Annotated in this window: 60 protein-coding genes, 1 tRNA gene and 2 pseudogenes (2 of these 63 running past the window's edge); 29 read left to right on the forward strand and 34 right to left on the reverse strand. The window is 62.2% G+C overall.

The window, feature by feature from the left end; all coding sequences use genetic code 11:
- Together H040_RS06715 and H040_RS06720 are read right to left on the reverse strand one after the other, a co-directional pair.
- On the reverse strand, positions 1-489 hold the 5' portion of the coding sequence (locus H040_RS06715) for a PDR/VanB family oxidoreductase (protein WP_027920463.1). Its footprint begins 462 nt before the window's first position; only the first 489 of its 951 coding nucleotides appear in the window; its start codon is at positions 487-489; the stop codon falls past the left edge of the window.
- Positions 490-546: 57 nt separating this feature from the next.
- Positions 547-1,608, reverse strand: coding sequence for an aromatic ring-hydroxylating oxygenase subunit alpha (locus H040_RS06720; protein WP_027920464.1), 1,062 nt, complete (start codon positions 1,606-1,608; stop codon positions 547-549).
- A gap of 185 nt (positions 1,609-1,793) precedes the next feature.
- On the opposite strand from H040_RS06720, the pseudogene H040_RS06725 reads away from it, so the two are divergent.
- Positions 1,794-2,357 (forward strand): annotated as a pseudogene (locus H040_RS06725) (SUMF1/EgtB/PvdO family nonheme iron enzyme); the annotation flags it as partial.
- Positions 2,358-2,484: 127 nt separating this feature from the next.
- A complete protein-coding gene (locus H040_RS06730; RefSeq protein WP_027920465.1) occupies positions 2,485-3,027 on the forward strand; it encodes an ATPase AAA in 543 nt (180 codons plus the stop codon).
- Positions 3,028-3,061: 34 nt separating this feature from the next.
- Here the strand turns inward: H040_RS06730 and trbK are convergent, their stop codons facing one another.
- Positions 3,062-3,241, reverse strand: coding sequence for an entry exclusion lipoprotein TrbK (gene trbK, locus H040_RS06735; RefSeq protein WP_033696557.1), 180 nt, complete (start codon positions 3,239-3,241; stop codon positions 3,062-3,064).
- 145 nt (positions 3,242-3,386) lie between these two features.
- Between trbK and H040_RS06740 the strand changes: the two genes are divergently transcribed.
- Positions 3,387-4,157: an SDR family NAD(P)-dependent oxidoreductase gene (locus tag H040_RS06740; protein WP_027920466.1), complete on the forward strand. Its 771-nt coding sequence runs from the start codon at positions 3,387-3,389 to the stop codon at positions 4,155-4,157.
- A 30-nt stretch (positions 4,158-4,187) separates the two neighbouring features.
- On the opposite strand, the gene H040_RS06745 is transcribed toward H040_RS06740, so the two are convergent.
- Entirely contained in the window at positions 4,188-4,847 is a 660-nt protein-coding gene (locus H040_RS06745; RefSeq protein ID WP_027920467.1) for an HD domain-containing protein, read from the reverse strand.
- Between the two features lie 37 nt (positions 4,848-4,884).
- Positions 4,885-5,247, reverse strand: a complete 363-nt coding sequence (locus tag H040_RS06750; RefSeq protein ID WP_027920468.1) for a hypothetical protein — start codon at positions 5,245-5,247, stop codon at positions 4,885-4,887.
- Between the two features lie 174 nt (positions 5,248-5,421).
- Between H040_RS06750 and H040_RS06755 the strand changes: the two genes are divergently transcribed.
- The 5 genes and pseudogenes from H040_RS06755 to H040_RS06775 all read left to right on the forward strand — a co-directional run.
- Positions 5,422-7,143, forward strand: a complete 1,722-nt coding sequence (locus H040_RS06755) for an ABC transporter permease (protein ID WP_027920469.1) — start codon at positions 5,422-5,424, stop codon at positions 7,141-7,143.
- Positions 7,144-7,152: 9 nt separating this feature from the next.
- On the forward strand, positions 7,153-8,454 hold the full coding sequence (locus H040_RS06760; protein WP_027920470.1) for an ABC transporter ATP-binding protein: 1,302 nt from the start codon (positions 7,153-7,155) through the stop codon (positions 8,452-8,454).
- Positions 8,455-8,581: 127 nt separating this feature from the next.
- The gene (gene gstA / locus H040_RS06765) at positions 8,582-9,187 is read left to right on the forward strand and encodes a glutathione transferase GstA (protein ID WP_027920471.1); all 606 of its coding nucleotides are present in this window, start codon (positions 8,582-8,584) and stop codon (positions 9,185-9,187) included.
- A 402-nt stretch (positions 9,188-9,589) separates the two neighbouring features.
- Positions 9,590-10,360 carry a class I SAM-dependent methyltransferase gene (locus H040_RS06770; RefSeq protein ID WP_027920472.1) on the forward strand — a complete coding sequence of 257 codons (771 nt, stop codon included), beginning with the start codon at positions 9,590-9,592 and terminating at the stop codon, positions 10,358-10,360.
- Between the two features lie 125 nt (positions 10,361-10,485).
- Positions 10,486-10,671: pseudogene (locus tag H040_RS06775) on the forward strand (methyl-accepting chemotaxis protein); the annotation flags it as partial.
- A gap of 57 nt (positions 10,672-10,728) precedes the next feature.
- Here the strand turns inward: H040_RS06775 and H040_RS06780 are convergent.
- Together H040_RS06780 and H040_RS06785 are read right to left on the reverse strand one after the other, a co-directional pair.
- A complete protein-coding gene (locus H040_RS06780) occupies positions 10,729-11,106 on the reverse strand; it encodes a hypothetical protein (RefSeq protein ID WP_027920474.1) in 378 nt (125 codons plus the stop codon).
- Between the two features lie 100 nt (positions 11,107-11,206).
- On the reverse strand, positions 11,207-12,082 hold the full coding sequence (locus H040_RS06785; protein WP_027920475.1) for a LysR family transcriptional regulator: 876 nt from the start codon (positions 12,080-12,082) through the stop codon (positions 11,207-11,209).
- A 99-nt stretch (positions 12,083-12,181) separates the two neighbouring features.
- On the opposite strand from H040_RS06785, the gene H040_RS06790 reads away from it, so the two are divergent.
- From H040_RS06790 to H040_RS06805, 5 genes are all read left to right on the forward strand, one after another.
- Positions 12,182-13,351 (forward strand): mandelate racemase/muconate lactonizing enzyme family protein, encoded by a 1,170-nt coding sequence (locus H040_RS06790; RefSeq protein WP_027920476.1) that lies wholly within the window; start codon positions 12,182-12,184, stop codon positions 13,349-13,351.
- 104 nt (positions 13,352-13,455) lie between these two features.
- Positions 13,456-14,769, forward strand: coding sequence for a C4-dicarboxylate transporter DctA (gene dctA / locus H040_RS06795; protein WP_027920477.1), 1,314 nt, complete (start codon positions 13,456-13,458; stop codon positions 14,767-14,769).
- Between the two features lie 115 nt (positions 14,770-14,884).
- The gene (locus H040_RS27655) at positions 14,885-15,019 is read left to right on the forward strand and encodes a hypothetical protein (RefSeq protein ID WP_256208122.1); all 135 of its coding nucleotides are present in this window, start codon (positions 14,885-14,887) and stop codon (positions 15,017-15,019) included.
- 82 nt (positions 15,020-15,101) lie between these two features.
- Positions 15,102-16,889 (forward strand): alpha/beta fold hydrolase, encoded by a 1,788-nt coding sequence (locus tag H040_RS06800; protein ID WP_033696560.1) that lies wholly within the window; start codon positions 15,102-15,104, stop codon positions 16,887-16,889.
- Positions 16,890-17,009: 120 nt separating this feature from the next.
- Complete coding sequence (locus tag H040_RS06805) at positions 17,010-18,758, forward strand: OPT family oligopeptide transporter (protein WP_027920479.1); 1,749 nt, start codon at positions 17,010-17,012, stop codon at positions 18,756-18,758.
- Between the two features lie 23 nt (positions 18,759-18,781).
- Here H040_RS06805 and H040_RS06810 read toward each other — a convergent pair whose 3' ends face one another.
- Positions 18,782-20,194, reverse strand: a complete 1,413-nt coding sequence (locus H040_RS06810) for an aminotransferase-like domain-containing protein (RefSeq protein ID WP_027920480.1) — start codon at positions 20,192-20,194, stop codon at positions 18,782-18,784.
- Positions 20,195-20,315: 121 nt separating this feature from the next.
- On the opposite strand from H040_RS06810, the gene H040_RS06815 reads away from it, so the two are divergent.
- From H040_RS06815 to H040_RS06825, 3 genes are all read left to right on the forward strand, one after another.
- On the forward strand, positions 20,316-21,185 hold the full coding sequence (locus H040_RS06815; protein WP_027920481.1) for a DMT family transporter: 870 nt from the start codon (positions 20,316-20,318) through the stop codon (positions 21,183-21,185).
- Positions 21,186-21,454: 269 nt separating this feature from the next.
- The gene (gene glsB / locus H040_RS06820; protein ID WP_027920482.1) at positions 21,455-22,363 is read left to right on the forward strand and encodes a glutaminase B; all 909 of its coding nucleotides are present in this window, start codon (positions 21,455-21,457) and stop codon (positions 22,361-22,363) included.
- An 85-nt stretch (positions 22,364-22,448) separates the two neighbouring features.
- Positions 22,449-23,156, forward strand: a complete 708-nt coding sequence (locus H040_RS06825; RefSeq protein WP_027920483.1) for a tellurite resistance TerB family protein — start codon at positions 22,449-22,451, stop codon at positions 23,154-23,156.
- A 152-nt stretch (positions 23,157-23,308) separates the two neighbouring features.
- On the opposite strand, the gene H040_RS06835 is transcribed toward H040_RS06825, so the two are convergent.
- Positions 23,309-23,752, reverse strand: coding sequence for an NUDIX domain-containing protein (locus H040_RS06835; RefSeq protein ID WP_027920484.1), 444 nt, complete (start codon positions 23,750-23,752; stop codon positions 23,309-23,311).
- A gap of 91 nt (positions 23,753-23,843) precedes the next feature.
- Here H040_RS06835 and H040_RS06840 point away from each other — a divergent pair, with 91 nt between their 5' ends.
- Positions 23,844-24,245 carry a GFA family protein gene (locus tag H040_RS06840; protein ID WP_081784338.1) on the forward strand — a complete coding sequence of 134 codons (402 nt, stop codon included), beginning with the start codon at positions 23,844-23,846 and terminating at the stop codon, positions 24,243-24,245.
- A gap of 312 nt (positions 24,246-24,557) precedes the next feature.
- Here the strand turns inward: H040_RS06840 and H040_RS06845 are convergent, their stop codons facing one another.
- From H040_RS06845 to H040_RS06860, 4 genes are all read right to left on the reverse strand, one after another.
- A complete protein-coding gene (locus tag H040_RS06845; protein WP_027920485.1) occupies positions 24,558-25,073 on the reverse strand; it encodes a ProQ/FinO family protein in 516 nt (171 codons plus the stop codon).
- A 122-nt stretch (positions 25,074-25,195) separates the two neighbouring features.
- The gene (locus H040_RS06850; RefSeq protein WP_027920486.1) at positions 25,196-25,546 is read right to left on the reverse strand and encodes a hydroxyisourate hydrolase; all 351 of its coding nucleotides are present in this window, start codon (positions 25,544-25,546) and stop codon (positions 25,196-25,198) included.
- Entirely contained in the window at positions 25,543-26,046 is a 504-nt protein-coding gene (locus H040_RS06855; RefSeq protein ID WP_027920487.1) for a nucleoside deaminase, read from the reverse strand. The genes H040_RS06850 and H040_RS06855 overlap by 4 nt, the downstream gene beginning before the upstream one ends.
- Positions 26,047-26,107: 61 nt before the next feature.
- A complete protein-coding gene (locus H040_RS06860) occupies positions 26,108-27,445 on the reverse strand; it encodes a nucleobase:cation symporter-2 family protein (protein WP_027920488.1) in 1,338 nt (445 codons plus the stop codon).
- Positions 27,446-27,626: 181 nt separating this feature from the next.
- Between H040_RS06860 and H040_RS06865 the strand changes: the two genes are divergently transcribed.
- Positions 27,627-28,541, forward strand: coding sequence for a LysR family transcriptional regulator (locus H040_RS06865; protein ID WP_027920489.1), 915 nt, complete (start codon positions 27,627-27,629; stop codon positions 28,539-28,541).
- A 10-nt stretch (positions 28,542-28,551) separates the two neighbouring features.
- Here H040_RS06865 and H040_RS27350 read toward each other — a convergent pair whose 3' ends face one another.
- From H040_RS27350 to H040_RS06880, 4 genes are all read right to left on the reverse strand, one after another.
- Complete coding sequence (locus H040_RS27350) at positions 28,552-28,728, reverse strand: hypothetical protein (RefSeq protein ID WP_155954358.1); 177 nt, start codon at positions 28,726-28,728, stop codon at positions 28,552-28,554.
- Positions 28,725-28,949, reverse strand: coding sequence for a hypothetical protein (locus H040_RS06870; RefSeq protein WP_027920490.1), 225 nt, complete (start codon positions 28,947-28,949; stop codon positions 28,725-28,727). The genes H040_RS27350 and H040_RS06870 overlap by 4 nt, the downstream gene beginning before the upstream one ends.
- Positions 28,950-29,014: 65 nt before the next feature.
- On the reverse strand, positions 29,015-29,449 hold the full coding sequence (locus H040_RS06875) for an anti-virulence regulator CigR family protein (protein WP_027920491.1): 435 nt from the start codon (positions 29,447-29,449) through the stop codon (positions 29,015-29,017).
- Positions 29,450-29,510: 61 nt separating this feature from the next.
- Positions 29,511-30,407: a homocysteine S-methyltransferase family protein gene (locus H040_RS06880; RefSeq protein ID WP_033696563.1), complete on the reverse strand. Its 897-nt coding sequence runs from the start codon at positions 30,405-30,407 to the stop codon at positions 29,511-29,513.
- Positions 30,408-30,510: 103 nt separating this feature from the next.
- Here H040_RS06880 and H040_RS06885 point away from each other — a divergent pair, with 103 nt between their 5' ends.
- From H040_RS06885 to H040_RS06895, 3 genes are all read left to right on the forward strand, one after another.
- Entirely contained in the window at positions 30,511-31,332 is an 822-nt protein-coding gene (locus H040_RS06885) for an ABC transporter substrate-binding protein (protein ID WP_027920493.1), read from the forward strand.
- Entirely contained in the window at positions 31,329-32,150 is an 822-nt protein-coding gene (locus H040_RS06890; RefSeq protein ID WP_027920494.1) for an amino acid ABC transporter permease, read from the forward strand. The genes H040_RS06885 and H040_RS06890 overlap by 4 nt, the downstream gene beginning before the upstream one ends.
- Positions 32,151-32,618: 468 nt before the next feature.
- Complete coding sequence (locus H040_RS06895; RefSeq protein WP_081784339.1) at positions 32,619-35,699, forward strand: autotransporter domain-containing protein; 3,081 nt, start codon at positions 32,619-32,621, stop codon at positions 35,697-35,699.
- Between the two features lie 316 nt (positions 35,700-36,015).
- Here H040_RS06895 and H040_RS06910 read toward each other — a convergent pair whose 3' ends face one another.
- Positions 36,016-36,213, reverse strand: coding sequence for a DUF1737 domain-containing protein (locus H040_RS06910; RefSeq protein ID WP_081784340.1), 198 nt, complete (start codon positions 36,211-36,213; stop codon positions 36,016-36,018).
- Positions 36,214-36,475: 262 nt separating this feature from the next.
- Here H040_RS06910 and H040_RS06915 point away from each other — a divergent pair, with 262 nt between their 5' ends.
- From H040_RS06915 to H040_RS06935, 5 genes are all read left to right on the forward strand, one after another.
- Positions 36,476-37,384, forward strand: a complete 909-nt coding sequence (locus tag H040_RS06915) for a DUF2167 domain-containing protein (RefSeq protein WP_027920496.1) — start codon at positions 36,476-36,478, stop codon at positions 37,382-37,384.
- Between the two features lie 397 nt (positions 37,385-37,781).
- Positions 37,782-38,024, forward strand: coding sequence for a hypothetical protein (locus tag H040_RS06920; RefSeq protein WP_027920497.1), 243 nt, complete (start codon positions 37,782-37,784; stop codon positions 38,022-38,024).
- A gap of 166 nt (positions 38,025-38,190) precedes the next feature.
- Positions 38,191-38,457, forward strand: coding sequence for a DUF3077 domain-containing protein (locus H040_RS06925; RefSeq protein WP_027920498.1), 267 nt, complete (start codon positions 38,191-38,193; stop codon positions 38,455-38,457).
- A gap of 108 nt (positions 38,458-38,565) precedes the next feature.
- Complete coding sequence (locus H040_RS28060) at positions 38,566-38,850, forward strand: DUF3077 domain-containing protein (protein WP_027920499.1); 285 nt, start codon at positions 38,566-38,568, stop codon at positions 38,848-38,850.
- A gap of 57 nt (positions 38,851-38,907) precedes the next feature.
- On the forward strand, positions 38,908-40,071 hold the full coding sequence (locus H040_RS06935; protein ID WP_027920500.1) for an AAA family ATPase: 1,164 nt from the start codon (positions 38,908-38,910) through the stop codon (positions 40,069-40,071).
- An 81-nt stretch (positions 40,072-40,152) separates the two neighbouring features.
- Here the strand turns inward: H040_RS06935 and H040_RS06940 are convergent, their stop codons facing one another.
- From H040_RS06940 to thrS, 10 genes are all read right to left on the reverse strand, one after another.
- Positions 40,153-40,956: an HNH endonuclease gene (locus H040_RS06940; protein ID WP_027920501.1), complete on the reverse strand. Its 804-nt coding sequence runs from the start codon at positions 40,954-40,956 to the stop codon at positions 40,153-40,155.
- 399 nt (positions 40,957-41,355) lie between these two features.
- Positions 41,356-41,432, reverse strand: a tRNA-Pro gene (locus H040_RS06945).
- A gap of 112 nt (positions 41,433-41,544) precedes the next feature.
- Positions 41,545-41,901, reverse strand: coding sequence for a MerR family transcriptional regulator (locus tag H040_RS06950; protein WP_008100384.1), 357 nt, complete (start codon positions 41,899-41,901; stop codon positions 41,545-41,547).
- A complete protein-coding gene (ihfA, locus tag H040_RS06955; protein WP_003250679.1) occupies positions 41,882-42,184 on the reverse strand; it encodes an integration host factor subunit alpha in 303 nt (100 codons plus the stop codon). The genes H040_RS06950 and ihfA overlap by 20 nt, the downstream gene beginning before the upstream one ends.
- A gap of 4 nt (positions 42,185-42,188) precedes the next feature.
- Positions 42,189-44,570 carry a phenylalanine--tRNA ligase subunit beta gene (gene pheT / locus H040_RS06960; RefSeq protein ID WP_027920502.1) on the reverse strand — a complete coding sequence of 794 codons (2,382 nt, stop codon included), beginning with the start codon at positions 44,568-44,570 and terminating at the stop codon, positions 42,189-42,191.
- Positions 44,571-44,763: 193 nt separating this feature from the next.
- Positions 44,764-45,780 carry a phenylalanine--tRNA ligase subunit alpha gene (gene pheS / locus H040_RS06965; protein ID WP_027920503.1) on the reverse strand — a complete coding sequence of 339 codons (1,017 nt, stop codon included), beginning with the start codon at positions 45,778-45,780 and terminating at the stop codon, positions 44,764-44,766.
- Positions 45,781-45,889: 109 nt separating this feature from the next.
- Positions 45,890-46,246, reverse strand: a complete 357-nt coding sequence (gene rplT / locus H040_RS06970) for a 50S ribosomal protein L20 (protein ID WP_003250671.1) — start codon at positions 46,244-46,246, stop codon at positions 45,890-45,892.
- Positions 46,247-46,273: 27 nt separating this feature from the next.
- Positions 46,274-46,468 (reverse strand): 50S ribosomal protein L35, encoded by a 195-nt coding sequence (gene rpmI / locus H040_RS06975; RefSeq protein ID WP_003250667.1) that lies wholly within the window; start codon positions 46,466-46,468, stop codon positions 46,274-46,276.
- A 61-nt stretch (positions 46,469-46,529) separates the two neighbouring features.
- Positions 46,530-47,081: a translation initiation factor IF-3 gene (gene infC, locus H040_RS06980; RefSeq protein ID WP_012052879.1), complete on the reverse strand. Its 552-nt coding sequence runs from the start codon at positions 47,079-47,081 to the stop codon at positions 46,530-46,532.
- Positions 47,081-49,003, reverse strand: a complete 1,923-nt coding sequence (gene thrS, locus H040_RS06985; RefSeq protein WP_027920504.1) for a threonine--tRNA ligase — start codon at positions 49,001-49,003, stop codon at positions 47,081-47,083. Before thrS ends, infC begins: the two co-directional genes overlap by 1 nt.
- 337 nt (positions 49,004-49,340) lie before the next feature.
- On the opposite strand from thrS, the gene H040_RS06995 reads away from it, so the two are divergent.
- Both H040_RS06995 and H040_RS07000 read left to right on the forward strand, forming a co-directional pair.
- On the forward strand, positions 49,341-49,643 hold the full coding sequence (locus H040_RS06995) for a hypothetical protein (RefSeq protein ID WP_027920505.1): 303 nt from the start codon (positions 49,341-49,343) through the stop codon (positions 49,641-49,643).
- A 162-nt stretch (positions 49,644-49,805) separates the two neighbouring features.
- Entirely contained in the window at positions 49,806-50,018 is a 213-nt protein-coding gene (locus H040_RS07000; protein WP_003250656.1) for a cold-shock protein, read from the forward strand.
- A 227-nt stretch (positions 50,019-50,245) separates the two neighbouring features.
- Here H040_RS07000 and H040_RS07005 read toward each other — a convergent pair whose 3' ends face one another.
- Positions 50,246-50,566, reverse strand: a complete 321-nt coding sequence (locus tag H040_RS07005) for an I78 family peptidase inhibitor (protein ID WP_027920506.1) — start codon at positions 50,564-50,566, stop codon at positions 50,246-50,248.
- Between the two features lie 261 nt (positions 50,567-50,827).
- Here H040_RS07005 and H040_RS07010 point away from each other — a divergent pair, with 261 nt between their 5' ends.
- Positions 50,828-51,040, forward strand: a complete 213-nt coding sequence (locus H040_RS07010; RefSeq protein ID WP_027920507.1) for a hypothetical protein — start codon at positions 50,828-50,830, stop codon at positions 51,038-51,040.
- On the opposite strand, the gene H040_RS07015 is transcribed toward H040_RS07010, so the two are convergent.
- From H040_RS07015 to H040_RS07040, 5 genes are all read right to left on the reverse strand, one after another.
- Positions 51,012-52,019: a nucleoside hydrolase gene (locus tag H040_RS07015; RefSeq protein WP_027920508.1), complete on the reverse strand. Its 1,008-nt coding sequence runs from the start codon at positions 52,017-52,019 to the stop codon at positions 51,012-51,014. The two genes, H040_RS07010 and H040_RS07015, sit on opposite strands and share 29 nt — an antisense overlap.
- A 176-nt stretch (positions 52,020-52,195) precedes the next feature.
- Positions 52,196-52,594: a D-ribose pyranase gene (gene rbsD / locus H040_RS07025; RefSeq protein WP_027920509.1), complete on the reverse strand. Its 399-nt coding sequence runs from the start codon at positions 52,592-52,594 to the stop codon at positions 52,196-52,198.
- On the reverse strand, positions 52,591-53,499 hold the full coding sequence (rbsK, locus tag H040_RS07030; RefSeq protein WP_027920510.1) for a ribokinase: 909 nt from the start codon (positions 53,497-53,499) through the stop codon (positions 52,591-52,593). Before rbsK ends, rbsD begins: the two co-directional genes overlap by 4 nt.
- A 12-nt stretch (positions 53,500-53,511) precedes the next feature.
- The gene (locus tag H040_RS07035) at positions 53,512-54,534 is read right to left on the reverse strand and encodes a LacI family DNA-binding transcriptional regulator (protein WP_027920511.1); all 1,023 of its coding nucleotides are present in this window, start codon (positions 54,532-54,534) and stop codon (positions 53,512-53,514) included.
- Positions 54,535-54,538: 4 nt separating this feature from the next.
- A protein-coding gene (locus H040_RS07040; RefSeq protein WP_027920512.1) for an ABC transporter permease crosses the window boundary here: on the reverse strand, positions 54,539-54,752 show its final stretch. 782 nt of this gene lie beyond the right edge of the window; only the last 214 of its 996 coding nucleotides appear in the window; the start codon falls outside the window, past its right edge; its stop codon occupies positions 54,539-54,541.

The raw sequence follows: 54,752 nt of genomic DNA on the forward strand, positions 1-54,752 counted from the left end.
GTGCAGGTGCACCCGGCTGGCAAATGGCGCGCCGGCCAGACGCTGGAGAAACGCCGCCCGCTCGCTTGAACGTGCGCAGTAGTGCAGTTCGAACGCGTCGCCCTGCAGCCACAGCTGCTCAGCCATGCAGAGTATCGGCGTAATGCCGATACCCCCGGCGAACAGCAGACTGCGTGCGGCCCCGGGCATCAGCTCGAAGAGGTTGCGGGGCGCACTGATGTGCAGTCGCTGCCCGGCCTGAACCTGCTCGTGCAGGCAGCGAGACCCCCCTCGCGAAGCGGCGTCATTGAGCACGCCGATCAGGTAGCGGTGGCGTTCCTGGGAAGAGTTGCATAGGGAGTATTGGCGCACCAGCCCGCCGGGCAGGTGTACGTCGATATGCGCCCCGGCGCTGAACGCGGGTAAGGGATAGCCTTGTGCGCAGGTCAATTCGTAGCTGCAGATACCTTCGGCTTCGTGATTTCGGGATTTCACGACAACTTCAATCATGGTGCACCTTCCGTTGACGGCCAACGCGGTGGCCGTGCTCGAGATCGACTGGGAGCGTTATTGGGCGGTGGCGATCAATGGCGCTGTCACCTGCGCCCGTTCCTCGGCGAGCAGGCGCTCCAGGACCTTGCGCGACTGCACGCCACCAGCGTCGATGTTGAGCTTGAGCAGATTGCGCTGCGGGTTGGCCAGCAGGTTCGCCTGCTGCTGCTCGAGCATGTCGAGGTCTTCACTGAAGATCTTCCCCTGCCCTTCGCGGATGCTGGCAGTCAAGGCCTGATCCTGCGGGTTGAAGCTGCGCGCCATACCCCAGAAGTAGTGGATTGAGGTTTCAGTCTCGGGGGTGATGAAGTCGACCACGATGCTCGATGCCTTGTGCTCGGGTGCTGCGTCGTAGCCGCCCTTGCCCGCCAGCGCCACACCCACTTCGATCAGTACATGGCTGGGCGGGGTAAAACGGCAGATCTGCCAGCGGTCGACGGGCTGGTCGTCGGGCAGGTTGTTGCCACGCAAGGCCATGCGCCAGAACGGCGGAGCCATGATGTTCTCCATATGCCGGGCAGTGACGACCTCATCGCCATGGACGGTGGTCACCGGAGGGGCTTCGTCGATCTCCTTCTGGCCGATGCTGGAAGCGTGGACATAGGTTTCGTGGGTCAGGTCCATGAGGTTGTCGATCATCAGGCGATAGTCGCACTGGATGTGGAACAACCCGCCGCCGTAAGCCCACTGCTCGTTCTCGGCCCATTCCAGGTGGCAGATGGTGGCAGGGTCTGCCTTGTCCTGCTCGCCAGGCCACACCCAGATGAAGCCATGCCGCTCGACGGCAGCGTAGGTCTTGTTGCAAGGGAAGCCTCGCACGCGCTGGCCGGGCATTGACACGGTCTTGCCGTCGCTGCCCATCACCAGGCCGTGATAGCCACAGACCAGCTGGCCATCCTCGACATAGCCCAGGGACAGCGGCGCGCCACGGTGCGGGCAGAAGTCCTCGACGGCGTGCACCTGATTTTCCAGGCCACGGTAGAAGACCATTTTTTCCCCACAGATCTGCCGACCCAAGGGCTTGTCGGCGATTTCGTCGGGGGTGCAGGCGACATACCAGGCATTTTTCGGGTACATGGAACTCTCCAAGGATTTTGTTTTTGTGGATCCATTGAATGGCAAAAAACGACTTTAAGTCAATTATTATCGTTTTTTACCCTTGATTATGGATCCACAAAAACAAGTTCTACCCATCAGTCAGGGACTCAAAGCCTGTAGGTGGCGCGCACGGAAACGAACGAAGCTGGTAACACCCACAAGGCCCTGACAGCAATCTTGCGGGGTTGGACAACCATCCGGTGGTGCAGATCGCCCTGGAAGATGCCCAGGCTTACGCCCGCTGGGCCGGCCGCGAGCTGCCCAGCGAGGCGCAGCTGGAATACGCCATGCGCGGTGGCCTGACAGATGCCGACTTCAGCTGGGGTGTGTCCGAACTGCCGCTGGGCAAGCTGATGGCCAATACCTGGCAGGGCCAGTTCCCCTACCACAATACGGCGGCCGATGGTCTTACCGGTACCGCACCGGTAGGCTGCTTCCCCGCCAATGGCTTCGGCCTGTTTGATGCTGGAGGCAATGTCTGGGAGCTGACCCACACCGGCTACACGCCAGGCCACGATGCCCCGCGCGACGCCGCACTCGACCCGCCGGGGCCGTCCTTGCGTGAAAGCATGGACCCCGCCGACCCCGGCGTGCCGGTGGTCGTGATCAAAGGCGACTCGCACCTGTGCTCGGCGGACCGGTGCATGCGCTACCGGCCCTCGGCACGCCAACCGCAACCGGTATTCATGGCGACTTCGCACGTGGGGTTCAGAACGATTCGACAATAAGGGGTAACGGCCAAACACCGCTCGCAGCGCAGAAGCCTGATGACCGGTTCGCCGAAAAGGCATGAGCATTTGTTGGCCGGTGCGCGCGTGGATACAATCGCCGGTTTGCTTGCGACAGGAAGTCCCCATGCAACGAATCGTCATCCTCGGTAACGGTGGCAGCGGCAAGTCCACCCTCGCCCGCTTGCTCGGCGAGCGCCTTGACCTGCCCGTCGTCCACCTGGACAAACTGTTCTGGGAGCCCGGCTGGGCCGAGCCGGACGCCCAGCAGTTCCGCGAACGAGTGCGCGAGGCAGTCGCCGGCGATGCCTGGGTTTGCGAGGGCAACTATGCGCGCCGCACCTTCGACCTGCGCCTGCCGCGCGCCGACCTGGTCATCTGGCTGGATACGCCTCGGCTGACCTGTTTCATGCGGGTACTGCAGCGCCTGCTGCGTAACCAGCCACGCCCTGATCGGGCGGATGGTTGTGAAGAAAGGCTCGACATCGAGTTCCTCACGTTCGTGTGGACGTTCGACCGCGGTTACCGACAAGGCATTGAGGCCGTGCGCCAGAAGGTCGGGCCGCAGGTGCCTGTGCTGCATTTGCGGGGGAAACGGCAAGTCAGGGCATTTGTCGAAGGCTTGCCGGCCGCCAATGGCGACTCGGCATCGATGCTGAAAGGCGTTTGAGCATCGCGAAGGGCATGGGGGCTGGTTTGCGGCCTCAGGGCGACTGCCGAGGCATGCACTTCTCGACCAGCGTATCCCGGTTGGCATTGTTGGGGAGTGTCTTCAAACGGTCGGGCTGGCAGTGCTCATCGGACACTGCATAGTGGGAAGACTCGTCGCCGCAGGCCGCCAGCAACAAAGCGGTGAGAATCACAAGAAGGGTTTTGCGAATCATCTGCTCACTCACTCCATTGAAGGGCGGAGGCTTGGCATAAGAAAAGATTCTTGCCCAAATAGTAGCGCGTCACAGGGCGAGTTCAATGCCAGACTGGCACTGATTCACCAGACGATGATGCCCACTTGCGAACATGAGGTGTTGCATGAGCCTGATACCCAACCTGAATGGTCGAGCCAATGCCCTGATAGCCGGCGCTAGCCGAGGCATCGGTTTGGCGCTGTGTACGGCATTGTTGGCCCGTGACGAGGTCACCCGGCTCTGGGCCGTCTCACGCAACGCCAAAGACAATGACGCGCTTGCCGAGCTCGCCAGGCAACACGGCGAGCGCCTGGTGCTGGTGGATTGCGACGCGCGTGACGAACACGCACTCGCAGCCCTGGCAACCGGGCTTGGGCATACCTGCGATCACCTTCACCTGGTCATCAGCACCTTGGGCACTCTTCATCAGGACGGCGCCAAGCCAGAGAAATCCTTGGCGCAGCTGGATCTGGCCGGCCTGCAGGCGAGCTTTGCGAGCAATGCCTTCGCACCGATACTACTGCTCAAGCATCTGCTGCCCTTGTTACGCAAGGAGCCTGCTACCTTTGCAGCGCTGTCAGCTAGGGTGGGTTCTATCGGCGATAACCGCCTGGGTGGTTGGTACAGCTATCGGGCAAGCAAGGCGGCGCTCAACCAGTTGCTGCACACCGCCAGTATCGAGCTCAGGCGCCTGAACCCGGCAGCCACGGTGCTGGCGCTGCACCCTGGGACCACGGACACGCAGCTGTCGCGACCGTTTCAAGGGAATGTGCCAGCAGGCAAGCTGTTTGACCCTGCGTTTGCGGCGCAATGTGTCATCGAGCAGGTGGCGCGGTTGGGGCCTTCGGACAGCGGAGGGTTCTGGGCGTGGGACGGACGAGTGATTGAATGGTAAAACCATCGCCAGTCGTACGCTCACAAAGCGCTACCCCTTGCCCACGCCGACCTCATCCCTGAAATCAGCAAGAAACACCTCAAGCCGCGCATGGCGCTCGGCCGCCAGGCGGGCCCCTTCACCGGTCGTGAAACCTGAGGCGAGTTTCAGCAGCTTGGTTTGGAAGTGCTCGATCGCATACAGCGTATCCCGATACTCCCTGCCCTGCGCAGCGGGGTTCTCGAAGTCGTATAGCGCCGACCCCATTCGCCCAGCCGTGTAAAAACACCGGGCAATGCCCACCGCACCCAAGGCGTCTAGCCGATCACTGTCCTGAAGGATCCTGGCTTCAGGTGTGCGCGGCTCGAAGCCCGCCGAGAAGCTGTGGGCCTTGACGGCATGTGCCACCTGCTCGATGCGCTGCGAGGGCCAGCCCAGGTCAGCCAGGATCGACGCGGCCTTGTTCGCAGACAGCGTCGACGCCTGGCCACGCAGTGGCGAGTTCTTTTCTACTGCGACACAGTCGTGCAGCAGCGTCGCCGCGAGCAGCACTTGCAGGTCGCCACCTTCCACCCGCTGTATCCGCTGCGCGTTTACCCACACACGATGGATATGGGACAAGTCGTGGGAGCCATCCTGTTGACCAACCGGCAGGCATTTCAGCAACTGGTCGGCGAGGGTCTGGAACGGGGCAAAGGCTTCGCTATTCATCTGAGGTGTATTCCATTGGCGATCATTGCGCGGGTTTCTAGTCGACCAGCTCGACGTAGCTGGACTCGCCCCCGCCCTCTGCACCGGACAACCAGCCCCAGATAAAGTGCAGCGTTGTACGCCCACTTGAATCCTGGCTCACCTCGCCGCGCGACCAGCCAGCGAGCAGCTCACCCTCCGTGGTGACGCACTGAAAAAGCAGTTCGAAGGTGTCAGTGCCCGTCACTCGGCCTACCTGATTGCCCACACGGATGCGGCCGCCCTGGTAGGTGCTGGTGATGGCCTCACCGTCAACAAAGTAACGGAAAATCGTGCCGTCACCGGACAGCCCTTGGCTGTTGCTGGCGACGGTGAATCGACGGTTGTGCAAGCGTTCGTACATATCAGAAAAGTTATCCATGACCCTCGTGCCTTCACGTGACATTCCATTTCAGACAGCCGAACCTTAGCCGAACAGCGTGGGCACTACCATCTGAACGTCCGTTTTTGACACATTGAACTGTCAGGGAACCGAACCATACTGGCTCACGTGCTGGCATCCACCCTTTCCACCCCTGACGATCGAGACCTGCACATGGCCCGCCTGTTCAACCCATCGCCAGGCCTGCGTGGCGCCGCGCCCAATCGCTGGGACTGGATCCTCCTGCCGCTGGTGCTGGTATTGCTGGTGCTCGCCGCCTATGGCGCCATGCAGATGAGCCGGCCGTTCGTGGTCGGCGAGGCGCTGCCGATTTCCCTCGATCCGGCCAACCTGCCCTACTACCTGATGCGCACCATCCTGCGGATGTTCATCGCGCTGGGCCTATCGCTGCTGTTCGCCTTCATCTTCGCCGCGCTGGCAGCCAAGTACCGCGCCGCCGAGAAGGCCATGATCCCGCTGCTGGACGTGCTCCAGTCGGTGCCCATCCTGGGCTTCCAGGCCATCGCCATCGCGCCCTTCATCGCGCTGTTCCCGGGCAACCTGCTGGGTGTGGAGTGCGCGGCAATCTTTGCCATCTTCACCTCCCAGGCATGGAACATGGCGCTGAGCCTGTACCAGTCGTTGCGCACCGTGCCGCCGGAGCTGAACGAGGCCGCGCGGGTATTCCGCCTCTCGGCCTGGCAGCGCTTCTGGCGCCTGGAGCTGCCGTTCGCCATGCCCGGCCTGCTGTGGAACATGATGATGTCGATGTCCGGCGGCTGGTTCTTCCTGGTAGCCGCCGAGGCCATCTCGGTGGCCGGGCAAGACATCAAGCTGCCCGGCATCGGCTCCTACATCGCCGTGGCCATCGACCAGCGCAACCTTGGCGCCATCGTCTGGGCCATCGGCGCGATGCTCACCGGCATCCTGCTCTACGACCAGCTGTTCTTCCGCCCGCTGCTGGCCTGGGCCGACCGCTTCCGCTTCGAAGACACTCAGGGCGATACCGCACAGCGCTCCTGGGTGCTTGACTTTGCCCGCCGTAGCCGTTGGCTGAGCGCCTTCAGCGAGCGGCTGGCCAAGGGCATGCAAAACGCCATGGGCTGGTTCGTCCTGCGCCACGACGGCAGCGTGGCACGGCGCCAGTGGCTGCGCCTGCCGGCCTGGTGGCCACGCGCCTGGGACATTTTCCTGGTGCTGGCCTGCGCCTTTGCCTTCTTGCGCCTGGGGCTGTTCGTGCACCAGGACGTCGGCTGGGGCGAAGCCTTGCACGTGCTCGGCCTGGGCCTGATCACACTGTGCCGGGTGATGCTGCTGATCGGCCTGGCCTCGCTGGTGTGGGTGCCGCTGTCAATCTGGATCGGCTTGCGCCCACGTTACTCGCAGAAGGTCCAGGCGCTGGCGCAGTTCCTTGCCGCCTTCCCGGTCAACCTGCTGTTCCCGCTGGTGGTGTTGCTGCTGGTGCACTTCCAGCTCAGCCCGAACATCTGGTTGAGCCCGCTGATGGTCTTTGGCACCCAGTGGTACATCCTGTTCAACGTGGTCGCGGGCGCGGCGACCATCCCCTACGAACTGCGCCTGGCCGCCGACAACCTCGGCCTGCGCGGCTGGCTGAAATGGAAGCGCGTGTACCTGCCGGCGGTGTTCCCCAGTTTCGTCACCGGCGCCATTACCGCCAGCGGTGGCTCGTGGAACGCCAGCATCGTCGCCGAGTACGTCAGCTGGGGCGACACCTCGCTGGTGGCCGACGGCCTGGGCAGCTACATCAAGCAGATGACCGATGCCGGCGACTTCCACCGCATTGCCTTGGGCATCGGCGTGATGTGCATCTACGTGATGCTACTGAACCGCTTCTTCTGGCGCCGCCTGTACCTGCTCGCCGAAAGCCGTCGTTGAGGACCTGCCATGAAACAACTGTTGATCGAACTCAAGGGCGTGAGCAAGGCTTTCCAGGCCTCCGACGGCACGCCGCGCACCATCCTCGAAGGTGTCGACTTCCACCTGCGCGAACGCGAGATCGTCGCCCTGCTCGGCCGCTCTGGGTCGGGCAAGTCGACCCTGCTGCGGATCATCGCCGGCCTGGTCGGCGCCGACCGTGGCACTGTCAAATACCAGGGCCGGCCGTTCCACGGGCCGGTGGGTGGTGTGGCCATGGTCTTCCAGACTTTCGCGCTGTTCCCCTGGCTGACCGTGCAGCAGAACGTCGAGCTCGGCCTGGAAGCCCAGGGCGTGACCCCGGCGGAGCGCCAGCGCCTGGCCGACGCGGCGCTGGAGCTGATTGGCCTGTCCGGCTTCGGCGGCGCCCTGCCGCGCGAACTGTCCGGCGGCATGCGCCAGCGCGTGGGCATCGCCCGCGCCCTGGTGATGAACCCCGAGGTGCTGCTGATGGACGAGGCCTTCTCGGCGCTCGACGTGCTCACCGGCGAAACCCTGCGCGACGACATGCTCGAGCTCTGGGAAGAACGCCGCATCACCACCCGTAGCATGCTGGTGGTGTCGCACAACATCGAGGAGACGGTGATGATGGCCGACCGCATCCTCATCCTTTCCAGCGACCCAGGCCGAGTGCGTTCGGAACTGCACATCGACCTGCCGCGCCCGCGCAATGCCGATTCAGCGGAGGTTCGCGCGCTGGTCGACGAGGTCTACGCACTCATGACCCTGCGCCCCGAAGCCATCGCCGCTGCGGGCGCGCCGCCAGCCGTGGAGCTTGGCTACCGGCTGCCCGACGCCGACATCGCGCGGATGGAGAGCGTGCTTGAACTGATCGCCGGCGAACCGTTCAACGGTGAGGCCGACCTGCCGCACCTGGCCGAAGAAACCGAGCTGCCCGACGAGGTGCTGTTCCCGATCTACGAAGCGCTGGGTCTGCTCGGCTTCGCCCAGGTGGTCGAGGGCGACATCCGCCTCACGCGCCACGGCCGCAACTACGTGACCGCCCGCCAGGCGCGGCGCCAGGACCTGTTCGCACGTCAGTGCAAAGGCCGCGTGTCACTGATCGGCTATATCCTCGACAGCCTGCACCTGGAGCCTGCCGGCCTGCTGGAAAAAACCGTGCTCGACCGCCTGTCGGAGTACATGGACGCCGACGAGGCCGAGCGCGTACTCAAGGTGGCCATCGAGTGGGGGCGCTATGCCGAACTGTTCGAGTACGACTTCCACACTCGCCGCCTGACCCTGGCGCGGGAAATCATGGATGAGCATTGAGCCCGCCTGCACGCATTAGCCACGGGTCATCCGCTTGCATGAAATCCCGCTTTGGTGCCATAACCAGACTGCTGCACAGATGCCTCATCTCGCCGTATCACGGTTACCCGTTCAATGGGAGAAGACAATGAAGCTCTTTTACACGCCAGGTGCCTGTTCACTCTCGCCGCACATCGTCCTTAACGAACTGGACCTGCCCTACACCGTCGAAAAAGTCGACCTCAAGACCCACACCACTGCCAGCGGCGCGGATTTCTACACGCTCAATGCCAAGGGCTACGTGCCAGCCCTGCAACTGGATAGCGGTGAAGTCCTCACCGAGGGCCCGGCCATCATCCAGTACCTCGCCGATCAGAAACCCCAGGCCAACCTGCTGCCCCCTGCGGGCTCGCTGGAGCGCGCGCGGGTGCAGGAATGGCTGAACTTCATCGGCACCGAGGTGCACAAGACCCTCGCCGCCCTGTTCAACCCGAGCATCACCCCAGAGGCCAAGAGCAAGACCATCGACACCTTCGGCAAACGCCTGGGCGTTGTGGAAAAGGCACTGCAAGGCAAGGACTACCTGACCGGCAAGGCCTTCAGCGTGGCCGACGCCTACCTGTTCACCATCGTCAACTGGGCGCCCATGCTAGGTATTGACCTCTCGCCCTGGCCAACGGTGGTGCAGTTCCAGAAGCGCGTCGCCAGCCGACCGGCCGTGCAGAAGACCTTGCAGGCTGAAGGCTTGATCTGACCTGCGCCGGCCCTGTGGGAGCCGCGCTTGCCGGCGATCGAGGGCGAAGCCCTCGCATGCTGCCTGTAAGTCTCTCGAACATGCGCAGATCCTGGGGCCGCGCTGCGGCCCATCGCCGGCAAGCGCGGCGCCCACCGGCTCAGTGCAGGATTGAAGGCTGGTGATCATCCCGTGAGCGTTGGCTTGCCGGCGATGAGGCCGGCACCGGCAACAGCGCGCTGGATCAGTGTACGGCTTGGGTCGAAAGCGATTGTTCGTGACTGGCATCCATGGACCCTTGGTAGATACCTGGCGATCTGGGCCACTTCGCCGTGCCGATGTGTAAGACCAGGATAGGCATCTTCATGCACCACACGGTTTCTATACTTCGCTGATCGCCAGCCCTGCCAGGAGCCACCCAGCATGCCTCCCGTTCATGACGCCGCCCAGACCGGATTTTCTCGCCAGGCACAGACCTACACCCAGGGCCGGCCAACCTACCCCGAAGCGTTATCCTCCTGGCTGCGGCAGGTGATCATGATCGACGGGCACACCCGTGTGGTCGATGTTGGCGCCGGCACCGGCAAGTTCACCCGCCTGCTGCTACCGCTGACTGATCGACTGGTTGCCGTCGAGCCCATCGCTGCGATGCGCCAGGAATTCGCCAAGTGTGTGCCCGGTATCGAGGTGCTTGCCGGAACAGCCCAGGCATTGCCTTTGCCCGCTGCCAGCGCAGACGTGGTGCTGTGCGCCCAGGCCTTCCACTGGTTCGCAGACGCCCAGGCACTGGCAGAAATCCATCGGGTGCTCACGCCTGGCGGGCGCCTGGGGCTTGTGTGGAACGTACGGGACGCGTCGGTCGATTGGGTCGCGGCGATTACCCGAATCATCACCCCTTACGAGGGTGATACGCCGCGCTTTCACACAGGTCATTGGCGCGATGCGTTCGACGGCTCAGGTTTTTCGGCACCGGAACTGACATGCTTCGAGCACACTCACCGCGGTAGCGCCGAAACGGTGATCATGGACCGTTTTCTGTCGGTCAGTTTCATCGCCAGCCTGCCGCCTGCGGACAAGGCCGAGGTTACCCGGCAACTGCGCGAACTGATCCAGACGCATCCGGCGCTACGGGGCCAGCAAACCATCGCGTTTCCCTACCAGACCCACGCGTACCTCTGCCATCGGCTTGGCTGAAGGTGAGTTCAGAACGACTTCCACGGCCAAATGGCTCAGATAAATCAGCCAATCATGTCCACAATTCAGTGCCCTATGAACGAGATGGCTTCCACCGTGCCGGGGATGTGATCAAGTCGGTCGCCCGGCAGATCGCCACGGCTTCGGAGCAACAGAGCGTTGTGGCCGAGGAGATCAATCGCGGCGTGCTCAACGTTCGCGACGTGTCCGAGCAGGCGGCGACTGCCGGCGAGGAAACCGCCGCATCCAGTGTCAAGCTGGCCCGGCTGGGTGCGGGCCTGCAAGTACTGGTGGGTAATTTCAAACGTTAAGCGTAGCCAGTGGCCCGTGCAGGTTGTGGCTGCATGGGCCAGCGGCTGCTCGTAACATCACGCCGCCCAGGTTTCATGCAGATGACGCCATAAAACGCGATCTCCTTGGCGGCTGAACACGGCGGTCGAGATCCGTGCCTTCGCGTCCTGGCCGGGCTGGCGGTGTGTCTCCTGATAGCGGATCACTGCGCCCTCCGGCCATTGCGCCAATGTTTCCAGCTCGGTCAGCTCGATGGTCAAGCCTGGCTGGCCACCCGCTCGTTTTGCGAACAGGGTTGCCACATCCTGCAGGCATACCTGAACACCGGTGGGCGTGATCATGGAGAAGTCCTGGGTGAATCGCTCCATCATCGCCTCAACCTGGCCTTCGCCTCTGGCGAACAGCGCCTCGATCAGTACGTGCAGGTCGATGACTTCGTGTAGGTAAGGGTTCATGGCATTCCAGTCCTGGGTTGATTGCCTTATGCAACGGGGATTCTACAGGCAGGGAACAGCCCGCATTCAGAAATGCATGAATCCATAGGCACTGAAACCATCAAACGTTCAAACTGCTCCAGAACGTCTCGGCAGAGGTATTGATAGGCGCAGTGGGACGCGTGAGGTTTATATCCAGAGGAATATCCCAGCGCTCATCGAGCGCTCTGATCAGCCTGCCATCAAGGACTTCCTGCTCAGTCAGGCTTTTGGGTAGCCACGCGATGCCTTTGCCTTCCAGGGCCATGGACGTCAAGACGGCGGCCAGGTGGCTGCTGAAGTGAGGCTTGAGCTGGAGGTACTCATCCTTTCCTTGCAAGCGATGCCTGACGATCCGCCCAAGGCCCGACTCTTCCGTGTAGGCAAGATAGGGCATGGACGTTTCTTCGCTTTCAAGATCAAGTGCCGGGCTTGCAAGAGGAAGGAGAATATCGTCACCGACCTTTTTGCTGATGTACTGGTCATGGGGTAGCTGAGGTGGCACTTCAGGGTGACGGTGACAGAGCAGGAACTGCACTTGCCCATGTACCAGCATCTGTTCACAGCTGGCCATACTGTCAGAGTGAAGCCGGATGGCTTCAATCGGCGCTCCGCGCTCGGCCGCTCTGATCCACCGCGGGAAGAAGGTAAAGGACAGCGAATGAGTCGCGGCAAATTGCAGGACCTTGGCTGCCTTCCCGGCAAGCTCCTGGGCCTCTGAACGGATTCGATAAATCCGGCTCACCTCGTCCAGAACACTCGGCAGAATGTGCTTCCCCGCCTCGGTCAAGTTGGCGCCTTGCGGCGTGCGGGTGAACAGTTCAACGCCTATCCAGCTCTCGAACGACCTGATCCTGCGGCTAAAAGCAGGCTGGGTTACATGGCGCGCATCGGCGGCTCGAACGAAGCTGCCGTTCTCTGCCAGGGCGATGAAATCCTCAAGCCAGACCAGTTCCATGGGCAATGCCGTTTCAGCATGGGGGCCTGCATTAATAGCATTGGGCGGACCTCGTTGCCAGGCTTAATTTGAAGTCCTCAACAACAAGAGGAGCGCATCATGCGTATCGTCGACATCCGCGAAAAGACCGTTTCCATTGCCTCGCCAATTGCCAACGCCTATATCGATTTTTCCAAGATGACCTGCTCTGTCGTAGCGGTGGTGACTGATGTCATCCGTGATGGCAAGCCAGTGATTGGCTACGGCTTCAACTCCAATGGTCGCTATGGTCAAGGCGCGCTGATGCGTGATCGCTTCCTGGCTCGAATCACTGAAGCTGACCCAGAGTCGTTGATCGACAAGGAACACAACAACCTCGATCCGTTCGCCATCTGGAAAACCCTGATGACCAACGAGAAGCCGGGAGGCCACGGCGAGCGCTCGGTTGCCGTCGGTACCATCGACATGGCGGTATGGGATGCCGTCGCGAAGATCGAAGGCAAGCCGCTTTATCGCCTGCTGGCCGACCGCTACCGTGGCGGCAAAGCCGACGACAAAGTCTGGGTGTACGCCGCCGGTGGCTATTACTACCCAGGCAAGGACGACACCAAGCTGCAAGACGAGATGCGCGGTTACCTGGACCGCGGTTATGACGTCGTCAAGATGAAGATCGGTGCCGCCCCCCTGGCCGATGACATCCGCCGCATCGAAGCCGTCATCAAAGTCGTTGGCGATGGTCGTCGCCTGGCAGTCGACGCCAACGGCCGCTTCGATCAGCAAACCGCAATCGCCTATGCCGAAGCCCTCAAGCCCTACAACCTGTTCTGGTACGAAGAGGCAGGCGACCCGCTGGATTACGCACTGCAGGCCGAGCTGGCCAAGCACTACGACCTGCCAATGGCGACCGGGGAAAACCTGTTCTCGCACCAGGACGCTCGCAACCTGCTGCGCCATGGCGGCATGCGCCCGGACCGTGACTACGTGCAGTTCGACTGTGCCCTGTCGTACGGGCTGGTTGAATACATGCGCACGCTCAACGTCATGGAAGAAATGGGCTGGTCCTCTCGCCGCGTCGTTCCCCACGGCGGCCATCAGATGTCGCTGAACATTGCAGCAGGCCTCCACCTGGGCGGCAACGAGTCCTACCCGGATGTGTTCCAGCCTTTCGGTGGCTTCGCCGATGGCATCCGCGTCGAGAACGGCTATGTGGGCCTGCCGGATATCCCAGGCGTCGGTTTCGAAGCGAAATCTGCACTGTACAACGTGATGCGCGAGCTGGGCGAAGGCTGATGCAAGCCAGCAGCTGCCTTGTGTTGCAAGGCAGCTGCGTTACAAGCGTCGCACGTCGACGCCTGACCACACAGCCGATCACAACAATAAAATGAGGTGCGCTCGTGGAAACGTCCAAATCCCGCTGGTATGGCCAGCTCTATGTTCAGGTACTGATTGGCATCGTGATCGGTGGCTTGGTCGGCTACCTGGAGCCGGATATCGGTGCACAGCTGCAGCCCTTCGCCGATGGCTTCATCAAGCTTATCAAGATGCTGTTGGCGCCCATCATCTTCGGCACCGTAGTCGTCGGCATTGCAAAAATGGGCGACATCAAGGAAGTCGGCCGCATAGGCGTCAAAGCGTTAATCTATTTTGAAATCCTGTCCACGATTGCCTTGGTCATCGGCCTGGTGGTTGTCAACATCGTCAAGCCAGGCGTTGGCATGAACATCAACCCGAGCACCCTCGATGGCAGTGCCATCGGGAAGTACAGCCAGGCGGCTCAGGAACAGGGCGGCACCGTTGATTTCTTGCTGAACATCATCCCCAGCACCTTCGTCGATGCCTTTGCCAAGGGCTCCATGCTCCAGGTGATTCTGTTGTCGGTACTGATGGGCGTAGCGCTGGTTCAGATGGGGCCAACCAGTAAACCCCTGATCAACGTCATTGACCTTTTCCTGCATGGCCTGTTCAAGATCGTCGCCATGGTCATGCGGCTTGCCCCTCTCGGCGCGGGGGCTGGCATGGCGTTTACCATCGGCAAATATGGCGTGGGCACGCTGCTGTCGCTGGGGCAATTGCTCGTTGCGCTTTACATGACCACCCTGGTGTTCATCGTCGTCATTCTGGGAACTGTCGCGCGCTGGTCTGGCTTGCCGCTTATGCAGTTTCTGCGCTACTTCAAGGATGAAATCCTGGTCACGCTGGGCACCTGTTCGACCGAGGCCGTGTTGCCACGGATGATGGCAAAACTTGAAAAACTGGGCTGCAAGAAATCTGTCGTGGGGATGGTTCTGCCTACTGGCTACACCTTCAATGCCGATGGCACCTGTATCTACCTGACCATGGCCGCGATCTTCGTTGCCCAGGCAACCAACACGCCCCTCTCGCTCATGGATCAGATGATCTTGCTAGGCGTGCTGCTGCTCACCTCCAAAGGCTCGGCTGGGGTTGCGGGGGCCGGGTTCATCACCCTGGCTGCCACGCTGACCACCCTTCACTCGATCCCATTGGTAGGTCTGGTCCTACTGCTCGGCATAGACCGCTTCCTCAATGAAGCCCGGGCAGTCACCAACCTGATTGGCAACGGTATCGGCACCATCGCCATTGCCAAATGGGACAAGGCGTTCGACGTCGAAACTGCCAAACGTGAAATCGCCGCGTTGAAGCAGGAGAAAACCGAAAACAAGACCAAATCGTACGCCCTACAAGAGTAAGCGCATCGCCGCTGCCAGCTGCGCGCTCGCGCGCGGCTGGCACTGCGTTTTTGCCTCCGGCTGACCGCACCTCAAAGCCGCACCCTCAATCAAGTCATCAAGGTCATACCGGGTCATGAAGAAAACGATTGTCGCATTCAGCCGCGTTCACCCGAGCCTGTTCGCACCTTACGCCAACCCGTTCAACCTCATTGGGCAGTACAAACCGTCGGCCCTGGATCCCTCTCGTCATGAAATGAAAATTCGCTGACGTGCGATGTGAAGTGGCCGCTGCCACGGCTGCCATAGAGTCGGTGCACAACAAGACCGTGCCCGGAATCACGAGAGCAGCCATGAGCAGATCCACCCGAACGAGCGACACCGCTACCCCGCAAGCGCCCGCATCCGGCCGAAACCGTCGCACGCGCAAGCGGGACGACCTGCCGGAAGACTCTCCGTATCAAGCGCTGATCGACGCCGCAGCCAACCAGACCCTGGCGGCCAACCCGCTGGTCAGCATGCGCCCGGCCGACCTGGCCGGTTGGGCCGGCTCCCTGCTCAAGGCCGTGGGCAAGTCGCCGCTCAAGGCTGGCGCCCATGTAGGGGGTTACCTGAAGGCGCTGGGCGGCATCGTCGATGGCCATTCCGGCATTGCGCCAGACCCGAAGGACAAGCGCTTTGCCGATCCGGCCTGGCAGTCCAATGCCTTCTTGCGCGCACTGCTGCAAAGCTACCTGGCCGGCCAGAGTGAGCTGACCCGCTTCATCGAGACCAGCGACCTTGCCCCGATGGAAAAGAACCGTGCCCGGTTCATTGCGGCACTGCTGGCCGATGCCCTGGCCCCCAGCAACTCACCGCTGACCAACCCGGCGGCGCTGCGCAAGCTGGTGGACACTGGTGGCATGAGCCTGGCCAAGGGCATCGGCCAGTTCGGCCAGGACATCCTGCATAACCGCGGCCTGCCGAGGCAGGTCGACAGCACACCGTTCAAGGTTGGGGAAAACATCGCCACGGCCAAGGGCGAAGTGGTGTTTCGCAACGAGATGTTCGAGCTGCTGCAGTTCGCCGCCACCACCGCAAATGTCCATGCCAGGCCACTGGTGATGTCGCCACCGCAAATCAACAAGTACTACGCCATCGACCTGTCGCCGGAAAAAAGCCTGATCAAGTGGATTCAGGACAGCGGGGTAACCCTGTTCGTCATCAGTTGGCGCAACCCCACCCGCGAGCATCGCGACTGGGGACTGGCCGATTACGCGCTGTGCCTGGACCAGGCGGTGGACGTGGCGCGCAGCATCACCCGCAGCCCGGATGTGAACATGTGGGGCTCCTGCTCGGGCGGTATCACCCTGGCCGCCTACCTGGGCTGGCTGGCGGCGCGTGGCGAGGGCCACAAGGTGGCCAATACCAGCTGGGCGGTGTGCGTGCTCGACATGCCCTCGGCGTTGGGCGACACCACCCTGGGGCTGTTCAACACCCCTTCGGCCCTGAGCGCGGCCAAGGCCTGCTCGCGGCGAAAAGGCGTGCTGAGCGGCCAGGACATGGCGCGCATGTTCGCCTGGATGCGCCCGAATGACCTGATCTGGAGCTACTGGGTCAACAACTACCTGCTGGGCAACAAACCGCCGGCTTTCGACATCCTGGCCTGGAACAACGACACCACGCGGCTACCGGCCCAGCTGCACGCTGACTACCTCGACCTGATCCAGCAGAACCCCTACACCCACCCGGGTACCCTGCAGATTGCCGGCGAGTCGATCGACATGACCCAGGTGCAGGTGGGCGCCTATGTGGTTGGCGGTACCACCGACCACATCACCCCATGGCAGGGCTGCTACCGCACTGCCCGGCTGTTTGGCGCAGACACTACCTACGTGCTGTCCAACGCCGGCCACTTGCAGAGCCTGGTAAACCCGCCGGGTAACCCGAAATCGTTCTTCTACGCCGCACCGGCCAACGTCGAGGCCCCGGAAACCTGGCTGCAGAGCGCCGGGGATCGCCAGCAAGGTAGTTGGTGGCCGCACTGGCGCGAATGGATCGGCCAGCGCTCGGGCGACAGCCGGGCTGCACCGAAGAAACCCGGTTCGCGCAAGTACCCGCCCCTGTGCCCCGCACCTGGCTCCTATGTCATGGCGCGTTGAGTCAACGCCTGCAGTCGCGAAGGGCCGTTGACGGTGAGGGTGCATGAGCAGCAATGAACCTTCGTGGCGTTCGCGGCTCAGTTGTGCAGAGCACGCTTGCGACTTCGACAAAGGATTGCCATGCCCCATGCACCCGCCACCACCCTCCCCGCGATGCGCGTAGAACGTGAACTGAGCCTGCGGGCGGTGCTCACTGGGGCGCTGTTGGGCATCTTGCTCACGCCTTCGAATGTGTATGCGGGGCTGAAGATAGGCTGGTCCTTCAACATGTCGATCATTGCCTTGCTGATCGGTTTCGCCCTGTGGCAAGGGCTCGCGGGGCGCAGGGAAAACCGGCCTGCGTGGACATTGCACGAAAGCAACATCAACCAGACCGTGGCCTCGGCCGCCGCCTCCATCGTCTCTGGCGGGCTGGTCGCGCCGATTCCCGCCTATACCCTGCTCACCGGTCACCAACTGGACCCGGTGCCGATGATGGCCTGGGTGTTCTCGGTAAGCTTTCTGGGCATCTGGATCGCCTGGTATCTGCGCCCTGCCCTGCTCAACGACCATGGCCTGAAATTCCCCGAGGGCATGGCGACCCTGGAAACACTGCAGCAAATCTATAACCACGGGCGCGAAGCCATGGCGCGGATCAAGGTGCTGTGCAGCGCCGCGCTGTTGTCCGCGCTGGTGAAGTGGATCGACGGCTTCGTCTGGGCGATACCGCGCTGGGCGCCCACACCTGCTCTCGAGCGCCTGACCTTCACGCTCGACCCTTCGCTGATGCTGATCGGCTTCGGCAGCATCATCGGCATACGTGTAGGCCTGACGCTGCTGATCGGCGCCGCGTTGGCCTGGGGCGGGCTGGCGCCGTGGTTGATCGAACATGCCCTGGTGGTGCTTGCCCCGGACGCCAGCGGCCCACAGTTCGCCGCACTGGTGGAATGGCTGTTGTGGCCGGGTGTAAGCCTGATGGTGTGTGCGACCCTGACTTCGTTGATGGTTCGACTTTTCCAGGTACCCCGGCGCTCCCCCGCCAACCTGCGCGTGCCGCGCGCCAGGGTGCGATTCACCCCATGGCCTGCGTCGGGGCTGCTGTTGTCCATCGTGCTGATCGTGACCCTGCAAGCCCTGTTGTTCGGGATCGACGGGTGGATGGCGCTGCTGAGCATTCCTTTGGCAGTGTGCCTTGCCGTGGTCGCCGCACGCGTGGTCGGCGCCACCGGCATCGCGCCGATAGGCGCCATCGGCAAGCTGTCGCAGCTCAGCTTCGGCCTGATTGCGCCGGGGCAAGTGGCGATCAACCTGATGAGCGCCAACACGGCCGGTGGCGCGGCCGGGCAGTCCACCGACCTGATGAACGACTTCAAGGTAGGCCTGGCGATCGGTGCGGCGGCACACAAGCAGCTGATTGCGCAATGCATCGGGATCTTCATCGGCAGCGTGGTCGGGGTGCTGGTGTATCGGGTGCTGATTCCCGACCCGCAGGCCTTGTTGCTGACCGAGCAGTGGCCGGCACCGGCCGCAGCGACCTGGAAGGCGGTGGCGCAGACATTGACCCAAGGGTTGGGGGCGCTGCCGCTGGCGTTGCGCTGGGCGATTGTGGCCGGCAGCGGGGTTGGCGTGCTGCTGGGCGCGCTGGACGGCCTGCTGCCGCAGCGCGCGGCGCGTTGGTTGCCGAGTACGGCAGCGCTGGGGTTGGCGTTCATCCTGCCGGCGTCGATCAGCCTGATGATGGGGCTGGGGGCGGTGGTGACCTGGCTGGTCAGTTGCCGGTGGCCGAGCGTTACCGAGCGGTTTGCGATCACTGCGGCGGCAGGGTTGATTGCCGGGGAAAGCATCATGGGGGTGGGGGCATCGTTCTGGGAGATGCTGCGCACGCTGTAGGCCGACAGATGCCAGTGGTGCCATCACACTGGCGGTGCGGATTGAACTCGCGACTCAGCACTCAGCGCCCGTTTCAACACTTCGTAAATTTTGCCGTCGCTCGATTGGGCAACGTTGAAACGCAGGAAATCCCCCGCCGTCATGGACTGGCTGAACGCATTGCCGGGCGCCAGCAACACACCTTCAGTCAGGCAGGCTCTGGCCAGCGCGGCTGCATCCTTGCCTTGAGGGAGCTGGCACCAGAGGTACATACCTGCCTGGGGAATCCTCCAGGGCTTGATACCAATGGCTTGAAGCTTCGCTACCGTACTGTCCATTGCCTCGGCCAACCGCAGGCGAACACTCTCCAGGTGCTTTCGGTACCCGCTATCAGTGATGGCTTGATGGATGATATCCGCAGCCAAGCGCCCAGCCCCGAATGTGGTCGCAATCTTGAGGTCGACCAGGCTCTCGATCCATTCACGCCGCGCGGCGATGTAGCCACACCGTATCGACGCGGAGATGGTCTTGGAAAAGCTGCCTATCTGGATGACGCGGGAGAGGCCGTCGAAGGCAGACAGCCTGGGCGCGGGCGTGTTCTCGAAATCCGCGAAGATGTCGTCCTCTACGATCACCAGGTCGGAGCTATCGGCCAGCTTCAGCAGCCTGTGCGCCGTGACCGGAGACAGGGTGGCCCCGGTCGGGTTGTGGATGCCGGAATTGGTCATGTACAACCTGGGGGAATGCTTGAGCAGGGCAGCGCCGAACGCCTCGATATCTGGGCCCGTCTGCGTGTAGGGTACGCCCACAATGTTCACCCGGTGTGCTTTCAGGATTGCGTGAAAGTTGAAGTAACAGGGGTCGTCGACCAGGACGGTGTCTCCCGGCTCCAGCAGAAACCGGCAAATCAGGTCGATGGCGTGGGTGCCGGAATCGGTGAGCATGATCTGCTCCGGAGCTGCATCGACCCCGATACCCGCCAACCGTCGCGACAGGAACTGCCTGAGCGGCGGATGCCCAAGGGGTGAAGCATACTCCGTCAGTTCCAAGGTGTCGGAACGGGCAGCGACGCGCAGCGCCTTACGCATGCCGGCTTCGTACATCCAGGATGCAGGTAGCCACCCACACCCAGGTTTCAGCGCATCGCTGGGCGTTTCAAGGGACTGGCGCGAGATCCACAATGGGTCGACTTCACGATCGAGCCTGGGGCCGAGTTCGGTCAGTGCCAGTGGCGCCACGGGCCCGGCCACGTAATAACCGGAGCCACGGCGTGAACTGAGTACACCCTCTGCCATCAACCGTTCATAAGCTTCGAGGACGGTGGAAACCGATACCTGCATGGTCTGCGCCATTGCCCGGACCGAAGGAATTCTTGCTCCTGGCGTGTAGGTTCGGGAGGTAATCCTGGACTGGACCTCACTCATTACGGTGCGGATCAGCGTTGCACTGCGTTTCATCGCGCCCTCAACTGTGCTGGGTTACTGTGCATAACAGTTCGGCCAAACTGTGTTGGATTGTACATGGCCTTGGTGAACCCGTCAGTGATGTACTGAACCCGGACTTTTCGAGGACTGGGCGATGGAAAAATCAACAAGCGGGTGGATCAACGGCTTCATTGGCGTCGCTATCTTCGCGGGCTCGTTGCCGGCCACCCGTGTGGCAGTAACAGCCTTTGAACCTACGTTTCTGACCTGTGCCAGGGCAACGATTGCCGCCCTGCTGGGTGCGCTGTTCCTGCTCGTGCTACGCCAGCCTCGCCCCAAACGTAGTGACTTGTGGTCATTGGCCATAACAGCGGCGGGCGTCGTTATCGGTTTCCCATTGCTGACAGCGCTGGCCCTGCAGCACGTCACTTCTGCTCATTCCATTGTCTTTGTCGGGCTGCTGCCACTGTGTACCGCTGGGTTTGCCGTGCTGCGGGGCGGCGAGCGGCCCCGGCCACTGTTCTGGTTGTTCTCGTTGATGGGTGCCGGAATCGTCGCGGGCTATGCATTGATCAATGGCGGCGAGGCGTCGGTGGTGGGCGATCTGCTGATGATGGCAGCGGTAGTCGTCTGTGGCTTGGGTTATGCGGAAGGGGCGCGTCTGTCGCGGACATTGGGGGGTTGGCAGGTGATCAGCTGGGCGTTGCTGGTGGCGTTGCCGCTGATGCTGCTACTGACCGTCACTCATCTTCCGGCGCCAGATGCCTTCGCCAAGGTCAGCGCCCCTGCGTGGTTCAGCCTTGGCTACGTTTCACTGTTCAGCATGCTGATCGGGTTTGTGTTCTGGTACCGGGGGCTGGTCCAGGGTGGCATTGCGGCGGTTGGCCAACTGCAACTCTTCCAGCCGTTCATGGGGCTTGGGCTGGCCGCGCTGCTGCTGCACGAGCAGGTCAGCTGGATGATGCTGGTGGTGACGCTGGGGGCTGTCATCTGTGTTGCCGGGGCCAAGAAATACGCCCTGTAGCGCTGAAAGCGGGTGATGTTCCTGTGGTAGCGGGCTTGCCCGCGAAGCAGGCTACGCGGCGGATGGCACCGGCTTTGCCGGTGTTCGCGGCGGTGCGGCGATCCGACAAGCCCGCTCCCACAGACCCGTGCCAATCAGAAGATGTGTGCAGATCTGAGCCGAATGATCGACTGCGCCATGTTGGTGCGAAAGTGTGATCTCTGCAGCTGAGCCTGCGTCTGAAACGCTACCCCCTGCCGTCGCCTGGGGGAGTGAGGACAGGGCCTTCCATGCAAACGCTGTTGAACGAGATTCTCGACGAAGTGCGCCCCTTGATCGGCAAGGGCAAAGTGGCTGACTACATTCCTGCGCTGGCCGACGTGCCGGCGCAGCAGCTGGGCATCGCCGTGTATGGCAACGATGGCAGTTACCATTGCGCAGGCGACGCCCAGGTACCGTTCTCGGTGCAGAGTATTTCCAAGGTGTTCAGCCTGGTCCAGGCGATCGGCCACTCCGGTGAAGCCATCTGGGAACGGCTTGGGCATGAGCCCTCGGGCCAGCCGTTCAATTCGCTGGTACAGCTGGAGTTCGAGCGCGGCCGCCCGCGCAATCCTTTTATCAATGCGGGCGCGCTGGTGATCTGCGACATCAACCAGTCGCGCTTCGCCGCCCCCACCCTGTCGATGCGCGATTTCGTGCGGCGGCTGTCGGGCAACCCGCACATTGCCATCGATGCCCGCGTTGCGGATTCGGAATACCAGTTCCGCGCGCGCAATGCGGCCATGGCTTACCTGATGCAGTCTTTTGGCAACTTCCATAACGAGGTCGAGACGGTGTTGCGCAGCTACTTCAGTTACTGCGCGCTCCAGATGAGCTGCCTGGACCTGGCCCGGGCCTTCTGTTTTCTGGCTAACGACGGGTTCTGCAAGCACAGCGGCGAGCAAATCCTCAGCCGGCGCCAGACCCAGCAGGTGAATTCGATCATGGCCACTAGCGGGCTGTATGACGAAGCGGGGAACTTCGCCTACCGCGTGGGCTTGCCAGGCAAGAGTGGCGTGGGCGGCGGGATCGTGGCGATCGTGCCGGGGCAATTCACCGTGTGCGTGTGGTCGCCGGAGCTGAATGCGGCGGGCAACTCCCTGGCGGGGATGGCAGCGCTCGAATTGCTGAGTTCACGGATTGGGTGGTCGGTGTTCTGAACAGCAGCCAGACGGTCATGGCGGTTCGGCTTGAGGGGGCTATCGTTGCTTGTCTGGGCAACCGCTACCGATCGAGGGTAGAGCCATGAACACCCGTGATTTGCTCGAACAATTACTCCGGGCCGGCCAGGGTTCGCAAGCGCAACAAGGCAGCGGCGGCCTTTCCTCGCAAGACGGCCTTGGTGGCTTGCTGGGCGGGCTGCTTGGCGGCGCAAGCTCAGCTGGAGGTGGCAACGGCCTGGGTGGTCTGCTGGGCGGCCTGTTGGGTGGCAGCAGCGCTGGCGGCGCTGCGCAGGGGCGCCCGGCAGGTGGCATCAATTACGCTACCCTGGCGTCGTTGGGCATGATGGCGTTCCAGGCCTACCAGAGCTGGCAACGTAGCCATGCGGCAGCGCCGCAACAGGCGGTGCGCACTGTCGATCAATTGTCCGGGCCCGAGGCGGAAGATCATAGCCACGCGATCCTGCGTGCGCTGATTGCCGCCGCCAAGGCTGATGGTCGTATCGACGAGCAGGAAGAACAGTTGATCTACGCGCAGATCAAACGGCAGACCAACGACCCGCAACTGCAGCAATGGCTGGATGAAGAAGTCAGCAAGCCGCTCGATGCTGGCGAGGTCGCGCGGTCGGCCAAGGACCCGGCCATGGCCGCGGAAATGTACCTGGCCAGCGTGATGCTGGTGGATGACCAGCAGGATGCAGAGCGGGCCTACCTTGACGAGCTGGCCAGTGCGCTGCAGATCGACCCGACATTGCAGGTGCACCTGGAGCAGCAGGCCAAGGGCGCTGTTTGACACCGCCATTGGGGCCAGAGGAGAACTTTGTGGGAGCGGGTTTACCCGCGAACACGGGCGAAGCCCGTGCCATCCTCCGCGTTGCCTGCTTCGCGGGTAAACCCGCTCCCACAGGATCCGCGCCGGCCTGTAAAAATGAGCAAGTCAGTGCTTCAGATTTCTGATGCCCCATCTGCCCAATGACCGGGTATCTTCAGTACTTCGCGCAAGTAATCCAGTGCCCGCTGAAAGACGGGGTGGCAGTCCGCATAAGGGAGATCTTCGAGCGAAGCCCAGAAAAACTCGAACACGTGGCCGTGGTCATCCAGCGTCTGATGCGCCCACCGCTGGGGCAACGCTTGGTGAGTTCGGCACAGGTGAAACGACCACACTTGCCCCAGATGCCCGGCGACCCAGCACCCCAGGTCGCGCTCGATGGCGGCCCCCCTGATACCGGATTCCTCTTCCAGCTCACGCAACGCCGCCTCACCCGGCGTCTCGCCGTGCTCGATGGTGCCCTTCACCAATTGCGTGCCTGCAAGGGGATGCCGAAACAGCAGCAGCTTCGGTGGGGTCGTATTCGAAAGCACCACTGGGCATGATTTGTTTGGATGCATCACGCTCTCCTTACCTATTCGCGGACTCAGGCAGTCGACCGATACTACCGGGCCGGTTACGCTGGCGCTTCCCACCTGCACGGACGCACCCATGACAGACGCCTACCAAGGAAGCTGCTTATGCGCAGCAGTCGGTTTCGAGCTACTCACCCAGCCACAGGCAGTCAGTCATTGCTATTGCAGCCAGTGCCGCAAAGGCCATGGAGCCGCATTTGCTTCCTATGGCAGCGTCCCGCGCAACACGCTGCGTGTACGTCGCGGCGCCAACAGTATCAAGGCCTACGCCTCTTCACCGACGGCAGTGCGCGAGTTCTGCGTGGCGTGTGGCTCGACCTTGTTCTGGTCACGCTCTGAAGGTGAGTTTGCCGACTGGATTTCGATAGCGCTGGGCACGCTTGATACACCGTTTTTTCCGGAAAAGCAGGCGCATGTTCACGTCGATTGCGCAGCGCCCTGGTACAAACCATTCAGCATTCGGTCTCAGGTCGACTGAGCGCTGTGGGGCGTTGGCAACTAACGCCCGCAGGAACATCACCCACGGTTTACTGGTTTATCCGCAGGTGGCCGAAATGGTTGCTGGTGACGATCGTGACGCAAGCCGCTGTGGCAGTGATTGGGCTGCTGCCGATGTTCTGCCCCGATGATCATTTCAGGCGAATGCGAGTGCTTGGCCTGAGTGAGCCAGGCGGGGTGGCGCTGCTCAGTTGGCAGGACGGGGCAAGGTTGAGCACCCTGCCCTGTCGTTCTGCGCGCCACGGCCCAAGCGCTCGCAAACTGCAAGGCGCGGGGCCGAGCAGGGCTGGGCTTAGTCCGCAGCCTGTTCCGCCGCGCTATCGGCGACCGGCGCTTGAGCAGCCGCTTTGGGCTTGGCACGGTTTTTACGGTCTTTGCCGCGCTGCCGCGAAGCTTGCTGCTTGGCATACAGCGCCTGGCCGGCGGTGACGATGCCAGCGGGCTGACCGTTCAAGTCCAGGCGTGGCGCGTTCTCTACCATGCAGGCCCAGTACCGGTTGCCCCGGCACCAGGTCGAGATGCCCAGCTTGAGCTGTTCGCTGGTGATGCCGAGCAGTTCCAGGTGTTGCTCGGCATCCTTGAAGATGCCCTCTTTGAGCGGCACCTTGGGGGCCGGGTTTACAGGGAACGCCAAGGGGAAATGCTTCTGCAATGGCCAGATCGCTTCCACCGCCGGGTCCACCTCACGCGCCTTTGCCTGTGGCGCGGGCTTGCGCTTGGCGGGGCGCGGCGGGTTCTCGGCCTTTGTCTGCTGCTCTTTTTCAGACCGCAGGCGGTCACGTAACTCAGCTAGTTGTTCAAAACCCATCGTTAATTCACTGCTTCTACGTTGATTGCGTGGCGCAAGGATAAGCCATGCAGCGCCAGCGAGCAGCAGAAAGAGGACAAATCGCTGCTGTTTTTACTGAAATGGCATGACCACGCGTCCGTTCAAGCGCCACCCCGGAAGCAACTGACGCCCCAGGCGGTGATCTTGAACGGCAGGTGATAGTGCGCCTGTGCATCGCCAATACCGAAGCGGTACACCAGCTCGTCGATAAACGGAATGTCTGGCAACGGCGTACCCAACTGGCGGTAGAATTGCGCCACCTGCAGACGCACTTCATAGACGCCCACCCCGAACAGCGCGTTCATATCGGCCAGCCCCGCCCACTGCCCGCGCGCATCGATGACACCTTGCGCGATCGGCGCGCCGCCCGGCAACGCGATGCTCAGGCGCAGCCCTTGCGCGGCACGCCCGCTGGCGATGTCCACAACATGCACGGAGACGCCACCGTTCATGCCCAGAACCCCTGGTGCGCGGCTGCGGCCTCTTCTTCAAGCACCGGACCATGAACCTGCACGGCGCGCTGACCGCGCGCAAACACCTCGCGGCACGGCAGCGAGAAGGTGGGGTTTTCCGGGTGCGCACCGGTCAGCCCGAGCAGCGCGTGTTCCGACAACGCATACACCACCCGGCCAATACCGGTCCAGTACACCGCACCCGCGCACATGCAGCAGGGCTCGGCGCTGGTGTACAGGGTGCAGCCTGCCAGTTGTTCCGGGGTCAGCAGCTTGGCGGCGCGCGCCGCCGCGACCAGTTCGGCATGCTGGGTCGGGTCGCCCTCCGGGGGCATGGAGTTGTTGCCGGCACTGGCGATGATCTGGCCTTGGGCATCGGCGACGAGGGCGGCGAAGGGGTGGCGGCCGTCGTTGCGCGACTGCTCGGACAGGCGGATCGACTCGCGCAGCAGGGCCAGGTCCATCTCGGACAGGTCAGCGCCGGAGCGGGTGAAGGTCATGGCTGTTACTCCTTGAACGGCGTTTGAAAGCGCGCCAGCTGGCGCGCGTGAGAATGCAGGTTCACTTGGCCAGGCTGGTATCGACGGCGTCCTGGCTGCCGGGTTTGGCTTCACGGTTGAGCAGCAGGTTGAGCAGGATGGCGCTGACAGCGGCAAGGAAGATCCCGCTTTCCAGCACCAGCTTCAGCGGGCCACTGACATGCTCGAACAGCGCCGGCATCGACATCGGCAACACACCGAGGCTGACCGACACCGCCACGACCAGGCCGTTGCGGGTGCCCTCGAAACGTACGCGGGCCAGTTCCTGAATGCCGGCCACCGTGGTCATGCCGAACATCACGATGGCGCAGCCACCGAGCACGGGCGTCGGCACGCTGGCGATCAGCGCACCCAACTTGGGAAACAACCCCATCAGCACCATGATGGCGCCCGCTGCCGCGACCACGAAGCGGCTCTTGACCCCGGAAAGCGCGATCAGGCCGGTGTTTTGCGTGAATGCGTTGTACGGAAAGCTATTGAACAGGCCGCCGAGCATGGTCGACAGGCCATCGGCGCGAAACGCGTTGCCCAAGGTGCGCTGGTCGGTGGGCTTGCCGGTCAGCTTGCCGATGGCCAGGCAGTTGCCGGTGGTTTCGGCCATGATCACCAGCATCGCCAACAGCATGATCAGCACGGGGGTGAAGGCGAACTGCGGGGCGCCGAAAGCCATTGGCGCGCTGAGCTCGAACCACGTGGCATCGGCCACCCGGCTGAAGTCGGCCATGCCGCAGGCCACGGCCACCACGCTGCCGGCGATCAGCCCCAGGAGCACGCTGAGGTTGCCGATAAATCCACGAAACCGTGCGTGGATCACCAGCGTCATCGCCACCGTGGCCACGCCCAGCATCAGGTTGGCCGGTTTGCCGAAGTCCGCAGTGCCTGGCTGCCCTCCCCCGAGCCAGATGGCCGCAGCCGGCATCAGCGAAATGCCGATGACGGTGATCAGGCTGCCGATCACCACCGGCGGGAAAAACCGCAGCAGGCGGCTGAACAGCGGTGCGATGGCAACGGTGAGCGCACCGGCTGCGATCACCGCACCGAACACGTGAGGTAGCCCGAATTCCTTGCCGATCATGATCATCGGCGCCAAGGCAATGAACGAGCAGCCCTGGATCAGCGGCAAGCGGGCACCGAAGCGCCACAGCCCGAGGGTTTGCAGCAAGGTGGCAACCCCAGATGTGAGCAAGTTGGCATTGATCAGCGTGACCACCTGGGCCTGGGTCAGGCCCAGGGCGCTACCCAGGATCAGTGGCACGGCAACGGCACCGGCGTACATCACCAGCACATGCTGCAGGCCGAAGGTGAACAGCTGCCGCGCAGGCAGTACTTCATCCACGGGGTGGATAACAGGTTGGCTCATGTCGTGACTCTCCTCATGTGCGGCTCTTTTTATTGTTGAAGGCGCCCGGAGTGACATTCAGCGCAGGGAAGCAGGGGCAGCTGCCGCGATGTCGACGGGGAGAATCCTGCGAAATCAGCGATGGAGCAAATCATTAACCATCGTTACTATCGATGGATCGACGCGTAGAAAGGATCAGGCCATGCGCTTTTCTCTGGATCAGTTGCAGGTGTTCGTCAGCGCCGTGCAGGCCGGCTCGTTCTCTGCCGCTGCGCGGCGGCTGGGGCGTACCCAGTCGACGGTCAGCGCGGCCATCAGCAACCTGGAAACCGACCTGGGTGTGCAGCTGTTCGACCGCACCAGCCGTATCCCCGCCCTCACCGCCGCCGGGCACAAGCTGTTGCTGCGCGCCGAGGGCATTCTTGAGCGCTGCTATGCCCTGGAGGGCAGCGCCGACAGCCTGGCGGGCCAGGTGGAAGCCGCGCTGACCTTGGCGATCGAGGTGCCTTATGGCCCGCTGATACCGCCGTTCAAAGACTTTGACGCGGCGTTTCCTTTCGTCGACCTGCTGATCCGCCACCCGCTGCACGGCGATGTCAGCGAGATGATCCTGACAGGCGAGGCCGACCTTGGGGTGAGCTTTGCCCAGCCCCACTACCCGCCAGAGCTTGCCTTCCAGCAGCTGGGCAAGCTGATCATGACCCACGTCTGCCACCCGCAGTTCCCCCTGGCCGGGCAGTGCCCGGTGAGCTTTGCCGACCTCAACGCCCATCGCCGGCTGGCCTTTTTCGCCCATGCCGACAAGCTGCCCAGCAGCGAATACCTGCGCGCCGGCCAGCTGTGGCGGGCGGAGAGTTACCTGGCGCTGGTGGAGATGGTGCGCGGGGGGCTTGGCTGGGCGACGCTGCCGCGCCAGCTGGTGCAGCACGCGTTGGCAAGCGGGCAACTGGTGGAGCTGCAGCTGGAGGCCTACCCCCACACCGACTGGCTGGTGGGGGTAGACCTGCTGTGGCACCGCAAGCGCCAGCCTGGGCCGGCGGCGCGCTACCTGCGCGAGTGCCTGCAACGCAGCAAGGTGTTCGAGCTGGACCGCATGGGCAGGTCCACGACCTTGTGAGGGGTGCCACTCAAGCTGCTTTGAGTTCCAGTGGCTTGCGCGGCTCGGCGCCCGAGCGCGTGAGCATGCCAGCGGGGATCGCCAGGATCAGCAAGCCACTGATGAACAGGCACAGGCCCAGCATTTCGCGGATTGGCTGGTCGGTGTTCTGATCAGGCGGGCGGGCCCTGTCAGCGGCAGCGGTCAAGCGACGTGTATATCCGAAAGCCCCAGGACCTGTGCCTGGGCCAGTATCTGCTCAGGGCTGGCATCGGCAGGGGGCATGACCAGGCTGTTCTCGCCATCGCCGAAGTGCAGCAGCATCAGGTGCATGGCCACCTCGTGCGTGGCCAGCCGAAGCTGCTTCAGTTCAAAGGTGTGAGTGGACGGCTGGCCATTGTGGCGGTAGCTAACGGTATACACAGGCATGAGCACCTCGAAGGCGGAGGAAGGGCTCAATACCTGACCAGCCGGACAAAAATTAATTCAGGTCCTTAGTCGAACGCGCCGTTGAGCACTTCATAGATGATGCCGGTGGCCACCGCGACGAGGATCAGGTCTGCGCCCGCCTGCATCCACTCATAACCGTCATAGTGAGGCAACTGCCCGAGCAGGCGACCATCGAGCTTCTTGGCAATACCTGGCGGCAGTGGCTTGCCACGGGCCAGGTTCTTCTGAATGCCGGGTGGCAATGCAGGGCTCGGGCTCCAGTAGCTGCGATGGCCGCCGAGAATGCCCAGCACATCGCCACGGTCGATGGAGGGCCCATTGTGCCAGTCGTTATTGCCGCCGCCCTGCTTGTGGCCGCCAGCATTGCCATGGCCTTGCCCCTGGCCTTTGCCATTACCAGGGTCGGCCAGGGTCGGGCCTGAGGCGAAGGCGATGGCTAGCGCGGTGATCACGGCGGTGACAACGGATGATCGGGCCACTTCTGGGCATCCTTGGCAGATGGCGTTGGCAAAACTATAGACCGCTATTCGGGCTTGTTGCTCACAGGTTGCGCTTGATCTCGGCGATGTGCTCCGGGCCGATGCCACAGCAGCCACCGATCAGGCTCGCCCCACGCGCACGCCAGTCGCGGGCCCATACCAGGTAGCCTGGCGGGTCGAGGTCTTCGCGCAGCTCGCTCAAGCCATCGTTGGCGGTCGCTTCTTTCGATTGCGGCGGGAAGGCATTGGCATAGGCACCGATGGCGATATCCGCCTGGCGGGCCTCGATCACCGCGCGCGCCACATCCAGCGCCGCGCCGATGACTTCAGGCTGGCTGCAGTTGAACAGCACCGCCACCACCCCGAGGTCGGCCACCGCAGCGATGGCATCGGCCACCGGCTCACCCGAACGCAGGCGCGGCACGCTGTCGACGTCTTCGTCCTGCAAGGTGAACGACACCCAGAACGGCTTGCCGTCCGCTGGCAGATGGCTGTGAATGGCCCGCACTTCGGCAATCGAGCTCTGGGTTTCCGCCAGCCACAGGTCCACATGGGGCGCCAGCCCCTGCAGCAGCGGCGTCAGCACCTCAGTCACCCGCTGCGGCTGGAACAGGTCCGGCCGGTAGGAGCCGAACAACGGTGGCAACGAGCCCGCCACCTGCACAGGTTGCGCACTGGCATCGGCCGCCTGACGTGCCAGTTGCCCCGCCACCGTGGCCAGCTGCAGGCCCTCCCGGGCGAAACGCGCTTCACCGATATGGAACGGCACCACCGCATAGCTGTTGCTGGTGATCACCTGTGCACCGGCAGCGATGAACGCCGCATGCACGCCGACTACCGCCTCGGGGGCCTCGCTCAGGGCCAGCGCCGACCACTCGGGCTGGCGAAACGGCGCACCGCTGCGCTGCAATTCCCGCCCCATGCCACCGTCCAGAACTACCAACGCTCGCTGTGTCATATAACGTTCCTAAAGGTGCTTATGAATAAAATTCATTATGTTTGGTTTATTTATAACTATTTAATACCTCCTTTCCCGTTTTGCCAACACTTCAGGTATTTACATGCGCATCCCAGCCCTGTTCGGCGCGAGCCTTCTGTTACTCGCTACCGCCACTCAAACCTTTGCCGGCACCACCCTTGAGCGCGTCGAGTCGAACAAGGAACTGGTAAACGTGCTGATGGAAAGCTACCCACCGTTCTCGTTCCTCAACGAGCAGAACCAGCTCGACGGCTTCGATGTGGACGTGGCCAAGGCGGTGGCGAAGAAGCTTGGCGTCAAGCTGCGCCTGGAAACACCGTCCTGGGACGTGATCGCCGCCGGCCGCTGGAGCGGCCGCTACGACATCTGCATCTGCTCGATGACCCCGAGCAAGGCCCGCGCCGAAGTGTTCGCCTTCCCGGTGGAGTACTACGCCTCGCCTGCCGTCATCGTGGTCAACGCCAAGGATGAGCGCATCCACGGCGCCAAGGACCTGGACGGTCGCAAGGTCGGCCTGACCGCCGCCTCCAGCTACGAGAGCTACCTGAACAAGAACCTGGTGATCGAAGGCGCCGAAGACCGCCATATCGACTACCCGTTCGAGGCCGTGCAGATCGCCCCCTACGACACCGACAACGTCGCCTTCCAGGACCTGGGCCTGGGCGCCGGCGTGCGCCTGGACGCCATCCTCACCAACCTGGTGACCGCCAAGCCGCGCCTGGACCAGGACAACCGCTTCAAGCTGGCCGGCGCCCCGCTGTATGAAGAGCCCAACTCGGTAGCCATTGAAAAAGGCGACCCCGAGTGGGACGCCAAGGTGCGCCAGGTGTTCGCCGAGCTGAAGGCTGACGGCACGCTGGCGCAGATCTCGCAGAAATGGATCGGCGCCGACATCAGCAAATGAGCACCTTCCCCCCTGCCCCCAAACCCGTGGCCCGCGCCGCGGGCACCGGCCTGTTCGGCTTTCGCACCCGCCTGTACCTGACCTGGCTGGCGCTGTTCGCCTTGTTCGTGGCGTTCTTCCTCAGCTTCGATTTGAAGTTCGCGATCATCGTGGAGAAATTCCCCAACCTCGCCGGCTTCAAGCTCGGGCCCAACGGCTTTTTGCAGGGCGCGGCGCTGACCCTGTTCCTGTGCCTGTGCTCGATGGTGGTGTCGGTGGCGTTCGGCTTTGCCGCAGCGCTGGCGCGGCTGTCGAACAGCGCGGTGCTGGTGGGCATCGCCAGCTTCTACACCTCGTTCTTCCGCGGCACCCCGCTGCTGATCCAGATCCTGCTCATCTACCTGGGGCTGCCGCAGCTGGGCCTGGTGCCCGGCGCCATCAGCGCCGGCATCATTGCGTTGTCGTTGAACTACGGTGCGTACCTGAGCGAGATCTTCCGCGCCGGCATCCTCGGCGTGGCCCGCGGCCAGCACGAAGCGGCCCTGGCGCTGGGCATGCGGCCGGTGCAGATCTTCTGCAGCATCGTGCTGCCCCAGGCCATGCGGGTGATCATTCCGCCTACGGCCAACCAGTTCATCTCGATGCTCAAGGACTCGTCGCTGATCTCGGTGATGGGGGTTTGGGAAGTGATGTTCCTGGCGCAGTCGTATGGCCGATCGAGCTATCGGTACCTGGAGATGCTGACCACGGCGGCGGTGATCTACTGGGTGTTGTCGATCCTGCTGGAGCTGGTGCAGGCACGGCTCGAGCGGCATTTTGGCAAGGCCTACCAGCGCTGACCTGCCCGCCTTCCGCACCGTCCCCCCTGTAGGAGCGGATTTATCCGCGATGGGCCGCAAAGCGGCCCCAGCTACGGCAACCCACTGCCGCATCATCCATCACTCAGCGCCTGGCGGAATACCGTCCTTGTTCTTGTCCTTGAGCCGCGCTTTTTCTTCTTCGGTCGAGTGAGCCGGCACCTCGGTTTGTTGCTGATCCTGTTTCTGGTCTGTCATGGCATAGTCCTCACACGTGTTCCCTGAACTGTGAATGCGTGGACTGAAAAATGGTTCCACCCAAGGCTGCACCACCGCAGGCCGCTATGTGCGCAGCGTCACGTTTCGAAAGCCGCTAGTACATGCGTACTATTCTCATCGCGATGCCCCCTCCCGATACTCCCAGCGTCTATCCGTTGCAGCCAAGGAACGCCAGCGCCCTCGGGGCTGGCAGCCACTTGCGTGGCCTCTAATGGAATATCTGGAATCGCCATGAATCCCCTATTCAGACTCTCCCCGCTCGCACTCTCGATCACCCTCGCCCTGTTGCCGAACGCCCACGCTGCGGACTACATCCTCGACAGCGGCGAGGACACTTTCAGCAGCGATCGCGCCTACGATGGCACGGTATCGCTGCGCCCCGGCAACGGCGTGCCCGCCACCCTGACCGTCAACAACGGCGCCGAACTGACCAGCAAAGGTGGGCGAATCGGTGGCTCGGCCACCAACAACGAAGCCAGCACGGCCATGGCCACTGTCACGGTCCAGGGCCCAGGCACCCGCTGGGTGGTGCCGCGCACTACAGCCGTTTTGGGTAACACCATCGTCATCGGCGGCGCCGGCCAAGGCACGCTCAACGTGCAGGACGGCGGCGAAGTGTTTGTGCGCGACCTGCAGCTCAGCGACAACGGCAATGCCGGCAATGCCCTGTCGCGGGCGAACCTGGTGGTCAGCGGCCCGGGCTCGAAGGTGGATGCCGTGAACGTGACCTCTGGCGGCACCTTCCTCTACGACTCGCGCATTACCTTGCAAAATGGCGGGCAGCTGGCCAGCGAGCGCGTGGCCATCAACTCGATCAGCGACCTGTCCGGCACCAACACCCGCTGGGACAACACCGGCAGCTTCCGCAACCGCAACGACCTGAGCCTGAGCGATGGCGCGGTGCTTACCAGCGACTCGATGGAACTGGGTTCGGCCAACATCAGCCGCAATACCGTGGTCAGCGTATCTGGCGAAGGCACGCGCCTGGCCACCCGCGCGCTGACCCTGGGCACCACCACCTCCAGCACTACCCTGGTGCTGGCCAACGGCGCCGAGCTGAGCAGCACCGACGGCATCGACATCAGCGAGCTGACCAGCCTCAACTCGGCCGCACGCGGCGCCCTGAGCATCGGTGGCGCAGTGGTCAGGGACGACAGCCGCACCGATATCGACGCAATCACCGCCGGCGCCGCACAAGCCGCCGGCCGCCTCGACCCGCAAACCGCAATACGCTTCGGCGCCGGGAGCGGGGCATTGGCGTTCAACCACACCGACAGCGACCTGCAAGTGAGCAACAGCATCAGCGGTGCGGGCCGGGTTTATGCCTTCAGCGGCAACACCACCCTGAGCGGTGACCTGACCGGCATGAGCGGCAGCACGGTGGTACGTGGCGGGCGCCTGGTGCTGGCCGGCGATGTCGACCAGACCAACCCACGCGGCTCCTCGCTCCTGAGCGTTGGCAACGGCACCCTGGTGGTCAACGGCACCGTCGGCCACACCGACAGCACCGGCAACTACAGCAACCGCGCCCAGGTCCTGGACGGCGGCGTGCTGGCCGGTACCGGCCAGGTCGGCAGCACCCAGGTTGCCTCGGGCGGTAGCCTTTCGCCGGGTGAAGGCGCGCTGGGTACCCTGACGATCAACGGCGACCTGGACATGGCGGCCGGCTCGCGTTACGCCGCCGACATTGCCGGCGACGGCGGCTCGGACCGCGTCAACGTCAGCGGCACCGCGACCCTGCGTGGCACCCGGGTCGATGTCACCACGCTCAACGACGCGCAAAGCTACCAGACCGGGCAGACCTACACCCTGCTGGCCGCCCAGGGCGGCGTGGTGGACGGCGCTGCGGCCGGCACCGCCTATGCCCAGGCATTTACCAACTCGGCGTTCCTCAACGTCAGCCTGCAGCGCACGGCCAATGAACTGAACCTGACCATCGCGCAGAAGACCACCACCCCAGAGCCGCCTGTCGAACCACCGGTCGAGCCCCCCGTAGAGCCCCCGGTGCAGCCACCGGTCCAGCCGCCTGTGGAACCCCCGGTTCAACCGCCGGTAGAGCCACCCGTTGAACCCCCGGTAGAGCCACCCGTTGAACCCCCGGTACAGCCACCGGTCGAGCCACCGGTTCAGCCTCCCGTACAACCCCCGGTCCAGCCGCCAGAAACCGGCGGGCCAGCCACCCCCGGCATCTTCCAGACCGTGGCGCTGACCGAGAACCAGTGGAATACCGCAGGCGCCCTGAGCGAGCTGCAACAAAGCGGCGAGCCGCTGCGCCTGTACAACAACCTGCTGGTGCTGGATGCCGACAGCGCCCGCAACGCCATCGATCAGCTCGCCGGCGACTACCACGGCAGCACCGGCACCGCGCTGATCGCCAACAGCCAAGTGGTCTCCGGCGTGCTGGGCACCCGCCTGCGCACCCTGTTCGACAGCAGCAGCGTGCGCATGCCGCTGGGTGCATCGAGCTTCATGCCCACCGCCCCTGAACTGGAAGGCGGCGCTTGGGCGCAGGCATTCGGCAACTGGTCAAAGCTGGACGGCAACAACGGCGCCGGCGGTTTGCACCAGCGGACCGGCGGCGTGCTGATTGGCGCCGACGGCAGCCTCACCCCCGACTGGCGCGCCGGCCTCTACGGTGGCTACAGCCGCACCAAGTTCGATGCCGACGACACCGATGCCAAAGGCCACAGCGACAACTACCACCTGGGCCTGTACACCGGCGCCCAACTCGATGCCCTGCGCCTGAGTGCAGACGTCGGCTACACCTGGCACAAGCTGGACAGCAAACGCAACGTGGCCTTTGCCGGGTTCAGCGACCACCTGAAGGGCAAGCGCGATGCCAACACCCTGCAGGCCAGTGGCGAAGCGGCTTACCGCATCGGCTTGGGCGCGGTGGCGCTGGAGCCGTTCGTGGGGGTGTCGTACGTGAAATACGATGCCGACAGCTTCCATGAGAAAGGCGGGGCTGCGGCGCTGGATGTGTCCAGTGAGCGGCAAGATACCTGGTTCTCGACCGTGGGCATGCGTGCTTCAACCCGCACCCGCGTGGCTGACCATGACACCCAGTTCTACGGGTCGTTGGGGTGGCGGCGTGCTTATGGTGACCTGGACCCGAGTAGTACGCAGGCCTTTGCCGGTGGGCCGGACTTTGCGGTACAGGGCATTGCCCAGACGCGTGATGTGGCGATGACTGAATTGGGGGCGACGGTGAAGGTGAACCGCCAGACTGAGGTGGGGTTGTCGTATCAGGGGCAGTTTGGGTCGGACGCCCGGTACCATTCGGTGAATGCGGGGGTTACGGTTCGGTTCTGATGCGGTGAGGTTGCCTTGCCGAGGTGTTCGCCTTAGCAAATGCAGCGCCTGGGAGATCGAGCGCCGCCCGCGCGGCGCATCGCGGATGAATCCGCTCCTACGTTTGTTTCGGGCCAATGATTCCTGTGGGATTTGCGCGCGAACGCTTTGGCGCATGGCACGATACCGCGCCGTACCCACAAGGCGGCCGCGCGCCCCCGTCACAGAAATGACTGGCCCGAAACAAACGTAGGAGCGGATTTATCCGCGATGCGCCGCGCGGGCGGCGCTCGATCTCGCAGGCGCTACAAATACCAAGACGAACAACCTTGCTCCCTCATGACGAAATGTCATGCGCCTCTGGCCAGATAACAGCCTGCGCCACCATCACATCTTTGCCATTAAACGTGAGTGCAGGCCCGCCATGGAGTTGATAACCCAGCTTCAAGGCATCACTGACCCGGTGGCAAAAGGAAGCGTCATCGGGGCCGGTCAGCACCCGGTAAATCGGTAATCCATCCGGTGGTTGAGTCATTTGGTCGGTCCTTGCGGTAGTAGGTGTGTAGACCGAGAGTACTGTTACTGGCAGACGGAAGGCTACGGCCGGATCGCGTATGGAACGTAGCCCTGTAGGAGCGAGTTCACTCGCGAAGAATCCAGCACGGTGTATTGGCAGCAGCTGCGCCAGTGCTCGCAGTAAAGCCTGACGCTTTGGCACCAACATCAAATTCTGGCGATTTGCCAGTTCTTTCAATTATCCTGCGCGGCCAAATTAATTCAAATTGTAAGGGACTACAATGAAACACCTGCGCCAGCTATTGGCGGCAGTGTTGCTCTGCGCAACCACTTTGCCCGCCATTGCCGCCAGCACTCCCGCGTCTGCGCCAACCGCCAGTGAACAACCGCAGCAGACCGCCGAACAGTGGCTGGCCACGCTCAAGCCACAGCACGGCAACATCACCCTGCCCAGCGGCATCGCCAGCCTGCAACTCAACAACGCGTTCTACTACCTGTCGCCGGACGACACCGAACGCCTGCTGACCGAAGGCTGGGGCAACCCACCGGGCTTCAAGACCCTCGGCATGATCATCCCGACCGCCGTCAACCCACTGGCCGACAACGGCTGGGGCGTGATCATCAGCTACAAGAACGACGGCCACATTTCCGACGATGACGCAGCCAAGATCGACTACGCCGACCTGCTCGAACAGATGAAGGCCGATGACGAGGAAGACAACAAGGCGCGTCGCGAGCAAGGCTATGCCGGCCTGACACTGTTGGGCTGGGCCGAGCCACCGAGCTACGATCAGGCTACCCACAAGATGTACTGGGCACGCGAGTTGAAGGCCGAAGACGCCGACCAGACCACGCTGAACTACAGCATCCGCGTGCTGGGCCGCGAAGGCGTGCTGGAGCTGAACGCCGTGGCGGCGATGGCCGACCTGCAGACCATCAAGCAGGAAACGCCGAAGATCCTCGCCTTCACCAACTTTACCGACGGCAACCGATACGCCGACTACGACGCCAAGACCGACAAGCTGGCGCCCTACGGGCTGGCCGCACTGGTTGCCGGTGGCATTGCTGCCAAGGCGGGGCTGTTTGCCAAGATTGGGGTTGCCTTGCTGGCGTTCAAGAAGTTTATCGTGCTGGGGTTGGTGGCTATCGCTGGGTTCTTCGGCAAGCTGTTCAAGCGCAAACGCGCCTGATTTGGGTCTGGCTCAGCCTTGATGGGTGGGCCATTACCGCGATTGTTCAAGTCGGTTTAATGGGCTGACCAGTCACATGTTGTTACGCCCTCTGGCTAATAAAATCAGATTTAGCCCCTTCCTTGTAGGACCTTTCCCAAAGATACTGCTGACGCCCATTTTTCGTTGCACATGCTCAATGTGGATTCTAGTCTCGGCCGGTCGCTGCCAATTCAGCGATCGGTTTTGACAGACCGTCGATTGTTGTCCGTGTGCATACGCTTATGGCGGCTGTACGTGCGGGCACATTATTGTGCGCCGAGTGCCAACAATCTCGGTCTGTCAACCCGCGTACAGCTGCCACCCTCCCGTTTGACAGCGAGGTGGATCGCAGCTCAACCATTGTTGGAGCGTAAGCATGCTGAAGATAGTTCCAGACCCACCCCATAATCTCCACTCCCTCGAAGACACGCTGATGATGGCGGCTGACTACGCACTTTGCGCAGAAGTCGTTGCCCAGCAGGCAATGCTGATGCAGCCCAAGTCCCCCGTGTCGTTGTTGATCATGACGACAATGCACGAGCTCGAAACACTGCGTAAATTGCTCGAATCAGCGCTGGTTCAAATCCAGAAACCAGCCGATCCCCAGACGCAGCATTAATCAACTTCATGATTTGCCTAGCCTGACGCTTTTGCAGACTAACCCACTCGCACAGCACCGCCGTTGAGGTTGAAGACGCCCCTCAGACGCGTGGTGAACCTGTGGGATCCCGGCTTGCCAGCGATAGGGCCAGCCAAGGCAGTTATAACTTCAGGGAGATCAATCAATGGCCACCGAAGAAACCCATTTCACAGTCGGCAAAACCACCTTCTACCAAGGCGATAACCAGACCCATCCACTCTTCCGCATCGAACCCGGCATCCCTTGCCAAAGTGCCCGCGAACAGGCCTCTGAACTAATGGGCTATGTCCGCGACCTGACCATCGACGGCCTGATGGAAGACAAACCCCAACTGCTCTGGGCCTCTCACTACCTCAGCGCCCTGGCCAAGGCCCTGCTCGATGATGCCGAACTGGGCATGATGAAGGATTGAACCGTCAGCACCGGCGCCACCCAGTGTAGGAGCGGCTTTAGCCGCGAAAGGGCCGCAACGCGGCCCCAGCAATCCAAGCCCCTGCGCCGATTCCAGGAGATTACACAGATGCAGCAAAACAACACCCCGAGTAGTGGGAGCGACAACATTCCGGCCCCCAGCTACAAACCATCCCAACAACTGATCACCACCATCCCCGGGATACCTACCCTCCAAGCCAAAGAGCAAGCTTCGAAACTGTTGGACTGCGCCCGCTACCTCAACCACACCGGCGTCATGTTAGGCGACCACCGCAGAGTCGCTACCTCCCGCTACCTCAACATGATGGTTCGCGCCCTGTTTGATGAACTCGAACACATCCGCCCTCACTCCCGAACCCCAGCTGACCGGTAGTAACGCCGCCCCAGTTCAGCCACAATTGGCCACTCAGTTCAAGCTGGGACGCACCGGATGCTCACCACCCTCGCCATCGGCAATTACCGCTCGATCAATCACCTTGTGTTGCCTCTAGGCCAACTCAACCTGGTGACGGGTGCCAACGGCAGCGGTAAATCCAATCTCTACAAAGCCCTGCGCCTGCTCGCCGAAACCGCCCAAGGCGGCGTGATCGAAGCACTTGCCCGTGAAGGCGGACTGGATTCGACCTGGTGGGCCGGGCCTGAGATGAGTGCACGCATGAAGCGCGGTGAGGTGCCCATCCAAGGCCAGCATCCTAGCGACGTAAAACGCCTGCGCTTGGGTTTTGCCACCGAGGATTTCGGCTTTGCCATCTCGCTCGGCCTGCCTATTCCCCTGCCCTATCCCACTGCGTTCATGCTCGATCCCGAGATCAAATCTGAAGCCATCTGGGGTGCTGGAGCCTACCGTCCCTCTTCCTTGTTGGTAGAGCGCAAGAACGGCATGGTTCGTGCTCGAGAGGGCAACAGCTGGACGGTTCTCGATCAGCATGCCGACAGTTGTGAGAGCTTCTTCAACATCGTTGGTCGACCGCGGCAGGCACCAGAGATCGGCGAGCTGCGTGCGTTCATCAATAGCTGGCGGTTCTACGATCACTTCCGCATCGACCGCGATGCGCCCTGCCGCCAGCCCCAGCTGGGCACCCGCTCGCCAGTGCTGCACCACGATGGACGCAACCTCGCCTCGGCGCTGCAGACCATCATCGAGATCGGAGAGGTGGAAGACCTCGTTGCCGCGCTGGAGGATGCATTCCCCGGCAGCCGCTTGGAGATCGACGCGCCACCGGGTGGCCTGTTCAGCGTGCGGCTGCATCAGCAAGGGCTACTGCGTCCGCTGGGCGGCGCCGAGTTGTCGGACGGGACCTTGCGCTACCTGTTGCTGATGGCCGCGCTGCTGACGCCACGTCCGCCATCACTGATGGTGCTCAACGAACCGGAAACCAGCCTGCATGCTGACTTGCTCCCGGCCCTGGCCCGGCTGATCATCCGCGCCTCGCAGCGCAGCCAGGTGTGGGTGGTGTCGCACAGCAGGCCGCTGATTGAGGCGTTAACGGCGTGTGACGGTTGCAATGTGCTGGAGCTGGAGAAGCATCAGGGGCAGACGCAGTTGCGAGGCGTTGGATTGCTGGATGAGCCGCTGTGGCGGTGGGTCGACTGATCAGCGAAATGGTGGCGGGATGGGCTGGATGTCCCAGCCTGCCCCAATGCGACTGTTATTGCCTAAAGCACAGAAATGCGCTCAAGACTCGAATACCCATCGCCCGCGCACCATTCCTTTCAATTCATCAATGCTAAGTGTCATATCCCGCTTGCGGTGGACGACTGCGTGACAGTTGGCGCACAACGTTACGAGATCAGTCTCGGGATCCACAGCTTTCTCGCCGCCGGACTCCGAAATCGGTACTACATGGTGAACGTGAATGAAGCCCTTTGCGTGTTCACCATAGGCCTGTTCGAAATCAAATCCACATCCTTTGCAGTCAAGACCGTGGATAGCGATGGCCTGCATCCTCAGATCTTTTCTTCGCTCGTAGCGAGTTCCAAAGTAGCTAAATTTGCTGCCTTCATTGGCCGATTCGAGAGTGAACAGATCGCCTTCCACATTCGGCCCATTCGCTTCTGCTTGCAAAGGCTGGAGCTTGGCATGGCTTAAAATGGCATCGAAATCAGCTTGGGATATGGGCCGAACTCCGTCACGCCAATAGTTTTTTAATCGGTTGGCAGGGATGGTCTCCAGGTACACCCCATCAATTTTCGAAGGGACAGCACCTTCAAACTGCGCGAAGTTTTCGATCAGCGCGTAAAGGTCACCCTTAGCACTACCAGGATCCGCGTATACCTTACCGATGCGCGCCGTACCAAAATAATGCGGGCCATCGCTCAGCCGTACAGGGGAAAACGCTTTATCTTTTATGCGTCCCTTGTAGTAGATGACATCGGTGCCCGGAACGAGTAAAGCTTGGTAGCGTTTGGGGAAGTGGTAAACGGCGCCGGTCTTGTCTTCCCATTGCGACGTGTCATTTTCCACTATGACGACGGACATTACGTTTTCCTCTCGATTGATGGCAAAAGCCTATCAAAAAAGAAGAAATTTCCTACGAGATTTGTAAGAAATGGACCGCCACATTGGGCGTTGGTTTAGCCAGTAGGGATGAAGGTCAGAGAGGACAATGCCCTTCTTGTATACATGGCACTGCAGAGTGTTGGCTTACAATGCGTCGTTGATCTCTGCCACCTACGGTGCGCTTACGCAGAGCAACGTCGTCGGACGGCGGTTCAAATCCCCCGGCTCACGAGAGAGACCGCAGAGCTACAAGCCCCATAGGCCATATGGCTGCATACCTGGGAACTGAGCACAAGCCAGTGATGCATGCTCACCAACCCACAGTTTCTACCGCACAAACAAAAAAGCCACCCGAAGGTGGCTTAGTTGTTTAAATAATGGTCGGGACGGAGTGATTCGAACACTCGACCCCTTGCACCCCATGCAAGTGCGCTACCGGGCTGCGCTACGCCCCGACTGGGCTTGAAGCATGTTCTCAATCTTGCCGAGAACGTTGAAGAATGTACCCTAACCTCCTGATAAATGAAACCTTTTTCTCAAAAAATTTTCCACTCATCAGAAACCAGCCTACTTCTTCAACACCACCAACACATCCTCCAACTCGACAATCATCTGCCGAATCAGCTGCTTGTACTGGCTCGATTCATCCTTCACCTCATCACTGGAGAGCCGCAACCGCGCCCCGCCAATGGTGAACCCCTGATCATACAGCAGCGCGCGGATCTGGCGAATCATCAGCACATCCTGCCGCTGATAATACCGCCGGTTCCCCCGCCGCTTCACAGGGTTGAGCTGAGGAAATTCCTGCTCCCAATACCGCAGCACGTGTGGCTTCACGGCACACAACTCGCTCACCTCACCAATGGTGAAGTAGCGTTTGCCCGGTATGGGGGGCAGTTCGTCGTTATGGCTTGGTTCCAGCATAGGCCTCAACCCGGGCCTTCAACTTCTGCCCTGGACGAAAGGTGACGACGCGCCGTGCGGTGATCGGGATCTCTTCCCCTGTCTTGGGGTTGCGGCCCGGCCGCTGGCGTTTGTCGCGAAGGTCGAAGTTGCCGAAACCGGACAACTTGACCTGCTCGTTCTCTTCAAGTGCGTGCCGAATTTCTTCAAAAAACAGCTCGACCAGCTCCTTGGCCTCACGCTTGTTAAGCCCCAGCTCCTCGTACAGCCTTTCGGCCATCTCAGCTTTCGTCAGAGCACCCATGCCGTTATTTCCTTAACGTGGTGTTCAACCTTTGTTCGAGCGAGGTGAGGATGTTTTGCAGGGTAGTGTTCACCTCATCGTCGTTAAGAGTGCGCGATGGATGCTGCCAGGTCAAGCCGACGGCGAGGCTTTTTCTATCAGGATCAATGCCTTTACCTTGGTAGACATCAAACAGCCTGAGGTCTGTGAGCCATTCGCCTGCATTGTCACGAATTACTTCAAGCACATCTTGAGAAGCTACATCACGTCCTGCAATCAAAGCCAGGTCGCGACGGGTTTCCGGGAACTTGGAGAGTTCGCTGAATTTCGGCAGGCGGCCTTCGACCACATCACCCAACACCAGCTCGAAGACGAACACCGGGCGGTCCAGGTCCAGGGCTTTGGCAAGCTCCGGGTGGAGGGCGCCGAGGTAGCCGACGTCCTTGCCGTCGCGCTGGATTACAGCGGTCTGGCCAGGGTGCAGGGCTGGGTGCTTGCCGGCGGCGAAGGTGAAGTCGCTCAGGGCGCCGCTGTAGCCCAGCAGGGCTTCCACGTCGGCCTTGACGTCGAAGAAGTCGATGGTGTCGCGACCGTTCGCCCAGCCTTCCGGCAGGCGGCTGCCGGTGACGACGCCGGCGATCATGGGCTGCTGCTGGAGGTTACCGAGCTGGCCGACGAAGCGCAGGCCACTTTCGAACAGGCGCACGCGGTCTTGCTGGCGGTTGAGGTTGTGCTGCAGCGCCTTGACCAGGCCCGGCCACAACGAGGCGCGCATGGCGGCCATGTCGTTGGAGATCGGGTTGGCCAGCAGCAGCGGCTCGACGCCTGGGCTGAACAGCTCGAACAGTTTCGGGTCGATGAAGCTGTAGGTGATGGCTTCCTGGTAGCCGCGGGCAACCAGCAGGCGGCGCAGGTTTGGCAGCTCGCCACGGGTTTCCGGGCGGGCTTGCGGCGCGAGGCGGGCTTGCGGGTAGCGCACTGGCAGGTTGTTGTAACCGTACAGGCGGGCCAGCTCTTCGATCAGGTCGACTTCCAGGCTGATGTCGAAGCGGTGGCTTGGGACGTTGACGGTCCACTGCCCTGCCCCGTTAGCCGTAGTCGCCAGGCCAAGGTTGTTGAGCAGCTGCTCGACCTGGGCCGGGTCCATCTGCATGCCGAGCATCTGGGTGATGCGTTCGGCGCGCAGGGTAACCGGGGCGACGTTCGGCAGGTGCTGTTCGCTGACGGCTTCGACCACCGGGCCGGCTTCGCCGCCGACGATGTCGAGGATCAGCTGGGTGGCGCGCTCGATGGCTTCGCGGGCCAGCTGCGAATCGACGCCGCGCTCGTAGCGGTGCGAGGCATCGGTGTGCAGGCCGTAGGAACGGGCCTTGCCAGCGACGGAGATCGGCTCGAAGAAGGCGCTTTCGAGGAACAGGTCGCGGGTTTTTTCGGTGTTCACACCGCTGTGTTCGCCACCCATGACGCCGGCGATGGCCAGGGCGCGGGTGTGGTCGGCGATGACCAGGGTGTCGGCACGCAGGGCCACTTCCTGGCCGTCGAGCAGGACGAGTTTCTCGCCTTCTTCAGCCATGCGCACGCGGATGCCGCCGTTGATTTCGGCGAGGTCGAAGGCGTGCATCGGCTGGCCGAGTTCGAGCATCACGTAGTTGGTGATGTCGACGGCGGCGTCGATGCTGCGCACGTCGCTGCGGCGCAGGCGCTCGACCATCCACAGCGGGGTCGGCTTGCTCAGGTCGACGTTGCGGATGACGCGGCCGAGGTAGCGTGGGCAGGCGGCCGGGGCGCTGACTTCGACCGGGCGCACTTCGTCATGGGCTGGGGCTACGGCTGGCACCGCCGGGCGGGTGACCGGCACGTCGTACAGGGCGCTGACGTCGCGGGCCAGGCCTGCGATGGACAGGCAGTCACCGCGGTTCGGGGTCAGGCCGATCTCGATGCTGGCGTCGTCCAAGCTCAGGTACTGGCGGATGTCTTCGCCCACCGGGGCGTCGGCAGCCAGTTCCAGCAGGCCGTCGTTTTCTTCGCTGATCTGCAGTTCGGCGGCCGAGCAGAGCATGCCGAACGACTCGACGCCGCGCAGCTTGGCCTTCTTGATCTTGAAGTCACCTGGCAGCTCGGCGCCGATCATGGCGAACGGGATCTTGATGCCTGGGCGGGCATTAGGCGCGCCGCACACGACCTGGAAGGTTTCCTGGCCATTGCTCACCTGGCACACGCGCAGCTTGTCGGCGTCCGGGTGTTGTTCGGTGGCGAGGATCTCGCCCACGACGATGCCGCTGAACTGGCCGGCAGCGGGGGTAACGCTGTCAACTTCGAGGCCGGCCATGGACAGGCGGGCGACCAGTTCGTCACGGGAGACTTGCGGGTTTACCCAACCGCGCAGCCACTGTTCACTGAATTTCATGCTGTTCTCCTGAAAGTTGCGTCGGGCATTGACTGAGTGACCTGTACGACCAACCCGCACGCCCAACTTCGGCACCAGGCTTCGCACCGCTGCGTTGCCACTCCTCGCCGTAGCTGGCTACGACTCGTCGTGGCGCCTTGCGGTGCAAAGCCTGGCGCACGAATTTGGGCGCGCGCCTTGGCCGCACAGCCCACTAACGGAATTGCGCGAGGAAGCGCAGGTCGTTGTCGAAGAACAGACGCAAATCGTTGACGCCATAGCGCAGCATGGCCAGGCGCTCGGCGCCCATGCCGAAGGCGAAGCCCTGGAACTCTTCCGGGTCGATGCCAGACATGCGCAGCACGTTCGGGTGCACCATGCCGCAACCCATGACTTCCAGCCAGCCGGTTTGCTTGCACACGCGGCAGCCCTTGCCGGAACACATCACGCACTGGATGTCGACTTCGGCGGACGGCTCGGTGAACGGGAAGAACGACGGGCGGAAGCGCACGGCCAGTTCTTTCTCGAAGAACACCCGCAGGAATTCTTCGATGGTGCCCTTGAGGTCAGCGAAGTTGATGCCGCGGTCGATCAGCAGGCCTTCGACCTGGTGGAACATCGGCGAGTGGGTGATATCCGAGTCGCAGCGGTACACGCGGCCCGGGCAAACAATGCGGATTGGCGGCTGGGTGGACTCCATGGTCCGCACCTGCACCGGCGAGGTGTGGGTGCGCAGCAGCATGTTGGCATTGAAGTAGAAGGTGTCGTGCATCGCCCGGGCCGGGTGGTGGCCAGGGATGTTGAGCGCTTCGAAGTTGTGGTAGTCGTCTTCGACCTCAGGGCCTTCGGCGATGCCGTAGCCGATGTGGGTGAAGAACTGCTCGATGCGCTCGAGAGTACGGGTGATCGGGTGCAGCCCGCCGGTGGTCTGGCCACGGCCTGGCAGGGTCACGTCGATGCATTCGGCGGCCAGGCGAGCGCTGAGCTCGGCCTCTTCGAAGGCAGCCTTGCGTGCGTTGAGCACGACGGTGACGCGCTCTTTGGCGTCGTTGATCAGGGCGCCGACTTTCGGGCGCTCATCGGCTGGCAGGTTGCCCAGGGTCTTCATCACCTGGGTCAGTTCGCCCTTCTTGCCGAGGTACTGAACCCGGATCTGTTCCAGGGTAGTGATGTCTTCAGCGCGCTCGACGGCCTCTAGGGCTTGGGAGACCAGCGCATCCAGGTTTTCCATGTACAGACTCCAGATACGAAAATAGGGGAAGAGCTTTGAAGGCTCTTCCCCTATCGATGACGTTCAATGCCCGGCAGCGCACGCGCCGCCGGGTGATTGTCGCGGGTACTTAAGCCAGAACGGCTTTAGCTTTCTCGACAATCGCAGCAAACGCCGCTTTTTCGTTCACTGCCAGATCGGCCAGAACCTTACGGTCGATTTCGATCGAAGCCTTTTTCAGGCCAGCAATCAGACGGCTGTAGGACAGACCGTTGGTGCGGGCACCGGCGTTGATACGAGCGATCCACAGTGCGCGGAACTGACGCTTCTTCTGGCGACGGTCGCGGTAGGCGTATTGGCCTGCCTTGATGACCGCTTGCTTGGCAACACGGAATACGCGCGAACGTGCACCGTAGTAACCTTTAGCCAGTTTCAGAATTTTTTTGTGACGCTTACGAGCGATAACGCCGCGCTTAACACGAGCCATGAGTAACTTCCTCTATCTTAACCAGAATTAACGAACGCGCAGCATGCGCTCGACTTTTGCCACGTCGGACGGGTGCAGCAAGCTGGCACCGCGCAGTTGACGCTTACGCTTGGTCGACATTTTGGTCAGGATGTGGCTCTTGAAAGCGTGCTTGTGCTTGAAGCCCGAAGCTGTCTTCAGGAAGCGCTTCGCAGCACCGCTCTTGGTTTTCATTTTTGGCATGTTGAACTCCGCATTCGATAAAAATTACACAATAATCATCAGGCCTGCCGTGCCCGGGAGATTACTTCTTTTTCTTGGGGGCGATGACCATCATAAGCTGGCGTCCTTCCATCTTCGGATGCTGCTCAACGGTGCCGTATTCGGCGAGGTCAGCTTCAACCCGCTTCAACAGCTCCATGCCCAGCTCCTGGTGGGCCATCTCACGACCACGGAATCTCAGAGAGATCTTGGCCTTGTCCCCATCGGTAAGGAAACGTACCAGGTTGCGTAGTTTTACCTGGTAATCCCCATCCTCCGTCCCTGGACGAAACTTGATTTCTTTAATCTGAATCTGCTTCTGGTTTTTCTTGGCTTCGTTAGCCTGCTTCTTCTTCTCGAAGAGGTGCTTGCCGTAGTCCATGACCTTGCAGACAGGCGGTACCGCGTCTGCAGAGATTTCTACCAGATCCAGCTTCGCTTCATCAGCGATACGAAGCGCTTCATCAATCGAGACGATGCCAACCTGCTCGCCATCAGCGCCAATTAACCGAACCTCGCGGGCCGAGATATTCTCGTTGATCGGGGCCTTCGGTACAGCACGCTTATCGTTTCTCATTTCACGCTTAATAGTCATTACTCCGTTTCTTGGCGACCACGCCGGGAAACCGCTTGTGTCAGGAGCTCAGCGAACTGGGCGACGGGCATGGAGCCCAGGTCTGCGCCTTCGCGAGTACGCACAGCGACGGTTCGTGTTTCGACTTCTCGATCCCCTATAACCAAAAGGTACGGGACCTTGAGCAAAGTATGCTCGCGGATTTTAAAGCCGATCTTCTCATTTCTCAAGTCCGACTTGGCACGGAAACCGCTACCGTTCAGAGCATTTTCCACCTCGAGGGCGAAATCGGCCTGTTTGTCGGTGATGTTCATGATCACCGCCTGAGTCGGTGCCAGCCACGCTGGGAACACGCCGGCGTAGTGCTCGATCAGCATGCCGATGAAGCGCTCGAACGAACCGAGGATTGCACGGTGCAGCATGACCGGGCGAACACGGCTGTTATCTTCGGCGATATAGCTGGCATCCAGGCGCTCTGGCAGGTTCGGGTCGTACTGCAGGGTACCACACTGCCAGTTACGGCCGAGGCAGTCGCGCAGGGTGAACTCGATCTTCGGACCATAGAACGCGCCCTCGCCCGGCTGGTATTCCCACTCCAGGCCCGACTCGTTCAGGGCGTCGGCCAGTGCGCCTTCGGCACGGTCCCACAGCTCTTCGGAGCCCACACGCTTGGCTGGGCGGGTCGACAGCTTCATGGCGATGTCGGTGAAGCCGAAGTCCTTGTACACATCCAGGGTCAGCTTGATGAAGTCGGCGGCTTCTTTCTTCACCTGTTCTTCGGTGCAGAAGATGTGCGCGTCGTCCTGCACGAAGCCACGCACGCGCATGATGCCGTGCAGGGCGCCGGATGGCTCGTTACGGTGGCAAGCACCGAACTCGGCCAGGCGCAGTGGCAGGTCGCGGTAGCTCTTCAGGCCCTGGTTGAACACCTGCACGTGGCATGGGCAGTTCATCGGCTTGACCGCGTAGTCACGGCTTTCCGACGAAGTGGTGAACATGTTTTCGGCGTAGTTCGACCAGTGGCCGGAACGCTCCCAGAGGATGCGGTCGACAACCTGCGGGGTCTTGATTTCCTGGTAGCCGTTGACGCGCTGAACCTGGCGCATGTACTGCTCGAGCACCTGGTACACGGTCCAGCCGTTGGCGTGCCAGAACACCATGCCCGGGGCTTCTTCCTGCAGGTGGAAGAGGTCGAGCTGCTTGCCGATCTTGCGGTGGTCGCGTTTTTCGGCTTCTTCGATGCGCTGGATGTAGGCGGCCAGCTGCTTCTTGTCGGCCCAGGCGGTGCCGTACACGCGTTGTAGCTGCTCGTTCTTGGCATCGCCGCGCCAGTAGGCACCGGACAGCTTGGTCAGCTTGAATGCCTTGAGGAAACGCGTGTTCGGCACGTGCGGGCCACGGCACATGTCGACGTATTCTTCGTGGTAGTACAGGCCCATGGCCTGCTCGTCCGGCATGTCTTCGACCAGGCGCAGCTTGTAGTCTTCGCCACGGGCCTTGAACACGTCGATGACTTCGGCGCGCGGGGTGACCTTCTTGACCACGTCGTAGTCTTTTTCGATCAGCTCCATCATGCGCTTTTCGATGGCGGCCATGTCTTCTGGGGTGAAGGGGCGCTCGTAGGCGATGTCGTAATAGAAGCCTTCGTCGATCACCGGGCCGATCACCATCTTGGCGGTCGGGTACAGCTGCTTCACCGCGTGGCCGACCAGGTGGGCACACGAGTGACGAATGATCTCCAGTCCCTCTGCATCTTTAGGGGTGATGATCTGCAGGGTGGCGTCGTTGTGGATCAGGTCGCAAGCATCAACCAGCTTGCCGTCGACCTTGCCGGCCACGGTGGCCTTGGCCAGGCCTGCGCCGATGGAAGCGGCGACGTCGGCGACGGATACGGCGTGATCAAACGAACGTTGACTGCCATCGGGAAGAGTAATAACGGGCATGGCGCCTCCTCTCCTAGTGGTGACCCCTACCAAAGGTCACGTGGGTTGGGATGAGCCAGTACAAGATCCGACCTGCCTTCCCTTCAGGGAAGCCTGCCTCACAGTGGCAGAAGCCTTTCGGCTTGCCAGGGACGAACCAGAGTGACTGGAAATAAAAAAGATCGCTGCAAGCTGAACATTGTCAGCTGCAAGCCGGGCATGCTAGCACGCGGGTTACGCGCCACGCAGAAATATTTGGAAATTACGCCGCCTCGGTGAACTATCGCGGAAAAATTCCTATCAGACCTTGGGAAGCAACCTACGCTTGTTGAGACCTTAACCCAAGGAGTAACTGGTTATGCGAGTACCGTCTCTACTGGCCCTGGCGGCCGCTGGCGCACTGCTGCTGCCCGTGGCTGCCAATGCTGGCAACTTCCCTGCCGGGAAGGAGGGCCACTACATGACCCAGTGCCAACAGGTGGCCAGCGGCAAGGGCCTTGATGCCGCGACCGCGAAAAAGCACTGCGAATGTGGTGCCCAGGCCATCAAAAAGAATTTTACCGATAAGGAGATCGCTGAGCTGGACAGCACCGACGGCGTGGATGCCAACCTGATGAAGAAGGCACAGATGACCGTACAGGCTGCCTGCAAGCCAAAATGAGCCGTGCGCAGGGTTTGATTCACGCATTATTTGGCCTGGATCAATATCCTGCGAAGGTAAAAGGCGCTAGATGCGCAGAATTAGACTATGATGTTGCCCGTGCTCCGTAGCCTCGGCCACATTGCACCACTGAAAAAACTAAATGTTCTGGAGATTCACCTCATGTCCAATCGCCAACAAGGCACCGTCAAATGGTTCAATGATGAGAAAGGCTACGGCTTCATCACCCCAGCAGGCGGCGGCGACGACCTGTTCGTACACTTCAAAGCCATCGAATCCGACGGCTTCAAGAGCCTGAAAGAAGGCCAGACTGTTTCCTTCGTCGCCGAGCGCGGCCAGAAGGGCATGCAGGCTGCGCAGGTTCGTCCGGAGTAATTCGGGCAGCTGTAAAAAAACCCGCCCTTGTGGCGGGTTTTTTTATGGGCGCTTGCCATGGGCGCTTGCCTGGCTCACACACTTGCTTTTGTAGGAGCGGCCTTGCGTCGCGAAAGGGGTGCGAAGCGCCCCCAAGGTCTCAGCTTCGAATCAGAAACTGCCGGGGCCGCTTTGCGGCCCTTTCGCGACGCAAGGCCGCTCCTACAAGGGACCGCGTTGCTGCTGGATCAACCGCAGTTGACGCGAGTCACCACACCCTGCTCGTCCACATTCAGGTTCAGGCGCTCGGAGCGGTACTCCAGGGTTACCACGTCGTGCGGCTTGAGAATCCGCGCCATCTGTGAACCACTGGCCTTGCGCGCCTGCTCCAGCAGGTCGGCGCTGCCCGGCTTGCCGATGGCGAAGTCGGCACCGCTGGCCTCGCAGCGGCCATCATTGCCCGCCGACGCCTCAGGCGCCTTGCCACCCCCTGAGTTACCGCCAGTGCTGCAACCAGCCAGGACAGCAGCCACCGCCAGGGTTGCCAGGAAAGCACGGGTACGGAACATGAATCCTCCTAAAATCGATCTGGGAACTGCCTGATCCGACAGCTCCACCAGTAATTCGTTGCAAAACCGCGCAAGTCTGCCTGAACTCACCACACCGGGGCCAAAGGCAATCGTGACCGAATTTTACCACTCAGCCGACGAGCCGCTTGGTTTGCGCCGCAAAGTCATGATTTACTTTAGGAAGTGAAGGCACAGTGCCTTCTTCGAACGCCAGGATCCGGTGTTCGCCCCTCTACTCCGGGTCCCCAGCGAGAGCCTTCCATGAGCAGCCACAGCATCGACGCCGATATCAAGGTCAAATGGGCCGAGGGCCAGAGCGCCTACAGCCCCAGCACGCCCGAAGAGTTGCTGTTGATCGCCATCGACCTGCTGGTGCGCGACCGCGGCGGCGAAGCGGCGCGCAGTTTCATCGACCAGGTATTTGAGCGCTATGCGCCCCACGCGGCTATTGCAATAGAGCCAGGCGCGCGCTGAGCAGGTCGAAAAAGCCTTGGGCGTCACCCTCGTTTACCCACAGCACATTGGCCGGTTGCTTGAGCACGCCGTACCAGTCGGCGACGGTCTGACCGAAAGTCGGGCCTTCGCGGCTGTCGACGCTCATGTGAATGCGCCGCCCGCTGAACAGCTCGGGCTTTAGCAGATAAGCGATGATGCTGGCGTCATGCACCGGCCCACCGGGCATGCCATACAGGTCCATGTCGTGCTTGATGTAAGCCTGCAGAATATCGACAACCTGCTTGCTGGCGTGGTTGTTCACGGCGGCCAGCTGCTTGAGCCGGGCGTCACTGGTAAGGATCTTGTGGGTAACGTCCAGCGGCAGGTAGGTGAGTTGCACGCCGCTGGCCAACACCACTTCGGCGGCGTGCGGGTCGGCGTAGAGGTTGAACTCCGCCACTGGGGTGATGTTGCCGCCGTTGAAGTGGGCACCGCCCATGATCACCACTTCCTTGATGCCCTGGGCGATTTGCGGACGCTGGATCAGCGCCAGGGCCAGGTTGGTCTGCGGGCCGAGCATGGCGATGGTGATGCTGTGGGGCTTGGCGCTCCCCAAGGTATCGACCAGGTATTGCACGGCATTGCCTTCGGCCAGGGGCTTTTTCGGTTCATGCACCGCGACGCCGGTCAGGCCTTCTTCACCGTGGACATCAGCGGCGTAGATAGGCGCGCGCACCAGTGGCCGCCCTGCCCCGGCGTATACCGGGATATCTTCACGGCCAGCCCACTCACGGGCCAGGCGGGCGTTGCGCGAGGTCTTTTCCAGGCGCACGTTGCCGGCGACGGTGGTGATGGCGCGAATGTTGAGTGCTTCGGGTGAGGCCATGGCCAGGAACAGTGCGACCACATCGTCGGCGCCGGGGTCGGTGTCGATGATCAGGTCACGTGGGGCGGCCTGGAGGTTGGTGGTAGCGGCTGCGGCCATGAGGGTGAGTCCTTGTAGCAGGGGTTTGAGCATGGGGCACTCCTGTTGCCATGAGATGGAATGCGATCACTGTAGGCGCGGCCTCGTGTCGCGAAAGCGCCGCAAGGCGGCCCCGGCAATTCCTGCGGCGAAGCTGAGACCTTGGGGGCGCTTCGCACCCCTTTCGCGACACGAGGCCGCTCCTACAAAAGCGCTTTGTGTTTCGCTTGTTAGAAGGTGACGCCGGATATCAGGGCGATGTTGCTGTAGGGCTGGCACTCGCCGGTGCGCACGATCGCCCGGGCACTGCGCGACAGCACCTTGAAATCCTCATGGCTCAGCCATTCACGCTTGCCCAGCTTGCCCTTCAGGCGCTCGATTTCGACCAGCGCCGGCGGCACCACCTTTTGCATCTCTTCGGCCAGCACATGCCGCTCCACCTGCAGCTCGCTCAACACCGCGCGCAGCACGCTGGCAAAATCCGGTACGCCCGCCGTCAGCGCCAGGTCGATCAGCTCGACACCCGGGGGCACCGGCAAGCCGGCATCGCCGATCACCAGGATGTCCCCATGCCCCATCCCGGCGATGGTCCGCGACAGCGCAACGTTGAGCAGCGTGGTCTTTTTCATGGCGTCAGCTCCGCCAGATAAGGAATCGACGGCTGGGCGCCGGCACGGGTGACGGACAACGCCGCAGCACGCTGGCCGAACGCAATGGCCTCGCCCTCTCCCTTGCCCTGCACCAGCGCCGCAGCAAAACCGCCGATGAAGGTGTCGCCCGCCGCCGTGGTATCCAACGGCTGCACCTGCGGCGCCGGGAAATGTTGGCTACCGTCACGGCTGACGAACAAGGCGCCTTGCGCCCCCAGGGTGACGATCACCTTGCCGGCACCCAGTTGCAGCAAACGCTCGCCCGCGCGGCGGGCACTCTCCAGGTCGTTGACCGGCGTCCCGGTCAGTGCCTCGGCCTCGCTCTCATTGGGGGTGAGGTAGTCGACATGGGCAAACCAGCTAGCCGGCAGCGGTCCAGTGGCCGGCGCCGGGTTCAGGATCACCCGCTTGCCCAGCTCATGCCCTCTGGCAAGGGTCCAGGCAACAGTCTCGGCCGGTACTTCGAGCTGGCAGATGATCACCTCGGCCGCCTGCAGCAACGCATCGAAGCGCTGCACCGACTCGGGCGTCAGCAACCCGTTACCGCCAGGAATGATGACGATGCAGTTCTGGCTGGCAGCGTCCACGGTAATCAGCGCCACGCCACTGGACACACCCGGGCACACGCTGACCGCCTGGCAATCGATGCCTTCCACTTCCAGCGCCTGGCGCAACTGCTGACCGTAGGCGTCATCGCCGACATTACCCACCATTGCCACACGGCCACCCAGGCGTGCCACTGCCACCGCCTGGTTGGCACCCTTGCCGCCCGGCACGGTGAAAAAACACTCCCCAGCCAGTGTTTCACCGGGCCGCGGCAGCCGCTGGGCGCGGGCCACCAGGTCCATGTTGAGGCTCCCGACCACCACTACCTTGGCATTCATGGCGCAAATTCCTTAGCGGTAATCATTGAACAGGTCCGGGCGCGGCCCGGTGGATTCGCGCAGCACAATGCGCGGGGCGACGATGCGCTGCTCGGCGGCATCGCACCGCGGCGTGGCGATACGGGACAGCAGCAAGGCAGCAGCGCTCTCGCCAAGCTCGCGAATCGATTGGCCGACCGTGGTCAGCGGCGGGTACACATAGCGGCTCAGCTCGATGTCGTCGAAGCCGATCACCGACAGTTCGCCCGGTACGCTGATGTTTCGCTCGGCAGCGGCGCGCAACACACCGAAACCGATCATGTCGTTGCCGGCGAAGATCGCCGTCGGGCGCTTGCCATCGAGCAGCTGCACGGCGGCGGCATGGCCGCCCGGGCTGGTGAAGTCGCAATGCAACACCCTGCCTGCCAGCACCTCAACCTCAGCTTCAGCCATGGCCTGGTGGAAGCCGCGCAGGCGCAACTGCGTGACACCCGTCTCGGCGGGGCCGCCGATATAGGCGATGTCGCGATGGCCCAGCTCCAGCAGATGGCGGGTCGCCAGGTAGGCACCGTGCTCATGGTCGATGCGCACAAGGTCGGCATCGACACCCTCCAGCTCGCGGTCGACGATGACCATCGGCGTGCGCACGCCGGCCAGGCTCTGCAGCAGGTCGGCGTCCTCGCCCACCGACGCCACCACCAGGCCGTCGATGCGCTTTTCCAGCAGCACGCGCAGGTAGCTGCGCTGCTTTTGCGGGTTATCGTCTGAGTTACAAAGGATCACGCAATAGCCGTTGCGCTCACAGGCATCCTCGATGCCTCGGGCCAGTTCGGCGAAGTACGGGTTGATGCTGTTGGGTACCAGCAGGCCGATGGTGGCCGTGCTGCGCGCCTTCAGCGAGCGCGCCACGGCGCTGGGCACGTAGTCGAGCTCAAGGATGGCCGCCTCGACCTTGAGCCGTACCTGCTCGCTGACCGGGCGGGTCTTGTTCAGTACATGTGACACCGTGGTGTAGGAGATGCCCGCACGGGCCGCGACGTCTTTGATGGTTGCCATGATGTCAGTTCCGCCGGCCTGCACGCCGGCTTCGATAAGTGTCGAGCACCACGGCGATGACGATCACCGCCCCGGTGATGATGCGTTTGGTAGGTTCCGACGCGCCGATCTGCGCCAGCCCTGCGGCCAGCACGGAGATGATCAGCACACCGAACAAGGTACTGATGACCGAGCCGCGCCCGCCCATCAGGCTGGTGCCGCCGATCACCACGGCGGCG

The organism is Pseudomonas sp. URMO17WK12:I7, from assembly GCF_003269045.1.
Lineage (GTDB): Bacteria > Pseudomonadota > Gammaproteobacteria > Pseudomonadales > Pseudomonadaceae > Aquipseudomonas > Aquipseudomonas putida_J.

Bases quoted from the DNA above. Each gene is read 5' to 3' on its own strand.
- H040_RS06720 (WP_027920464.1), bottom strand. From the start codon at position 1,608: ATGTACCCGAAAAATGCCTGGTATGTCGCCTGCACCCCCGACGAAATC.
- H040_RS06730 (WP_027920465.1), top strand. From the start codon at position 2,485: ATGCAACGAATCGTCATCCTCGGTAACGGTGGCAGCGGCAAGTCCACC.
- trbK (WP_033696557.1), bottom strand. From the start codon at position 3,241: ATGATTCGCAAAACCCTTCTTGTGATTCTCACCGCTTTGTTGCTGGCG.
- H040_RS06740 (WP_027920466.1), top strand. From the start codon at position 3,387: ATGAGCCTGATACCCAACCTGAATGGTCGAGCCAATGCCCTGATAGCC.
- H040_RS06745 (WP_027920467.1), bottom strand. From the start codon at position 4,847: ATGAATAGCGAAGCCTTTGCCCCGTTCCAGACCCTCGCCGACCAGTTG.
- H040_RS06750 (WP_027920468.1), bottom strand. From the start codon at position 5,247: ATGGATAACTTTTCTGATATGTACGAACGCTTGCACAACCGTCGATTC.
- H040_RS06755 (WP_027920469.1), top strand. From the start codon at position 5,422: ATGGCCCGCCTGTTCAACCCATCGCCAGGCCTGCGTGGCGCCGCGCCC.
- H040_RS06760 (WP_027920470.1), top strand. From the start codon at position 7,153: ATGAAACAACTGTTGATCGAACTCAAGGGCGTGAGCAAGGCTTTCCAG.
- gstA (WP_027920471.1), top strand. From the start codon at position 8,582: ATGAAGCTCTTTTACACGCCAGGTGCCTGTTCACTCTCGCCGCACATC.
- H040_RS06770 (WP_027920472.1), top strand. From the start codon at position 9,590: ATGCCTCCCGTTCATGACGCCGCCCAGACCGGATTTTCTCGCCAGGCA.
- H040_RS06780 (WP_027920474.1), bottom strand. From the start codon at position 11,106: ATGAACCCTTACCTACACGAAGTCATCGACCTGCACGTACTGATCGAG.
- H040_RS06785 (WP_027920475.1), bottom strand. From the start codon at position 12,082: ATGGAACTGGTCTGGCTTGAGGATTTCATCGCCCTGGCAGAGAACGGC.
- H040_RS06790 (WP_027920476.1), top strand. From the start codon at position 12,182: ATGCGTATCGTCGACATCCGCGAAAAGACCGTTTCCATTGCCTCGCCA.
- H040_RS27655 (WP_256208122.1), top strand. From the start codon at position 14,885: ATGAAGAAAACGATTGTCGCATTCAGCCGCGTTCACCCGAGCCTGTTC.
- H040_RS06800 (WP_033696560.1), top strand. From the start codon at position 15,102: ATGAGCAGATCCACCCGAACGAGCGACACCGCTACCCCGCAAGCGCCC.
- H040_RS06805 (WP_027920479.1), top strand. From the start codon at position 17,010: ATGCCCCATGCACCCGCCACCACCCTCCCCGCGATGCGCGTAGAACGT.
- H040_RS06810 (WP_027920480.1), bottom strand. From the start codon at position 20,194: ATGAAACGCAGTGCAACGCTGATCCGCACCGTAATGAGTGAGGTCCAG.
- H040_RS06815 (WP_027920481.1), top strand. From the start codon at position 20,316: ATGGAAAAATCAACAAGCGGGTGGATCAACGGCTTCATTGGCGTCGCT.
- glsB (WP_027920482.1), top strand. From the start codon at position 21,455: ATGCAAACGCTGTTGAACGAGATTCTCGACGAAGTGCGCCCCTTGATC.
- H040_RS06825 (WP_027920483.1), top strand. From the start codon at position 22,449: ATGAACACCCGTGATTTGCTCGAACAATTACTCCGGGCCGGCCAGGGT.
- H040_RS06835 (WP_027920484.1), bottom strand. From the start codon at position 23,752: ATGCATCCAAACAAATCATGCCCAGTGGTGCTTTCGAATACGACCCCA.
- H040_RS06840 (WP_081784338.1), top strand. From the start codon at position 23,844: ATGACAGACGCCTACCAAGGAAGCTGCTTATGCGCAGCAGTCGGTTTC.
- H040_RS06845 (WP_027920485.1), bottom strand. From the start codon at position 25,073: ATGGGTTTTGAACAACTAGCTGAGTTACGTGACCGCCTGCGGTCTGAA.
- H040_RS06850 (WP_027920486.1), bottom strand. From the start codon at position 25,546: ATGAACGGTGGCGTCTCCGTGCATGTTGTGGACATCGCCAGCGGGCGT.
- H040_RS06855 (WP_027920487.1), bottom strand. From the start codon at position 26,046: ATGACCTTCACCCGCTCCGGCGCTGACCTGTCCGAGATGGACCTGGCC.
- H040_RS06860 (WP_027920488.1), bottom strand. From the start codon at position 27,445: ATGAGCCAACCTGTTATCCACCCCGTGGATGAAGTACTGCCTGCGCGG.
- H040_RS06865 (WP_027920489.1), top strand. From the start codon at position 27,627: ATGCGCTTTTCTCTGGATCAGTTGCAGGTGTTCGTCAGCGCCGTGCAG.
- H040_RS06870 (WP_027920490.1), bottom strand. From the start codon at position 28,949: ATGCCTGTGTATACCGTTAGCTACCGCCACAATGGCCAGCCGTCCACT.
- H040_RS06880 (WP_033696563.1), bottom strand. From the start codon at position 30,407: ATGACACAGCGAGCGTTGGTAGTTCTGGACGGTGGCATGGGGCGGGAA.
- H040_RS06885 (WP_027920493.1), top strand. From the start codon at position 30,511: ATGCGCATCCCAGCCCTGTTCGGCGCGAGCCTTCTGTTACTCGCTACC.
- H040_RS06890 (WP_027920494.1), top strand. From the start codon at position 31,329: ATGAGCACCTTCCCCCCTGCCCCCAAACCCGTGGCCCGCGCCGCGGGC.
- H040_RS06895 (WP_081784339.1), top strand. From the start codon at position 32,619: ATGAATCCCCTATTCAGACTCTCCCCGCTCGCACTCTCGATCACCCTC.
- H040_RS06910 (WP_081784340.1), bottom strand. From the start codon at position 36,213: ATGACTCAACCACCGGATGGATTACCGATTTACCGGGTGCTGACCGGC.
- H040_RS06915 (WP_027920496.1), top strand. From the start codon at position 36,476: ATGAAACACCTGCGCCAGCTATTGGCGGCAGTGTTGCTCTGCGCAACC.
- H040_RS06920 (WP_027920497.1), top strand. From the start codon at position 37,782: ATGCTGAAGATAGTTCCAGACCCACCCCATAATCTCCACTCCCTCGAA.
- H040_RS06925 (WP_027920498.1), top strand. From the start codon at position 38,191: ATGGCCACCGAAGAAACCCATTTCACAGTCGGCAAAACCACCTTCTAC.
- H040_RS28060 (WP_027920499.1), top strand. From the start codon at position 38,566: ATGCAGCAAAACAACACCCCGAGTAGTGGGAGCGACAACATTCCGGCC.
- H040_RS06935 (WP_027920500.1), top strand. From the start codon at position 38,908: ATGCTCACCACCCTCGCCATCGGCAATTACCGCTCGATCAATCACCTT.
- H040_RS06940 (WP_027920501.1), bottom strand. From the start codon at position 40,956: ATGTCCGTCGTCATAGTGGAAAATGACACGTCGCAATGGGAAGACAAG.
- H040_RS06950 (WP_008100384.1), bottom strand. From the start codon at position 41,901: ATGCTGGAACCAAGCCATAACGACGAACTGCCCCCCATACCGGGCAAA.
- ihfA (WP_003250679.1), bottom strand. From the start codon at position 42,184: ATGGGTGCTCTGACGAAAGCTGAGATGGCCGAAAGGCTGTACGAGGAG.
- pheT (WP_027920502.1), bottom strand. From the start codon at position 44,570: ATGAAATTCAGTGAACAGTGGCTGCGCGGTTGGGTAAACCCGCAAGTC.
- pheS (WP_027920503.1), bottom strand. From the start codon at position 45,780: ATGGAAAACCTGGATGCGCTGGTCTCCCAAGCCCTAGAGGCCGTCGAG.
- rplT (WP_003250671.1), bottom strand. From the start codon at position 46,246: ATGGCTCGTGTTAAGCGCGGCGTTATCGCTCGTAAGCGTCACAAAAAA.
- rpmI (WP_003250667.1), bottom strand. From the start codon at position 46,468: ATGCCAAAAATGAAAACCAAGAGCGGTGCTGCGAAGCGCTTCCTGAAG.
- infC (WP_012052879.1), bottom strand. From the start codon at position 47,081: ATGACTATTAAGCGTGAAATGAGAAACGATAAGCGTGCTGTACCGAAG.
- thrS (WP_027920504.1), bottom strand. From the start codon at position 49,003: ATGCCCGTTATTACTCTTCCCGATGGCAGTCAACGTTCGTTTGATCAC.
- H040_RS06995 (WP_027920505.1), top strand. From the start codon at position 49,341: ATGCGAGTACCGTCTCTACTGGCCCTGGCGGCCGCTGGCGCACTGCTG.
- H040_RS07000 (WP_003250656.1), top strand. From the start codon at position 49,806: ATGTCCAATCGCCAACAAGGCACCGTCAAATGGTTCAATGATGAGAAA.
- H040_RS07005 (WP_027920506.1), bottom strand. From the start codon at position 50,566: ATGTTCCGTACCCGTGCTTTCCTGGCAACCCTGGCGGTGGCTGCTGTC.
- H040_RS07010 (WP_027920507.1), top strand. From the start codon at position 50,828: ATGAGCAGCCACAGCATCGACGCCGATATCAAGGTCAAATGGGCCGAG.
- H040_RS07015 (WP_027920508.1), bottom strand. From the start codon at position 52,019: ATGCTCAAACCCCTGCTACAAGGACTCACCCTCATGGCCGCAGCCGCT.
- rbsD (WP_027920509.1), bottom strand. From the start codon at position 52,594: ATGAAAAAGACCACGCTGCTCAACGTTGCGCTGTCGCGGACCATCGCC.
- rbsK (WP_027920510.1), bottom strand. From the start codon at position 53,499: ATGAATGCCAAGGTAGTGGTGGTCGGGAGCCTCAACATGGACCTGGTG.
- H040_RS07035 (WP_027920511.1), bottom strand. From the start codon at position 54,534: ATGGCAACCATCAAAGACGTCGCGGCCCGTGCGGGCATCTCCTACACC.